Raw genomic sequence first — 57671 nt, forward strand, 5'->3', positions numbered from 1 at the left:
GGCTAAATCTGTGTAGCCCAATAAAGCCTGGACCAACCCCAAAAAAGTCCTCTCCCGCATAGATTTCTATCGATGGTTGAAAGGCCGAACGATAGCGATAACGGTATTGTAAGCGAAACTCGCTTTCCCACTCGTTTTCAATATCAGCGCCCCATTCATACACTAAAAATGCGTTCATAGTCAGGCTTGTACGGCCAAACTCTTTTTCCCATAAAAAGCCGGTCGTTGCTTCGTATGCATCGAGTGTATGCTGTTTTTCAAGCTCAAATAATGCTCCCCAATCGGCCCACAAACGACCTTGCTCGACCAATTGCCAACGTAATTCTACTTCATACGAAGATAAACCAAAGTCACCGTTATCATCGCGCTCGCCAACTAAGTAGCCCTCAAGGCTCATGGTGTCGTTAATTGCGCCGCCAAAGCCTGCACGCTGTGCAAGCACATTACCGCTATCAGTTTGCCTAGACACCAAACGCCACTCAACTTCGCGCTCAAAAGGCAATACATAAGGGTGGTACACTTTATCAACTACCATGCCATCAGCCTGAGCAACTTGGCTAATACTTAATAAAAACAAGCAACTTAAACTAACTATTAAGAACCGCATACTGGCTCCTTGGTCTTTTTAATTTTTAAAACGTTGGCTAAAGCGATAAACCCCAACGTAGCAATGATATACACCCATAGCGCGGTTTTGCTTGGCGTAGCTTCGTAACCTACTAAGGCTTTTAATACGCGCCCAAGCTCTGAGTTTTCAATTAAAAACCCACGCCAATCTAAATAATTTGAGGTCACATCGAGTAAATCGATCTGACTTGCTAAATCAATAAATATCAATAGCTTTGCTGTTGCATTTAAGGCAAGCAACACAACCAATGGCTGCTCGCCTACACGCTTAGCAATACTCTCAAGCAAAAAGAACAACAAAACGCCAAAGCTAATACAAATGCCCACACCTAAAGATGTACCCAGTATCAATGGCTCAGCAGTATCTTTACTGTGCCAAAAACTGACTAAATAAATCATATAATGGCTTAAATACAACGTCATGGTTGCAATCAAGGCCAGCGCAGCCGCTATGCTTCGTTGCTGAAAGCTAATTAATGCAGCGATAAAGATGACAATACACAGTAGCATTTGAATAAACTCTAAGCCTCTGTGATCAAATAACTGACTCAGCCAAGCAGCGCCTTGCACAAACACTAAGCTTAGTAGCGTACCAATCACTGCATAAATACTCAGTTGGCGCTGACTTAAAGGCACAATTAAACTCAAAAGCACGGCTAAAATCACCACAGGCAAAAGCTGATTAATGCTCATTAATAAACTAGTTATCAGCATCATTCACCTCCGTAGCCACGACAGTTCCTCTGGCTGTATTAGGCGAAAATTCACCAAAAAAGTCATAACGCCCAGGGCTGAGCGGCCCAATATAAATGACGCTCGTGCGACCTGGGTAGAGCACTTTTTCGCGGTTTAAGTCAAAGCTATCGAACTCTTCTGGCGTGTCATCTTGGTTTTCGATCAAAAGCCGCAGTTTTTTATTAGCAGGTACTTTTATTTCAGCGGGGTAAAACAAGTGATCTTTTAAAATCAGCTTGTACTCTTTGGCATAGGCAAGCCAAGACGACATATATAGTAACAACATAGAAATTGCCAAAATCCATTTATTCACTGACATCTCCTTGCATAAAAGAGACACTCACCCGCAAGCCACCAAGGTGACTGTCAGCTAAAGCAATATCAGCGTTATAAATCGACACTATGTGTTCAACAATGGCCATACCAAGCCCGGCTCCTTGTTCACCAGAGGGATGTTTATCGCCACCCACACGGTAAAAACGGTTAAAAATGCGCTGTTTTTGAGCTTCATCAATACCGGGGCCCGAGTCATCTATTTGCCAGATAAAACGATTGTTTTCGGTTTTCAGAGTAATACAAATCTCTCCCGCAGCTGGGGTATATTTTATGGCGTTACTCAGTAAATTGCCAAACAAAGTAACTAAGGTGAATTCATCACCGGCGATGATAAAATCATCGCCATCAATGCTAATTGTGTGCTCTTTTTCGTCAATACGATCATAAAGTTGTGAGGCAACCTGCTGGCTAATTTCTAACACCGACACGGGGCTAAATTGCGCTTGCCATTGCTCTGGATAGGTACGCCCCAAAATCAGCATTTGTTCAACGATATTGCTCAGCTTATCAACGCCTTTTTCCATCGCATCAAGCTCAACACTCTCAACACCTTGAGCCACTAAATTATGCACATTGATTTTTAAACTACTGAGCGGAGTACGCAGTTCGTGGGCCGCATCAGAGGCAAAAAAGCGCTCTCGTAAATAGGCACTTTCAACCCGTTTGAATAGATCATTTAAGCGGCTAATTACGGGTTTTATTTCTTGCTCTGGGGTTTGCCAAGGAATAGCTGTAAAGTCATTTGCTTGACGATGTTTGAGTTGATTTGATAACCGAGTTAGTGGCGCAAGCCCTTGTTTTACAAACACACTAATAAGGAGAGCAAGGATAGGCACACTCCATAACAGCGGCGTCATGGCCGACAAAATCACAGTTTCGGTTAGCGCCACACGTTTGCTCAAAGGCTCTGCAATAAGCACCCGCTTATTGCCTTCGCTTAAGCGATACACTTTGACTCGTTGCCCAGCCAAGTTCTCAACACTAAACCCGGTTTGCCACTGACTTTGATTACTAAGATTTTGCTGCAATGATTTTGAGCTTGAGGCCAAGCTATCATCAACCCAAACTTGAAACAATAACTGCGGTAAATCACTGGTAAAAGCTGGGGTTTCTTTACTGAGTGGCTGCTCGATTAACACATGTGCCAGCGTTACCAGCTCGTTATCGAGCAGTGCTTCAGCCTGATTCATACTTTCACGGTAACCTTTAGTAAATGCCAAAAAGCAGGTTAAGATCACCATAGACAATATAAGTAGAGTCAGCCTTTTACGAATTGACACTAGCGTTTACCTACCACATAACCAATGCCGCGCAAGGTTTTAATAAACTCTTTTGGGAATTTTTTACGCAAGTGATGAATGTGTACTTCGATGGTATTAGACCCCACCTCTTCGCCCCATTCGTACAGTTTACTTTCTAACTGCTGTTTTGATTGCACGCGACCTTGGTTTTCTAGCAAGGCTTTAAGGAGCATAAACTCTTTGCGCGGCAAGTTTACTGGCTCACCTTGAAATCTTACGGTAAAAGCGGCGGTGTCCATTTCAACATCACCAACTTTTAAAGTGCTGGTTTGTGCTTGGGTCACACGCCTGCTGGCAACCCGAAGACGGGCAAACAGCTCAGCGGGATCAAAGGGCTTTGCTAGGTAGTCATCAGCACCTAAATCAAGCCCCATGACTTTATCATCAATACTGCCCCGAGCAGTTAAAATCACCACGGGCAGGTTTTTACGATGCTTTTTGATGTGTTTTAAAATGTCGATACCATCACCGTCTGGTAGTCCTAAATCAAGGACTACCAGCTCAATTTCATCATTTTGCAGCCATTGCATCGCTGACTTAACGGTCGAACTATGTTCAACACTGTATCCTTGTTGACGTAAAGAACGACACAGGCCTTCTGCCACTAAATGGTCGTCTTCAACGAGCAATAAATGCATAGCTTATCTCTTTATTTTTTTCTCTACCTTAGCCAATAGTTTAGTAATTTCTTGTTGGCGGTAAAGATCTGCTTTGGGTCTTTCAGGGCGCGCTGGCGCTTGCTGTGCAACCAATAAAAACTCTCTAGCTGATTTATACTTGCGCTCGTCATATAGGAATGACGCATATAAATAGTTGCTATCGATACCACGCGGGTTTAGCTCAAGCGCTTGCTTAAACAGTTTTTTCGCTTCATCGTCATCACCAAAACCAATAGGCCAACCTGGTACTTTACCGTATAAGGTTGCAAGGCTTGTGTATGCCGAGCCATCAAGCGCTTTTGGATCTAGGCTTAGCGCTTTTTCAAATTGTGCTTTCGCATCTTTTGCAAGACCTAGCGCGCCTAAGCCCCCTTTTGCACCTGCATAGCTCGATAACACAATACCGTACCAAATATGGCTGGCTGCTTGCTGGTCGTTGGCTTTGCTAAACTCTGCGGTTTCGCTCGCTAACTTTTCGAATGCATCTAACTGTGCATCGTCAACTAATTCGTAATTAACCACTGCCCACTGCTTTTGCACCGAACTTAAATCGCTATTAAAGTCGGCTTTTGCAGGCGCAGCCATGATAACACCTAACATCATTAGGGCTTTTAAATTTAGTTTAGTCATAATCATTCACCTTGATCAATTTAGTTGGCAAAAAAACTTTTAATTTTAGGAAGTTGTTTTGCTATTGCGTTATCAACGAGTGATGGAAATGCGCCGTTAATACGGGCAAATAATGTTTCTGGAAAACCAATAAAACGACGACGTTTTTTTGATTTAATTAAATCTATTAATGCATCAGCCACTTTTTCTGGCGGATCCATGGTGTTACCCAGCTCTTTGTTCATCGCGCGTACTTGCGGCGAATTAATCGCGGTATCGGTGGCACGAGGCGCTAAATACAATACTTTCACATCGCTGTGGCTGAGCTCTCTGGCAAGGGCTTCGGTCATCCCTCTTAGGCCAAACTTGCTTGCGCAGTACAAGGTTTGATACGGATAACCAATGCTGCCAAACGATGAACCAATATTGACAATCGTGCCTTTATTGCGGGTCACTTGTGGTAAAAACAGCTGACACAATTTAATAGGCACATGTAGGTTAATATTTAACAGATGATCAATTTGCTGTTCGCTAATTTCACTAAACCCCTGCATTACATTAACGCCTGCGTTATTGATTAGTAACGTTGCCCCGCCAATTTGCTGAGCAAACTTAGCTAGGTCATCGCGAGATTCACTGTTACTAAGGTCGGCCTGAAAATACTCAGCATCATTGCCACATTCCAATTGCAGTGCAGCAAGTTGCTTCACATTTCGACCAACGAGTAATAAACGCCAACCTTCTTTTGCAAGGCGAAGGGCAATAGCACGGCCAATGCCCCCTGTTGCACCGGTTAGCACACAAACTGGGCTACTCATGCGCTTTGCTCCAAGTCAGCCTCGCTAAAGAAAGGTTCTGAATCGAGGTCACGGAAAATATTGCCGTACAATTTATAAAAACATTTTGCGGCGTGAATGATGGCTTGCTGGTCGTCCTCGTTATCAATTTTGTTCATGAGGTTTTCGAAAAACTTCACATGCTCAATATCCAGTGCACCGTGCGAAGTAAGGTAGGTAAACGCCTTTTTAGGTAAACCTACGACCTCACGGATTTGCCCTGCTGCATTATCGGCTAATGCAATCGAGGTACCTTCGAGCACATGAACCATGCCAAAGAATGCCAATGGGTTACCGCGATTAATTGCATCGTAGGCGTACGACACCATTAACTCGGTCGAAAACTGTGGACGAGAATGACGCACTTGCTCTTTATCAAAACCACAGGCTGCAATATCGTTTAGCACCCATTCTTGGTGGCCTAACTCTTCTTCGATGTATTCTGCAACAGCTTCGCGCAGCCACTCTTGTTTATCGCTCAGCTTTGCACCAACTGCCATCAGCAGTGGTACTGTGTGCTTAACATGGTGATAAGCTTGCGTTAAGAACGATGCATATTCACTTAGGCTTACTTCACCTTTAAAAACGCGTCCAATAATCGGCGCAGCTAATAGGTAGTCACGTTCTTTCTGTGTTTCGGCTTGTAATGTATTGAAAAATTGACTCATGCTGGTCGCCTCTTGGTAAAGTGCTGAAATTTCTTTAGCAAAAAATTGATTAATAACATCGCGTTTAGGGCGATTATTGCTGGTTAATAAACCTTGCGTGTGGCTCATAGGCTCTGTCATTCGATGCCACTTTCTGATCTGTGCGTATTCGGGTAGTTGCGCGTTTTGTGCCGTAATATGGGCGGCAAGTTCAGCGTCATTCATCGCTTGGTTTGCATAGATAAGCGCGGCTAAAAATGCCTGACCTTCGCCAATCACCACTGCTTGTTGTACTTGGCTGTGGCTAAGCAATAACGACTCTGGCCACTCGGCACTGATATTGCGCCCAAAGCTGGTGATCAGCTGATTTTTCAAGCGGCCCTGAATAACCAAGCGACCTGCTTGCTCAGTAACGAGATCGCCAGTTGCATACCAGTCATCAGCATCTTGTGCTGCTTGACCTAAATACCCCAAAAACAATGAGCCTTTGATATAAAGCTGGCCATTTTCAATTTTGTATTGAATGTGCTTAAGTACTCGCCCTGCGGTGTCAATGTCATCATCATCGCGAGTGTTTAAACTCACCACCGATGAAGATTCAGATAAACCATAACCTTGATAAACCGGCAAACCGAGCTCACGAGCTTGCTTAATAAGCGCTTGGCTTACAACTGCGCCACCTACTGCAATAAACTTTAAGCTTTTAGGTGCTTGCCAGCCTTGCTTTGCAAAAGCCACTAAACAAGTCAGTAGCTCAGGCACTAAAATAAGGGTGTTTGGCTCAGTACGTTCAATTGCGGCTATTAATTTATGTGGTTCAAGTAGCTGTGCACCTGAAAAACCAAGTTCAGCTAAAGGCACTAAGTTAACCGTGCCACCCGCTAATAGCGGCGCATACACACCGGCTAAATTCTCAAGCAAAACAGGTAGCGGCAGTAAACATAAATGGTTTGGTTTTTCTAAACCAATGCTTTGATAAAGTGATGTTGCCACCTGCAATTGGCTTTCAAGCGATAAACACACGCCTTTTGGTGTGCCCGTTGAGCCAGACGTAAAGGTAATCTTTTGCGTGTTTGCAAAATATGGCACAGGCTGTGTATTACTCAATTGGTAAACATATAAAGGGTAATGCTTACATACATCTACTAACGCCACTAATTTAGCATGCTCGCCTTCGTAAGCACGGTCACAAACAAATAAACCTGCCCCACTGTTTTGTAAACCAAACGCAATTTGCTGAGCAGTAAAAAACGTTGGTAGCGGAATAGCCACTCTTTTAAGCTCGCTAAGCGCAGCTTCTAATACACACCAAGCAGGTGTGTTATCTAATTGATAAGCCACACCTTGGGCATCAAATTCTGCCAAGGTAGGTAGCAAGCGAGTCACTTGTTCAGTAAATTCTTGTTTAGTTAGTGAGCGCACACCATCGTTTTTGTGGCAAACCATTAAGGTATCGCTATCTTTATGTGGTAACTGTGTTAACCAACTCATAACGCCTCCAAAAATACAGCAAGCTCAAGCGATGACTGTAAACACTGCTGTTTGATATTGAATAAAACGGGGGTATTTAATACACGCTGATGAGCTTCGTTTAGGTCAACCACACAGATGGTTGGTTGATTGTCGTAATAGCTACCCCAGCTTGCTGGATCTTGAAGTGCTTGCGCATTTGCAACACCGATTTCTTTGCAATTGACACCCAGCATTTTTAATAGCGCTCTCACTTTGCGGGTTGCACAAAACACTAAATAATTTGCTCCTGCTTGATAGAGTGCTTCGTTCATTAAAACAAAATGTGCCAAGGTGGCTTTTCGGTGCGTTGAGCATAAATTACCTAGCTCAAAAATGTGCTCACGCTTGGCACCAACAAAGTGCTCAATAGACGCAGGGAGGTATTGTTCAATAAACAAAGGTTGTGATGCAGAGCGAAGGCCTAACGTACATACTTCATCATCAACATTAAGCTCACAAAGAAGCGGCATGAACTGCGAAATTTTCGCGTCATAGGCTGCAGCAAAACCTTGCTTAATATTACGCTCAAGGCGGTCACGAAATTGGCCTCCTTCACGAGTGCAAACAAAGGCAGGCTCTTGAACTTGAGTTTGATGTGATTGTTGAACTGAAAGCATAATTGTTCGCTCCACTTAGGTTATGTGTAAAATTTATCGAGCGAAACTTAAATAAAACTTAAGAAAAATTAATTTTTATAAATATTTTTCAACCTTATGAAATTCAGTACTTTTATTTTTATAAAAAACAAAAATGCCAGTCTGTTAGACTGGCATTTTAATGCTTAAATTAGCGTTTAACTTAGATTACTTAACGATAGTCATCTCTTTAAGTAGGTTTTGAGCATTATCAACTTTATCCATTACCCACAACATGTATCGTGAATCAACGTGAATTGAGCGATTTAAGTTTTCATCGTAATCCCAATCACCAATAATGCTTTCGTAAACACCATCAAATAACAAACCAACGAGCTCAGCATTACCGTTTAGCGTTGGTGAACCTGAGTTACCGCCTGTGGTATCTACATTCGATAAAAAGTTAACCGGAACCGTATTCATACCGCCGGTGTAATCACCATAAAGCTTTTGCTTAATTAACTCGTTTTGTTTCTCTGGTGAATTGAATGGTTCAACACCGGTGTTTTTAGCAAGTAGTCCTTCTAAAGATGTAAAGGGGGTTGCCACTAAGCCATCTTGCGGTGAATAGCCGCCTACCGTACCGTAAGTTACACGCAGGGTGCTGTTAGCATCAGCATAAACTGGCTTATTAAGTGCCTTGTTATAAGCGATGATTGCTTCCATTAGTGCAGGGCGAGCAGCTTGCTGTTTACCAGCCAGTTCTTTTTTCGCATCTTCAATATCTTTTGTGACTGCAAAGATTGCATGCGCATACTGAATGAATGGATCGCTACTTTGCTTTAACTGAGCAAGGTCAAGTTCTGTCATCCATAAACGTTTACTTTCATCTGCAAGAACCGATTTAGCATACATATCATCAAGCAAGGCTTGCTGTTTTTGTTTATCAAAACCGTTTGTTAGACCCAGTGCTTTATCAACCTCTGCAACTCGCTCGTCTTTAGGTAATGCAGCATATTGCTCAATAAAGTACAGTAAAATAGCTTTATCTACGGTTTCATCATAACGACGGCTCATGCTTTTTAAACGAGACTCGATACGTGGCATATCACGTTCTTGATAACCGCTTTCGCGCTCAGCATCTGGCTTTTGTTTTTCGTAAGCTAAACGGTATAAACGTCGAGCAGTTGAGATCATTTGTGAGCGGTGTACATACCCTAACATACGGTCGCGCTGGTTATGCTCTTGCGACTGAGCAACTAGCGCAGATAAATCAGCAAGTACATGTCCGTATTTAGCTTTGCGCTTACTATCTTCGTTGATCCACGCAGTGAGATCTTTTTCGAATTGTTGCTTACGGCTATACATTGACCCTTTATTGAAACTCTCAATCATTGAGCCATAGTTTTTAATATAGTTGTTGTAACCCGCAATCGTGCTTTCATAAGCGATACGTGCCTCTGAACCTTCAGGCGCATTTTCTTCAATTAACGAGACATATTTAGAGTTATATTTACGCGCTAATGGGTAAGCTGTGTTAAACACGTAATCAACTTCAGGCGAAATACGGTAACGGTTTGTGCTGCCCGGATAACCGGTAACCATCACAAAATCGCCTTCTTGAACACCTTTAGCGCTTACTTTTAAAAACGCATCACTTTGGTACGGCACGTTATCTTCTGAATATTCAGCTGGCTTGCCATCTTTGCCAACATAGGCGCGATAGAACGAGAAATCACCCGTGTGGCGCGGCCACATCCAGTTGTCGATATCACCGCCGTATTTACCTACGCCCATAGCAGGTGCATACGCTAAACGTACATCTTTAATTTCTAGCGATTTAATAAGGTAATACTCAAGACCACCGTGGAAAGTATACACATTACAGCGGTAGCTCTCGTCTTGCTCACACTCACTAACAAGTGCTTTCTCATTTGCTTGAATTGCATCAAAACGTGCTTTACCGGTTAACTTTTCAGTCCCTTTATTTACTTTATCTGTAACGTCGGTTACTTGCTCTGTTACAAAAACACGAGAACCCGGCGCAGCTGGGACTTCTTCGCCCGTTGTTTTAGCTAAAAAGCCATTTTCTAAAATATTGTTTTCGGTAGTCGAGTTATATTGAATCGAACCATAGGCACAGTGATGATTTGTGACAACTAAGCCTTTTGGTGAAACAAACGAAGCTGTACAGCCACCAAGGCTAATTACCGCGTTCATCGGAAACTCTGTTAATTTTGAAATTGACTCTACATCAATGCTCAAGCCTTTCGCTTTTAACACTGATTCAAGCTCTGGTAGCTGGTGAGGTTGCCACATGCCTTCGTCGGCAACAGCAACATTTGCTACAGCGAGACCCACTGCAGCAGCAATAAATTTAAAACGCATAGTCGTCCTTTATATTATTATGTTTATCATTTTTAGCGCTCGTATCATTATCATTGTGAAAATGAATAGCAATATTTTGCGACCGCTAATGTCAAAATTTGTAAACCATTTTAGGTTCATGAACCTAATATTTAGACTCATAAACCACGGCATTGTGGCCATGTAAGCTTTCTTGGTGTTCAACCTTAAATTGGTAATCAGCAATGCTCGGCATGGTTTCGAAGCACTGCTTCAATCGCCTTGCTGCATCTTCGCAAAACAGTAAGTTTTTTGCGTTAAGGGCAGCAAATGCTTGTTCATCTTCACGCTTTACGGCGGTTTGTACTGGGGTGCCTATGGCTTGCTCACATAATGTGATAAAGCCGCTAATATCAGGTAGCTTTTCACTACTAAAAGTGACATCAATATAAGCATAAGAGCGCTGGCTATGGGGAGTTGCAATTGAGCCCTGTTCACTTGCAAGCCAATTGAGTAAAGAGGCTTTATCTATATGCTCATCACTAAATTGCTTATCGACTGCCTCGCTCAAAAGCTGCCTCGATAATGCCGCTGAACACGGGCACGTGCTACTGTAGGCAATATCGACTTTTAAGTTAATGGTAAGTGATTGCTGCTTTGTAATAGTTAAAACGACAGGGTAAGCATTGTAACCTGCATTGTCGCTAAGTAGCGCTGGTTTTAGCTGTGGTAAATCAAAATGCAGCACCAGTTTTGCGCCTTTACTTAAGCCTTTTTGTGATGCTAAAACAGCCTGCATAAACTCGTTAACACGCTGAGTCGTTAAACTTTGTTTAGCCAGTAGCTGATTAAGTAGTAAATAAAGACGCGACATATGAATACCTTTAGCATCACTATCAAGGCTAACGAACACATCAGCTTTGGTATTCAAGTGCACATCAACATGAGTTTGTGCAAGCTTCAAAGGCAATGCTATTTTCTCCATGCCGACCCATTTTAAAGGTGACTGAAAATCTACATTAGAGTGCGAGGTAATATCGGGTAATTGCATATCGACTTCTTTTAACGATTGAATGTTAAGACCTTAGCGGCCTGTTTGTGCGGGGTCACTTGTTGCCCATCAAAGACACACTCGCCATTTACAAAGGTATGTGTTATTCGGTGTGAAAAAGTGGTGCCATTAAATGGCGTCCATTGGCATAAGTAATGCGTGTTTGTATGCTCAACGTGCTTTTCTGCATTTGGGTCAACCAGGACTAAATCAGCAAAATAACCTTCTCTGATAAACCCCCGCTCTTCGATAGCAAATCGCTTTGCCACGTTATGCGCTGTTTTTTCAACGACTTGCTCAAGGCTCAACGCACGACGTTTTACCTGCTCAAGTAACGACAGTAATGCATGCTCGACTAATGGGAGCCCAGCAGGGGCAGCGCTGTATTGTTGCTGCTTTTCTTGCCAAGTATGAGGGGCATGATCGGTGGCAATAATATCAATGCGACCATCGCGCACTGCTGCGAGTAGCGCTTGGCGGTCTTGCTCTGATTTTATGGCGGGGTTACATTTAATTTGATTGCCATAGCTTGCGTAATCATCTTGATTAAACCACAAATGATGCACGCAAGCTTCGGCAGTTATGTGCTTTTGCTCTATGGGTGCGTTACTAAATAGTTCTAGCTCTTTTGCTGTTGTTAGGTGTAAAACATGCAGCTGCGAGCCATAGCGTTTTGCCAGCGATACGGCATACGATGAAGATGCATAACACGCCAACTCATCACGAATTAACGGGTGATGTTCGATACGTAACTCACCATAGCGCTTTGCTAAACGGCGGTGATTTTGCTGAATAACTTCGCCTTGCTCACAATGGGTGGCAATGAGTACTGGGCTTTCCCGAAAAATGGCTTCAAGGGCATGAGGGTGCTCAACCAGTAAATCGCCTGTTGATGCCCCCATAAACACTTTAACACCACATACACTTTTGGCATCAAGAGCCTTTATTTCATCGAGGTTGTCTGGGGTTGCGCCAAAGTAAAACGCATAATTCGCAGCGCTCGTTTGCGCTGCTATCGCGTATTTATCTGCAAGTGCTTTTGCTGTGGTAGTCGATGGTGAAACATTGGGCATTTCCATAAAGCTTGTAATACCACCTGCAACTGCGGCGGCGGATTCACTGGCGATCGTGCCTTTGTGGGTAAGGCCTGGCTCTCTAAAGTGAACTTGATCGTCGATCATGCCAGGTAATAGCAACAAACCGCTTGCATCAATTACCTCATCATTGGCCTTGGCACTGATATCTTTGGCAATTTCAGCGATTCGATTACCAACAATTCGTACATCGTTTATTTCGCGCTGTCCTTCATTAACAACGCAGGCATGTTTAATTATAATAGCCATATGACTCCTTGCTTATTCAGCAACATTTGCAACTTATCGTAAAAAAATGCACTCCATGGCAAGATTGATTGCAGACTGAATTGTTACAATATAACATACCACAAAGTTTTTATTTGGACACTGTTATGAGTCAAAAAGATCAATTGGGTCGGGCTATTTAAGCTGTAAAGTTATAAGTGGCTTTCCGATCTTAGAGAATTTTAACGGCTTATCGCAGCCAATAATCACCTTATCGCAACGTATGAGGTCAATTGTAATAAGACACAGTATGCTGGGCTCATTGATCACATGGTGATACCTGCCTCATATAAGTGCTTTTTTAGCATCTTTTTGTAATCCGTTTTAACCGCTATGCAAATCAAGAGCTTATAAAACGTATGTGCAAGGTTATATCGACACAATTTAATTTTAAAAATGACGAGAGAAAAACTATGAAACACCTAATCGCAACCGCGATCAGTTCTGCGCTGTTACTTACAGCCTGTTCAGAACCGCAAACAACAACATCAACGCCTAAATCAGAGCAATCAGCCCCTGTTGCTGCAAATGAGCAAGCTAACCCACTGTTTGTGAAAAGCGTATTACAATACGAAACGCCTGATTTCAGTGCGATTAAAGATGAACATTTCATGCCGGCATTTAATAAAGGCATGTCTGAGCAAATGGCTGAAGTGCAAGCTATTATCAACAATCCAGCAAAGCCTGATTTTGCCAATACGATTGTTGCGCTCGAGAAAAGTGGTGAGCTATTAACACGCACACGCAGTATTTTTTATAACTTAGCGGGTACGGATTCAAACCCGGCACGTCGTGAATTACAAAAAGAGTTAGCGCCAAAACTAGCGGCTCATAGCGACAACATTTTCTTAAATAAAGCACTTTTTGAGAAAGTAGCGGCTATTCACAGCGAAGCTGACAGCCTTGCCTTAACTGCTGAAGAAAAGCGTTTATTAGACGTTTACTACAAACGTTTTGTGCGTGCTGGTGCAAAATTAAGTGCAGAGCAAAAACAACAAATTCGTGATATCAATACAAAGCACTCGAGCTTAACAACCCAGTTCTCACAAAACTTATTAGCGCTTACTAAAACAAATGTTGTTTTAGTGGATGACAAAGCAGAGCTTGAGGGCTTACCAGCAGGTCAAATTGAGCAGCTTGCCAATGCCGCTGCAGAGGCAGGTCACCCTGGTAAATACCTAATTAAGATCACAAACACCACGCGTCAGCCTATTCTGGCAACACTGAAAAACCGTGATTTACGTGAAAAAGTATGGCGTGCATCGGCTGAGCGTGCATTATCGGGCGAAAATAGTAACCGTGATATCGTGGCAGAACTTGCTCAGTTACGTGCTCAAAAAGCGAAACTATTAGGTTACGACAGCTGGGCTGATTTTGGTTTAGAGTCACAAATGGCGAAAAAACCACAAGCTGTATTTGATATGTTTGCGAGTATGATCCCTGCATTAATGCAGAACGTCAACGCTGAAGCGGCGGCTATTCAAGCTAAGATTGATGAGTCAGGTGAACAATTTAAATTACAGCCATGGGATTGGTTATTCTACGCAGAGCAAGTGCGTAAAGATAAATACAACCTTGACGAAAATGCAGTGAAAGAATATTTCGAGTTCAACCGCGTTTTAGAAGACGGCGTATTCTTCACCATGAACCGTTTATACGGCATCACCTTTAAACCACGTAATGATATTCCGGTTTACCACCCTGATGTAAAAGCCTATGAGTTATTTGATGAAAATGGAAAGAGCTTAGCCATTTTCTTTGCTGACTACTTCGCTCGTGAAGGCAAACGTGGCGGTGCATGGATGAGCTCATTCGTTAAACAATCTGGCCTTAAAGAACAAAAGCCAGTTGTCGTAAACGTTATGAACATTCAAAAAGGCGCGAATGGCGAACCTACGCTTATCAGCTACGATGAAGCAACAACAATTTTCCACGAGCTGGGTCATGGCTTACACGGCATGTTCTCAAACGTGAAGTACCCGACTCTATCTGGCACCTCAGTATCACGCGACTTCGTTGAGTTCCCATCAACATTTGAGGAAGATTGGGCCATGTACCCTGAAGTTATCGCTAACTATGCAAAACACCATAAAACTGGCGAGCCGATTCCTGATGAGCTACTGAAAAAAGTAATTCAATCACGTAGCTTCAACCAAGGTTTTGATACCCTAGAGTACGTTGCAGCTGCATTACTTGATATGGAGTGGCATTCACTTTCTGCTGATGCACCATTACAAGACATTGAAAAGTTTGAGCAACAAGCGCTTGCTAAACATGGTGTTGATGTACCATTTGTACCACCACGTTATAAGTCAGCCTTCTTCTCACACTCAATGGGCGGCGGTTACTCAGCGGGTTACTACGCTTATATGTGGAGTGAAATCTTAGCGGCAGACGCCTTTGCATATGTTCAAGAGCAAGGTGGTTTAACTCGCGAAATGGGTGAAAAATACCGTAAAGAAATTTTAGAAGTGGGTAACTCACGTGACCTTATGGAATCGTTCAAAGCATTCCGTGGTCAAGAGCCAGACACGTCAGCGTTATTAAAACGCCGCGGCCTAAAAGCAACGGTTCAATAGTTTACCTTAAGCTCTAAGCTGTAAGTCAGAAATGTGGGGTTATCGAGTATTGATGACCCCACAAAGATAGTAAAAAGAGCTGTCAGCCGTCAGCTATCAGCGTTCAGACGCGCGAAACAAGTTTCACGCCTACAAAAAGGCGCTAGGCTCTAGGCTCTAGGCGCTAGGACGCGATGTAAAATCGCTGCTACCTCGCATCTCGCATCTCGCATCTCGCATCTCGCATCTCATATCTCGTATCTCGCATCTCGAAACTTTCCCCTTTCCCCTCGCAAACTTTCCCTCACTAACTTAAAAACAAAAAAGCCCTTACAGCGAACTGTAAGGGCTTTGTTATCACTATTTAAAAGTCTTATTTACGTTTACGGCGACGGCCGATAAGCGCTAATGGTGCAAGTAGTAGTGTTAAGAAACCAAAGCTACCGTTGCTAGATTTAGTTACTTTCTTCTCTTCTACTGGCTCAGCTTCGTTAGTTACGGCAACAGTGAACTGCTCTGATACAGAGTCTGTACCATCGCTTACTGTTACTTCAAATACTAACTCGTCATCGCTTGAGATAGCACCTGGCGTGAAGCCTAGAGTTGCAGTGTCAGCACCTGTAAGTGTTGCTGTTGTGCCGCTTAGTTGCGTCCAGGTGTAGCTTAGCGTGTCATCACTGTTACGGTCTGACGCTGTTGCCGTTAATGTGCCTGAAGCAGACTCAGAAACAGACTCATCACCCGATACAGAAAGTAATGGTAGTGCGTTATCACATGCTAATGCATCACCAGCAATTACGTTTGAGAAGATTGGTGACGTTACATTGCTAACAGTTACGTTATCAATCCACCAGCCGAACTCACGTACTGCGCTGTCTGATGACATACGGAAACGTAATTTTGCACGGTTACCGTTTAGTTCAGTACCGAAACGAATTGTTTCGTAGTTACCATAAACACCGTTACCATCCACATTGTTACCTGTGAAAGTATCGCGATCTTGTAGTGCTTGCGCGTCGTTTTCGATTAACGGGCCATCGTAACCAACATCAAATGTACCGCCCATTTCAGTAACATCAACCCAGTTACCGCCGTTTACGCTGATCTCTACAACACCACCATCCCATTCGTTTTCGATTAGGTAGAAGTGCCAGAATGAAACTTCAAAGTCACCCGCAAAACCGATATCAAACTCTCTTGACTCAACTGCAACATCTGACTGGAAGTCATTGTTGTTTAGGTACATTGTTTGCTCGCCAAGACCAAAGCCAAAGCTGTTAAAGAAGTTGATATTACCGCCCGTTGCCATGCTTTGTGTGCCAACTGCTAAGTCGTCACCTGTCATTACGTTTTCTTTCCAATCACGTAATGATGCACCTGCTACTTCCATATCGTCAGCAGTTTGTGAGCTCACTGGTGCTTTATCTTCAAAGTCCATGTTCACAAGGTAAGATACTGTATCGCTTGCTCCTTCAACAATCTCGTCATCAGCAGAAAGCTCTGGGAATGACACTTCGATTTCAAGTGTATCAGCAGTGCCTGCATCATTTAGTGTAAACGTGATAGGTGCGCTTGTTTGTGAAGCGTAAGGAGTTGTATCGTCAAAAGTGATTAAACCATCATTTTCGAACGTTACATCGTGACCACTAACAACCGTTAACTGTGCTTGAGTACCAGTTAGTACTTCACTACCTGTGTTCATGATGCTAACAGTTAATGTGCCTGTTTCACCTTTGTCTAGCACGTTATCGTTTGAACAATAACCTAGCTCTGCACCGTTGTAGTTTGGATCCATTGCCACATCTTTGAATGTGAAGCTAGCAAGTTTCATTTTGTCAGATTCAACAACACCTGTTAAATCTTCGCTGAAACGCTCTGGTGCTTTAGCACCTAAGCCCATACCACGCTTAGCAAATGCACCTAAGATTAGTTTGTAATCTTCTGGGTCAACTGCGTACGCTGCAGCTAAGATAGCATCACGTGCTTCTGTGTATAGCGGAGCAACTGGAGTTAGCTTGTAACCAGCAACTAAGTAGTTAGCCATACGGTTTTGAGCTTCTTCAAAGCCGTGCTCGTTGATAAGTGCTACATAGCTTTCCCAAAGCATAGTTGCCCAAATTTCACCTGCTGCGTGTGGTGAACCAACATTAGTTGGAGCAATACCTACATCAGCACCTGCATCTTCAGTAATGTGGCGGAAAGACAGCGGGTTTACTTCCATATTGGTTGAATATGGAACACGACGAATACCATAGTAGAAATCTTCTACGAATGTACCGCTACCGTAGGCTTTTTGGAACTTGTCGTTACCTGGAATGTTAATATCATCAGCTTTAGCAATGAACATCAGTGAGTGGAAATCACCCCAACCTTCGCCCATCGCACGGCCTTGGAAGTTGATAAGACCTGATGAGTTACCCACTAAACGGTTACTGATGTAGTGACCCCATTCGTGAGCAATAATACCGTTATCTAGCGTACCGTCTTTTAACGTTGCTTTGTTGAACATATTAACAGTAACAGTGTCGCCTGCAGCGATACCATCGTAAAGTGCGTGACCGTCAGCATAGTTCAGACCCATGTTAGGAATGATAACTGCATCGTCTTCACCGCCCATTGGCGCTGGTTCATCTGTATCAGGGTTGTTGTTTACAACGATAGCACCAATTGCACCCGCTTCTTGAGCGTGTAGTACTTTTGCTGTGAAGTTACAAGAACCACGATCGACTAGCGCAATTTTGCCAGCCAGTTCAGCTGCATTTGTTGCAGGTTCACAACCGTCTGTTACGCTACCAGAATCTACATCATTGCCATCAACTAAACGAACAACTTCGCCTGCGATATCAGCAAATTGCATTTGACCAAAGCCAGATACTTTTGATGATTCAAGAAGACCAATTGTTTCATCTGATGTTACAACCACACCAAAGTCTACACCCACTTTCGCATCTTTCGAGTTGTATAAGTACATTTGCATGCGTGGGCTTGCACCGTCAGCAGGTGTTGCCATATTAGCGTTATTTAAACCGCTATTATCTTGCGCTTGTGCTTCGATTGGGTCGCCTTCTACACCACCACGACCGTAGTTAGATACCTGCGCAACATTTGATGTTTCGTCAAAACCATGGTCATAGAAGAAATCGTGTAAGAAGTTGTTCATGTAGAACAAGTTAACAATTGCCGCTTTACGGTTGTCGTAGCTGTTTGCTACTTGATCAACTTGGTAAGGGTAATCGAATGTGTAATCTGATGTAGTTTCAGCAGTGAAGTCACCTTCTGTGTAACCTTGAGGTGCAATTACATCAGCATAAGCAAATACGTTGTTACCTGATGTTGTTGTAGCGTCATCAGCAAGCCACGGATCCATCGTGCTTAGTTTTTTGTAGTAAGACAGGCTTACAAGTGGTGCATCTAGGATTTCAGTTTCATCAATTTGATCTGGGCCATCAGCTGGGATCACGTCACCGTGTGGACCTTCCCACGGGTAACCATCTTCGTCAGCCCATACACGGTAGTTAAAGTCTGCCGCGTGTGCTTTTAAGTCTTTCTTGAAATAAACTTTGCTGTTTTGCGCGCCAATAACGTAGCTGAAGTAATCGCTTTCTAGGCTGTTTTTGTCAGCAACTTCTACTTCAACATAGTATGCAGATTGCAGCTCACCCGCCACTTCAAAGAATACTTTCTTAGCACGTGGCTGGCCTAATACAACTTTGTCACCACTTTGGTTAGACACAGTGTACTTAACATAGTCACCTTGCTCAGTTGATTTAGTTAAAGACACATTGATATCAGCAAGTTCTTTAATTGCACGTTTAATGCTTTGCTCAGCACCTACAAACTCAGCAAGTGGCGCGAACGACTGCGTTGCATTTGAACTTGTGTTAGCGAAATAACCAGAACCTGCAACTAGGTTATATTCTTTATCCATGATCAGGTTGTATTCACGGTTGAATACTTCAATGTCATGAACTTTTTGCTTGTATTTAGCTGTGATTGAGCCAAGCTTCTGCTCAGATAAATCTGCTAATACTGCGCTTGATACACCTTTTTTAGCTGTGCTAACACCTGTTAAGGCATTTAAATAAAAATCTGCAGCGTAAGCATTACGTTGCTCAGGAAGCACCATTGCCATATCAGGCTTAGCTTGACCTACTGCATTCCATAAGAACGTAGCTTTACCTAATTGCGCATCGAAAATAGATTTGTGACCCGATACAGTGCGACGCTCAGCTAATGCACGTTGCTGAGATACTTGAGGATTAAATTGTACTTGAGAGCTAACGCTTGAAGCATTATAAAAGCGAGTTTGTTCACTTGCCTGTACTTGAGTTGATGCCAAGATAGCCGTTACCATAGTAGCAACTGCTGTTACTTTGAATTGAGACATTCCTTACGTTCCCTATTGTTATATTTTTATTTTCGGTTAACAATCATAACCAAGCCCAATGTACCCAATACAGCAATTAAAAAACAGAATTAATTGTAAACAAAAGTAACAGACAAACAGGATTGAAATGAAACAAACAATTAATATACAAGCACTTATAATAACATTAGCACTAGTATCAGGCTGTCAAAAAAATGAAATAAGCGAGCAAAATACAACACAGCAGCCAACAACCAGTTCACAAAAAGAACAACTTTCAGTTAAAGATGTTAAAAAAGCAGTCGAAATCAACAAGCAAAAATCGACGAACGCTTTTAGTAATAATGGCGAAAAAATTACCTTTGATGCGCCTACTTTAACCAAGGGCACAGAAGTCTTTAATCACGCAATGCAAGAGCGCGGCATCGCAACGGGTGCAATTTACTTAACGCTAAAAGAAAACAGCTTACCAGTAGCGCTTAGCAGCCAATATACGCTGAAAAAAATGACCAACAAAAGCTATCGCTACGTTGCAGAAAAAGACACTGATTTATTAAAAGTGCAAAACGCTTTTAAACAAAATGCCAATGTCGATATTGTTGAAATTAAAGTTGATTATTCGCCGATAAAAGAGGTGATGTAGAAGCTGTCAGCCTTCAGCTATCAGCCGTCAGACGCGCGAAACAAGTTTCACGCCTACTTGTAGCAGCGGGTTTATCCCGCGTCATCATGCGCTTGGTTCTAGAAGGAGCTGTCAGCCTTCAGCTATCAGCCGTCAGACGCGTGAAACAAGTTTCACGCCTACATCAAACCGTAGGCGTCATGCTTGCATGGCGTGTCTAACATTCAACGCCATTTAATCAAGCTAACTCAACATTCAAAAACAACACTTTTCGGCTTAAAACTTACAGCTGAAAGCTTAAAGCTGTTTTACCTACTCCACCACAAAATCAAAATAGGTGGCGGGATATGCTTGCGGTTGGTAGGTAAAATGCCACCATTCCATTGAATAAGGGGCGAAACCGGCCTCTGTCATCAGGCTTTTAAGTTTATATCGATTGGCTTTTTGCTCTGCACTAATTCGCGGGTCGTCGGTGTTAGAAAGAGTGTCGAACATATCAAACGGTGAGCCCATATCGAGCTCTTTGCCTTTTGCATCAACTAACGTTAAATCAATCGTTGAGCCACGGCTGTGACCCGACTTAGCGGCGATGTAATCACCAAGTAACTTGTCTTTACCTAAGTTTGGATAAAACTCAGCTTTGGTGCGGGTATCTTCTAAATCGTTAACCCAACGTACAAAGTGATCAACGGCACGCTGCGGGCGATAACAATCAAATATTTTTAAGCTCAAACCTTGGGTTTGCGCTGCTACTTGCACATTTTTAAGAGCCGCAGCAGCAGTGCTATGCAATAAACATTTAGGTGCGTTGTAACCATCAACTGGTTTGCCAACAAAGTTGTGATGACCAAAATAACGGATATCTAACACAGCATTCGGTAGCAAAGCACCTACATCCACAAATTCGCTACGTTTATCATCGCTTGGGTTGGCATAAGCAGTACTTGCACTCATAAGCGCAATACCTAACAAAGAAGTGGATTTAGTTAAACGAGCCAAAAAAGTGAATGCCATTTTGATTTCCATAAATAACTTAATAGCATCCACTATTGCACATTAAATAACTTATTCCAAGATTGAAGGCTCAGAAACTGGAGCAAGGTCTTGGCTGTATGTGGCATCGACAACTGAACGGTTACGACCGGTTTTTTTAGCTTGATATAAAGCTTGGTCAGCAAGCTTAAATACTTCATCAATGCTTAATTGCTCAATTGGCCAGCCCGAAATACCAATTGATACATTAATGCAGCCAACCGGGTCAATGTAGCTTTCTGACACCCGCATACGCAAACGCTCAGCCAGCTGATACGCACGTTTTGCTTCCACTCTTGGCATAATCACAATGAATTCTTCACCACCGGTACGGGCAACTACATCACTATCACGAGTAACATCTAACAAAATTTTAGCCAACGACTGCAGTACCACATCACCAATATCATGACCGAATTCGTCGTTAACCCGTTTAAAGTGATCGATGTCGATAGCCAATACAGCAAAAGGGCAACGTTGAGCTATCAAATGGCTAATTTGCATATCGAGACTACGGCGATTATGCAGGCAAGTGAGGGGATCAGTTTGCGCTTCTTGGCGCAATAGCCCTATTTTACTTTGTAATAGCCCGACCCCTTTTAACATGGCTTTTCTGAGCTCATTACTTTCAAAGTACCATGAGCGAATTTGTGTCAGCTCAAGTGACGTTGAAGGGCGATCTAACGTATTTGCAGTTTCGGCTAACTGCCTTAAAGGCTGAGCAATTAAACGTGCTAACACCCAAATCAATATAAATGTGAGTACACCTATTGGGGCGGTTTTGATAAACACTTGCCACATTAAATTATCAAGCGGTGCAAGCGTGCTTTCTAGAGGGCGCTGAGTGACGACTCCCCATGGAGCAACTGTCATAGGAGCGTAGCCTGCAAGCATCTCAACGCCTTTGCTATTGGTAACAAGCTGGGTGCCGGCGTTTCCTTTTAGTACTTCTTCAATTACTTGGTTATCAAACACTTGCTCACCAATACGGCTTTTATCTGGGTGATAGAGTAAGCGATGGTTTTCATCAACCACATACAGATAAGAGCCATCTTGATAATAATGAACTTGCAGCAATTCATTTAAAATACTGGCACGTTTTAAGTACAAAGTGCCGCCAATATAACCAATGAAGTTACTTTGTTTATCGAATAAAGGCTGCGACATAAAAATCAGTAAATTGCCTGCCATCGAAATGTACGGCTCGCTGATCATTGGAGTACGATACGACAAAGCCGCTTTAGTGCCAAAGCTATCTACTTTACGGTTTTGTAGTTTCAATGACTTTGGTGATACCCCTAAAATATCGCCTTGTGCATTAACAATAATGGTCGAATTAAAACTATTGGTTTGTAGCCTTAGTCGGTCAGCCTCAGAATTAATTAAGCCTTGATTATTAAAATCGTCTTCAAGTATTTTTCCAACATAAGCAAGCTGTTGCTGAGCAGTCAGTAAAAAGTTATCGGTCGCCGACACCAACTTAGCGGCGTATGCTTTATGGTTATTTAGGGTTTTATCTATTAGTTGTTGCTTCTGAACTTGATAGCTCGAGTAATAACTATTTAGAAAGGTAATAAGCGTTGTAGAAAACGCTAACACTAAAATTAAGCGGCGTAGGTTTAAACCATGGCTAAGACTATTAAGCACGATATTTCTCACATACAGGCCCAAAGTCCATATCGGGTACATCTAATACCTTTATACTAGCAAGATGTTCTATGTACCTCTATAGAACTTTTGTCATAATTTGATTTAGCGCAAACAAATGAGTGCAATTACTCTAATTAATTAAAGTAACTCTGTTTAAAACTTCAGCTACCAAGCGCTCGTTGAATATGAACAACATCAAAGTCACTTACCAACAACCTTCGCGGTTTAACATATTGAATTTAATGAACTATAAACTTAAGACAGTTAAAAGAACGGCTAATACGTACGATTTATATTGTTCAAAAAGCAGCTTGCTTTGATATAATAATTTATTACACTATAAAAACAAAATAACAATAAAGTTTTCCTATGCGTCACCACTGTGCTGAAATCATCAATAAACTCCCTTCACATCGCCTCATGGCGTTAGATGTAATGCGGGGCTTTACTATTACCGCCATGATATTAGTGAATAACCCGGGTAGTTGGGGAGCGATGTATTGGCCTTTGAAACATGCACAGTGGCATGGTTGGACACCAACCGACTTAATTTTTCCGTTTTTTATTTTTATTGTCGGCATGTCTATCACGCTTTCAGTAAATAGCTTGCGTGCTAAAAGGGTCAGTGATCAGAAAATACTAAAAGCGGGGGTTATTCGCACCATTAAACTCATTGCCCTCGGTTGGTTTTTAGCCTTGTTTTATTACAACTTTCGAGACCCTTCTTTTAGCTGGCTTGATGACAGGTTATTGCAGCTGCGTGTGTTGGGTGTGCTGCAACGTATCGGTTTGGTGTATTTAGTCGCTCTGTGTTGTTATCTCTATTTATCGCCTAAGAAAATAGCCATTACTTGCATCGCTCTTTTATTGTTTTATGGCGCTGCCATGCTTTATATCCCGTATACCTTGCCAAACGGCGAGGTAGTCAGTGGCTTATGGTTACATGGCAATAACTTAAGTGCCTACATAGACAATGCCGTATTTGGTAGTCATCACCTGTATTACGCCAATGCTAAGCCACTGCCATTTGACCCTGAAGGGCTGTTCTCAACACTGCCTGCCACTGCAAGTGCGCTTAGCGGCATCTTGGCTGCGGTTTATTTAACTAAGCAACCCGACCTTAAAAAACAAGCTCGTACACTTATCTTACTGGGTACATTAGCTGTTATTGCCGGCTATGCTATTTCGCCATTAACGCCTATCAATAAAGCCTTATGGACGCCAAGCTATGTACTACTCAGTTCAGGGCTTGCAGCGATTTTCTATGCACTGTGCAGTGCTATTTTAGATATTTATAAGCTGCGCAACTGGGGCGCTCCATTTATTGTATTTGGTGCAAATGCGATATTATTTTTTATGTTTGCAGGCGTGTTTGCACGGCTATTAATTATGATCCCGCTCGGCGATAGCAGTTTAAAAGGCAGTATTTATGGCTTAATACAATTAGTGATCAGCAATGATCACCTCGCTTCTTTTAGCTTTTCACTGCTGTTTTTAGTGGTGTCTTATGGTGTCATGTACAGCTGCTACCGCAAAGGCATTTTTTGGAAAGTGTAGGCTTTAAAATTGATGAGCCAGTCAATCACTGGCTCATCAAATTAGCAATTAAGTCTGTTATATTGCATGGCTTTGTTTATCGAGTAGATACAAAATAGACTGATAACTAATGCCACTGTGTTCAGTTAAACCAATTTCGCAACTACGGCTATTAGACACACCCCGACTACAGTTTTTTGGTACTTGTTGTTTAAGGGTTTTTAACGCGTTGCTATTGAGTTCTGGTAAGTTAAAGCCCTTATCACCGGCAAAACCACAGCACTCAATATCAGCTGGAATAATCACTTCATTACTACATGCCTTGGCAAGTGATACTAGGCTTTGCTCTTTACCTAATCGCTTAGAACTACAAGTAACATGGAGCATCACCGGCTCATTTACGGGCGTGACTTGCAAATTAGGCAGTAAATGCTGGGCAGCAAAATCAGCACTTTCATAAATTGTGAGTGCTGTATTTTGCGCGGCATTTAAGGTAGTAAGTGCACAAGGGCTGGCATCAAAAACAATGGGGTATTGGCCATTACTTGAAAGCGCCTCGAGTTCAGTAAGTAACTGCTCACTTTTGTTTTTAAACTCTTCATTAAAGCCTTTGCTAGCAAATGGCATACCGCAGCAAAGTGAATCTGCCTGTTTCGGAAGTACTACTTCATAACCTGCTTTGGCAGCGAGAGAATAGATCACATCAAGCAGTGGGCGCTTATCATCGGCAAGTTTATCAGCCGCAAAAATCCGGCTTGCGCAGCTTGGCATATACACCAACTTTTTCGCTTGTTGGGGTTGTTGAAGCTTTCTATTAATTGGTTGCTCAGCCCTTGGCCATGCCGAGTAATACAGCGGTGTACCAAGCAACTTATTAGCAGGTTTACTCAGGCTTCTTAGGTTACTGCTGCCGATTGCTTTTTCGAGCACCTGCATCACGGTTAAACCAAACCGTGCACCCGTAGCAACAACCGCAAAATGCTTGCTAGCAAAGCGTGATAATGACCGTGCAACTTTGCTTGATGAGGCTTGCTTTGCTCTGAGCGATTTTATAAATTCGCCCGTGTTAATCCCCACCGGGCATTTAAGACCGCAAAGACCCGTAGCCGCGCACGTATCAATTCCAAGGTATTTAAAGTCGGCCTCGATAACACTGAGCTTTTGATTTAACTTCTGTTTGCTTGCTACATCTTCGGTTGTTAGTAATTGATTGTGTAGCTCTGTGCGGTGTCGCCATAAAGTAATACGCTGCCTCGGTGTTAAGCTAAGCCCTTTTGATGGGCAAACAACTTCGCAAAAGCCACATTCAATACAGGTATCGATAATATCATCACTTTTTGGCATGACTTTTAAATGCTGAGTGTGAGCATTTTTGTCGTGATTAATAATAACCCCAGGGTTAAGAATATTTTGTTTATCGAATAAAGCTTTAAGCGCAACCATCACTGCAAAGCCGTCGTCTCCCCATTCGGTGACAACAAACGGCGCCATGTTACGCCCTGTACCATGCTCAGCTTTTAATGACCCTTTTAGTTCAACCGCCACTAAGTTCGCCACATCAGCCATAAATTGCTCGTATCGGCTGACTTGCTCTGGTGTATCAAAAGCTTGGGTGAATACAAAGTGTAGATTTCCGGCAAGGGCATGGCCAAAAATAATGGCTTCATCATAAGCATATTTAATAAATAATTGATGCAGCGCATTCACGCCATCAGCTAATTTATCAAGGGCAAAGGCAACATCTTCAATAATTACAGTGGTGCCAGTTTCGCGCACTGCGCCAACCGCAGGAAACGTACCTTTACGGATATTCCAAAGTGCCGCATTACGGGCGCTGTCTGCTGAAAACTCAATCGCTGCCAGTTGGCTTTGCTTAAACTCGGCAAGAAGTTGCTCAGTGCTCTTAGTGAGCGCATCGAGAGCCTGTGCATTTTGAGCTCTTAACTCAATTAACAGTGCCGCTGATTGCTCAGGGTAGCTAGCCACTTCTTTTGGCATTATGGCATGCTCGGACACCGAGATCAGAGCACGTTTATCTAGTAGCTCAACAGCAGCAACATCAAGTTCACTCAGCCTTTGTACCAGCTCACACACCTTGCTGATATCGTCAAAAATAAAGAAACCTGTGTGTTTGTACTTATGCTCAACCACAGTGTGGTAGGTGATATCGGCGATAAAAGCTAACGTACCTTCAGAGCCAATAATGAGGTGCTTAATGATTTCGATTGGATCAGAAAAATCCAGCAGCGCGTTTAGACCATAGCCTGTGGTATTTTTTAAACGATATTTATGGGCGATGCGCTCACTCAAATCGGGGTTTTGCTTTATGCTATCAACTAGGCTCATTAGCTCATCAACCCAAGGGCTATGGCTTTGCAAAAAGGCATTACAGCTTTGGCTATCAGCCGTATTAAGCACAGTGCCATCGGCAAAAATGAGGGTCATATCTTTTACTGTGTGGTAGCTGTTTTGCGCCACTCCACAACACATGCCTGATGAATTATTTGCCGCCATACCGGCTATTTTGCAGCTATTAATTGAAGCGGGATCAGGGCCAATCTTTTTACCAAACGGGGCTAATACTTGATTTACTCGAGCACCAATGATCGCCGGTTGTAAACGTATTGCCTCGGCGTCATCAAGGATTTCAAACTTGCTCCAACTATCACAAAGTAAAACCAATACAGAGTCGGTAATTGCTTGCCCAGATAAACTCGTTCCAGCGGCGCGAAATGTGATGGGTACCTGTTGCTCGTTGGCAGCAATGATCACTTGTCGTGCTTGATTTTGATTGCTCACTAATACAATTAACTCAGGGATTAATCGATAAAAGCTGGCGTCTGTTCCGTACGCATAACGGCGCGAGTAATCTTCTATTAATGCTGACTCTGGTAAAAAAGGTTTAATTTGCTGTTTAAATGCGTGTAATCGAGTTAAAGCCATCTCGCCCCCAGGCTTGTCATATTTACGCTGATGATTATGGAATATATTATTACTTTAAATTGTACTAAAAAGCGACCCATTAAATTGATAAATTATCAACTCGCCACGCTTTTTATCAGTATAAAGGTTTGGTTATTTAAGCCTATTAGCCCTATTTGGTGATCTAACTTAGCTTTTTGCAGTCGGACTCAAAAACCGTTAGGGTAGCAAAAAAATACTGTATTTATATTTAAAAACCCATTAACATCAAGAATAATTTATTCTAAAAACTAAATAAGCGTTTTGCTTTGGAGCTTGCTGTGTTAAATAAGTTTGCACTATCGTCACTGGTTATCGGATTAGGATGTTTCATGCCATTACAATCATCATTTGCTGAGTCTGCATTAACTTTAAAACAACAGTTAGGGCAAAAGCTCATGCTTGACCTACGTTATTACTGCGAGCAAGACCCAGGTGAACAAAAATGCCGTACACCGGTGACAGAGCTGCCGGCCGATTTGGCGAATATCATCACTAAACATAATATTGGTGGGGTGATTTTATTTGCAGAAAATATCGATACCGTGCCGCAAGTGATCAAACTTAATAATGACCTACAAAAAGCCGCTGCTAAGTCAGAGTTAGGCTTACCGCTGTTTATTTCGATAGACCAAGAAGGTGGCCGAGTTGCCCGAATTCCTCGTGATGTTGGTACGTCGTTTACCGGTAACATGTCGATTGGCGCCACCTATAAAGAACATGGTACCCACTTCGCAACTGAATCTGCACGCATCATTGCCGACGAGCTATTGGCACTGGGTGTTAATGTTAACTATGCACCCACGGTCGATGTAAACATGAACCCAGATAACCCAGTTATTAACGTGCGCTCTTACGGTGAAGATCCGCAATTGGTGGCAAAACTAGGTGGCGCCCAAGTAGCTGGGTTTGAAAACAACGGCGTTATTTCATCATTGAAGCACTTTCCGGGGCATGGTGATACGAACGTAGATAGCCACACAGGCCTGCCAAAAGTAATGCATGATAAAGAAACCATTTGGCAGCAAGATCTCCCCCCTTTTAAAGAAATTATTAAAAACCAACAACCGGGTATGATCATGACTGCACATATTCAATACCCTGCCCTAGACGACAGCACGTTTGTCAGTAAAGAAGGCAAAACCATGATCAAACCGGCAACGATGTCGCGCAAAATCATCACCGACTTATTACGTGATGAACTTGGTTATCAAGGTGTGGTGATCACAGATGCCCTCGATATGGCGGGGATCAGCCACTTTTTTGAACCAATTGAAGCGGTAGTAAATACCTTTGCAGCGGGTGTTGATATTGCCCTGATGCCAATCGAAATCAGAAGCCCTAAAGACTTAGCAGTACTTGAGGCTCTGATTGAGCGATTAGAGCAAGAAGTACAACGTGGCACGTTAAATGCCAACGAAATGAGTGCTTCTGCAACACGTATTTTAAAACTTAAAGAAAAGTTTAAACTTACCTCTTCACTTGATGACGAAGCAGCCATCAAAAAAGCGCAGCTGTTACTCGGTGATCAAAGCCATCGAAAAGTAGAAGCTGAATTAGCATTAGCTGCTGTCACCGAAGTGAAAAACGAGAAAAACACCCTACCGCTTAGCATTAAATCGGGCAGCAAAGTGCATATTATTATGCCAGATACCCGCAAATGCTATGCTTTGCAGCAGGCGTTAATTGATAACACCGATAAGCTAATCAGCTTTAGCTGCACAAGTTTGCAAGGTTATGAGCCGCTTGCAACATTAAAAGAAATTAACGAAGCAGACATAATTATTGCCGCAAATGCGTCACCAAAACAAAGTGCTGTTGAAGTCGGCGGGATGGATGATTTAGCTGATAACCCTGAGTTTGCAATTGCTAAAGCAGATCAATCAGCGGCATTAGAGTCATTGTTAAAACAAGCAAAATTAGCCCATAAAAAGACCGTATTTGTCAGCTTACGAGCTCCTTACGATATTGCCCAATTTGGAAAATTTGGCGATGCTGTACTTGCCACCTATGCTTACAATATAGATGTAGATACAGATGAAAAGATTGCTGGCCCTGCTTTTACAGCGCTGGCAAACGTTTTACTAGGGAAAGCCCCTGCTAAAGGGCAACTGCCGGTTACTATTAATGACCTGAACTGAGTGTTATTGTAGCAACAATGGGCAAGTGTTAATTTCAAGGAGAGTCACATGCAAAAAAATGCATCTTTAACCACTCCAGCGGCTATTCGTAAAATGGTACGCGAGGGTGACTACACTGGCAATACATCGGGCTTTGCACCGGGCTTTGTGCAAGCTAATTTAGTGATTTTACCTAAACAATACGCGTTTGATTTTTTGCAGTTTAGCCAAGCAAACCCGAAAGCTTGCCCAATCATTGCAACTAGCCGCATACCGGGCGTTACCGATATGCCAACTGTTGGTGAAGACATTGATATTCGTAGCGACTTACCCCGTTACCGCGTCTTTAAACATGGCCAAATGGTTGAAGAGGTTACCGATATTACGAATCATTGGCGCGACGATTTAGTCACCTTTTTAATTGGTTGCTCGTTCTCATTTGAAGAAGCGCTGATTGCCGCGGGTCTTGAGATCAGAAATATCAGCGAACAAAAAAATGTGCCTATGTATGTGACCAATATGGCTTGCCAAAGTGCAGGGATTTTTCACGCCAATATGGTTGTAAGCATGCGCCCAATGAAACCTGCCGATGCCATTCGCGCGATCCAAATTTGCAGCCGTTTTCCAAGTGTACATGGTGCACCTGTGCATTTTGGCGACCCTGCTGCAATTGGCATTAAAGATATCAACAAACCTGAGTTTGGTGATGCGGTGACCATTAAAGAAGGCGAAGTGCCCGTATTTTGGGCCTGTGGTGTGACTCCACAAGTTGCAATTGCCAACGCGGCACCTGATTTTTGTATCACGCATAGCCCAGGGCATATGCTGATCACCGATATTCCAAATAGTAAAATGGCAGCGTTATAAATGACGATGAAACTAAACTGTGACCTTGGCGAAAGCTTTGGCATGTGGAAAATGGGCTTAGACGAGCGAGTTATGCCACATATTGATATGGCAAATATTGCTTGTGGCTTTCATGCTGGCGATGCCGATGTGATGGCAAACACCCTAGCCCTCGCCAAGCAACACAAAGTAATGGTTGGCGCACATCCAAGTTACCCAGATAAGCAAGGCTTTGGTCGCCGCTCAATGGCTATGAGCGAAAAAGAGCTGACCAATTGCCTGCATTATCAAATTGCTGCAATTGATGGTATGGCTGCAGTACATGGTTTAACGCTTGAATACGTTAAGCCACATGGCGCATTGTATAACGACATGATGAGTGACGAGCAAACGCTGAATATCGTTATGCGTGCAGTGGCAAGTTATGCAAAGCCATTAAAATTAATGATTTTAGCTACCAACCAAGCTGCCAAACACAAAGTACAAGCAAACGATCTTCAACTAGAACTCATTTTAGAAGCGTTTGCCGACCGTCAATACACAGACGAAGGTAAACTTGTTGCACGCTCTTTAGCCGACAGTGTACACGACAAAGCGGCACTAATGGCGCAAGTTAAACAGTTAGTTGCCCATGGCACAGTTACAACGCGAAGTGGTCAGCAGCTGGCACTTAATGCCAATAGCCTGTGTGTACATGGCGATAATGAAGCGGGTATTGCACTCATTCAAGAGATCAAAGCATTATGTCAGCAAGCTTAAGCGACGCAGCGCTCAGCCAACACATTGAAACCATGATGGTTGAACAAAACCCGCGTGGAATGCAGCATTTATACGCAAACCAACTAACGGGGACGTATTTACGCGCAGCAAAATACCTTTATAAAGCACAAGGTACTGTGTTGATAGGTACTGGCTTTGCGGTCAACAATACCTTCGAAACCGATGGTCCGGTTGGTGCAATTGCACTTTACAAGGTGCTCGAAAAGCTTGGTAAACAGCCTATTTTGGTTACTGGCAACCCCCTTTACAGTGCCCTAAAAAATGACTTTAACTGTTTTGAGCTGCCAATTAATAGCATTGATAATGCGCACACTTTTAGCATTAAAGCCCTTGCGCAACTAAAGCCTGATTGTGTTTTATCAATAGAACGCCCGGGGCTTAACGAGCATCAGCGTTATTATAATATGCGCGGTATTGATATTTCTGAGCATTGCGGCTGCTTTGATTTTTTTGTGACAGAAGCACCTTGCCCCACCATAGCGATAGGTGATGGCGGTAACGAAATAGGCATGGGTAACCTTGCAAAGCATATGCAAGCGCTAAACATCACACCTTGTTTAACAACCTGTGATGAGCTGTTACTTGCCGATGTATCTAACTGGGCAGCATACGGGCTCATTGCCTTTTTAAGTCGCTGGCATAACACTGATTTGCTGGCTGATATTGAGCCACTCAACATTTTACATTACCTAAGTGAGCGCGGTAGTGTCGATGGCGTCACCCATAAAAATGAGCTCACCGAAGACGGCCTGCATGCAATGCATGGTCAACAATTAATAACTCGGCTTCGCCAACTTGGCGGCTTTACGACAGAGAATGAGGTTTAACAATGGGCACGGTATACCTAAACGGTGAATACCTTGGCGCTGATGAAGCAAAGATTTCACCCATGGATCGCGGCTTCTTATTTGGCGATGGCATCTATGAAGTGATCCCATCATACCAAGGCAAAATGCTTGGCTTTGGCGCACATATTGAGCGTATGAATAACGGTTTAAACGAACTTGAAATTAAGCTCGATTACAGTGCCGATACATGGCGTAAAATCTGTAATGATTTATGCGAGAAAAACCAAGGTGATAATCTAGGGATTTATTTGCACGTTAGCCGCGGCGCCGACACTAAGCGTGCCCACGGTTACCCAACTAATATTACCCCGACCGTATTCGCGTTTGCTTTTGAAATTCCAGCAGAGCCACAAGGCGATATCGACAATGCAACAACTTACACTGTATCGCTTGAGCAAGACCGTCGCTGGCAACGCTGCCATATTAAATCAACGGCACTGCTTGGCAACGTGATCCATTACCAGCACGGTGCAGCAGCAGGTAACAAAGAAACCATTCTATTTAACCGCTTAGAAGAAATTACCGAAGCTAGTTCAAGTAACGTGTTTATTGTTAAAGATGGTGTGATCAGTACGCCACCACTTGATAACCAAATTTTACCGGGGATCACCCGCTGGTTAATCCTCAATATTCTTCACAGTTACAGTGACTTTAAAGTGCAAGAGCGCATTATTAGTAAAGACGAGTTACTTGATGCCGACGAAGTATGGATCACCAGCGCCACTAAAGAGGTTGGCCCAGTTGTAAAAGTAAATGGCAAGTTAGTAGGCGATGGTAAACCTGGTGCAGTTTGGCAACAAGTGCAAAGCTTGTTTACCAAGCATAAGTTTGATTACTAATTTCATCGCCATTTAAAACAAACGCCTACTTAAAGTAGGCGTTTTTGTTTTAGCTGTTATTTAGTGCTTATTTTATCAAATGGCCAAGCTTGCAATAGGCCATCACTGGTTTCTGAATATAGTTGCTTACCATCGTACGCCACACTCAGTACTGACGTACGTTGGCGCTGTTGTTTAGCTTCGTATTCAGCGATTAATTCACCATCTGCAACGCGATATAAACGCATCTTCATTTTTGGTGAGCCCGTTAATAGCCATTTATCTTGATTAATAAATTGCGATGCAGTGAATTCAATAAAGTTAGAGTATGAGGCCACTTCTGATAGCTCTTTTTGATTGGCTAAATCAAAAAATACACGATCATCAACCGAGTCAATTGCAAAGCCCAAGCTTGCTGTTTTATTTAGAGTAACGTGATTTACTCTGGTCGCTAAACGCTCTTCAAAGCGAGTACTACCATCACTTGTTGACCAAAGCTTAACGTATTTGTCGCTTGAGCCGGTAAACGCCCACTGACCATCAGCCGATAACGCCACGCTATTAATATCTAAACGATGAATATCAAAACGCTTAGTATCACCTGTGCGAGTATTTATTACCTCAGCCTTGCCGCTACGATAAGCGATAACCAACGTATCGCCTACGGCTGAAATAGCGATGTCTCTAGCGATTTCTTGCCCGGTAAGCCAAGTACCAATACTACGCCCAGTGCGAGTATCGTATAAAGTCACCGATAATCGATTTGAAATGAAAAAACGAGATTTGTTAGCGCTAAAGCCCACAAGCTCAACATGTTCAGCGCCCTGCCCTGTTATACAATCGTATAAACGCGCTTTTAACTGATTATCCCAAACGCACACCTCAGATTGGGTTGCCACTAACGCGTGACTAGCATCTTCGGTTAGCGCCGTGGCACTTAGTAGCTCATTGCCATGGGCAAATTCACTACTAGCAGGAGCAGTAAACACCTCACCTCCACCACAGCCCACAAGGCTTAGTGCAAATACACAGCAAAGAGGTTTAAGCAATTTCGACGTCATGATCATTCTCAATTTTTATAATTATTTTTGTATTGGAGCAGTGTAATGAAAATAAGCGGAACTTGGTAGGGGAACTAGCTGTCAGCTTTCAGCCGTCAGCCATCAGGTTGAGAGTCGAGATGCGAGGTGCGAGGTGCGAAATGCGAGGTACGAGATGCGAGGTGCGAAATGTGAGGTGCGAAATGTGAGGTAGGAGGTGCTTTAGCGCCGAACAACAGCTTCCTAATCACAGCTTAAGATAACCCCACGATTTTTGTAGGCGTGAAATTTATTTCGCGCGAAGAGCCGGTAGTTATGCGATGTTACTGGCATGCCATGTAAGCGTAGCGCAAAGTAAAGTTAAGAGTTACGCGGCATAAAGCTACATAAGCTAGGCCCTGTTTCCTAGAGCCTAGCGCCTTTTAACTTTACTCTTTCTAACTTTACTCTTTCTAACTTTACTCTTTCTAACTCTACTCTTTCTAACTCTACTCTTTCTAACTTTACTCTTTCTAACTTTCCCCTTGCTAACTTTCTTTACCCATGCGTAAAACAAAACACATTTAGTTTATTACCGTCTAGGTCTCTAAAGTATCCCGCATAAAAGCCGGGCATTTCGCGTGGGCCGGGGGCGCCTTCGTCTGTGCCACCTAGTTCTATGGCCTTCTTATAAAAGGCATCTACTTGGGCTGGGGTTTCAACAGCTAGAGCAATCATAGTGCCGTTACCTACAGTGGCTTTTTCATCGTTATAAGGTTTGGTAACCGCAAAACCGGGCTTATCTTGACCTGTGCTCCATGCGACAAAGCGGTCAGTTTCTAAAAAGCGCTCGGCGTTTAGAGTGGCGAACAATTCATCGTAATACTTTACTGCTTTAGCTAGGTTGTTAGTGCCTAACATGATGTAACCTATCATTGTGTGCTCCTTACGTTTAAAAGTGTCTGTACTCAACATAAAAGGGAAATGACCATCTGTCTATTGATTTCTCCATTCATCGCAATGGACTATATTTCTGATGGTTGTTACTTTATAACAGGTTAAAACGCCCTAATTTCTGCTCACTAACAAGGAAATAAAATGAAGTTTAAAACGTCTTTACCACTGCTTGCAGCAGCCAGCTTTTACAGCCATGCAGGAGCTAGCAATACCTTTCAACTTGAAAATGTTTTTGATCTTGAATACGCCAACCAAATAGAAATGACAAAAAATGGCGATACAATTTACTTCGTGCGTAATCGCATGGATATCAAAAGCGACCGTAAAGTCAGCAATATTTGGTCAGTAAACCCAGATGGTAAAACCATGCTACCGCTAACGTCTGGCGTGCATATGGATTACTCTCCGGTATTGTCACCAGATGAAACTCGTTTAGCGTTTATTTCTACCCGAGACGGTAGCAGCCAAATCTATGTAAAATGGTTAAAAACCGGTAACGTAGCAAAAATTAGTAACCTAACGCAAAGCCCTGGCGGATTAACTTGGACGCCAGATGGCAAACAATTGGTGTTTAGCCAGTTTGTGCCAGCAAAATCAGCAAGCCCTGTGTCTTTACCGGGTAAGCCAGAAGGCGCTAAGTGGGCAGAGCCAGCTAAATATATTGACGATACCTATTACCGTGCCGATGGCGGTGGCTACTCTGAAAAAGGTTATCGTCACTTTTTTATCATCAGTGCAACGGGCGGCAATGCACGTCAATTAAGCTCTGGTGATTTTGATCATGGTGGTGCTATTAGCTTTAACGAAAAAGGCGATGCGTTTTATTTTTCGGCTAATCGTTATGAAGATAATGAATTACACCCAACTGAATCTGAAATCTATAAACTTAGCTTAGCGGATCGTTCAATTACCCAAATAACAGACCGTAAAGGCCCAGATTCACGCCCAAAAGTCTCGCCAAATGGTCGTTATCTGGCATACACAGGCTATGACGACAAAAAGACTAACTATGAAAACAGCGACATTTATTTACTTGATTTGAAATCAGGAAAAACCTCAGTACTCACTGCTGATTTAGACCGTAGTGTCGAAGATATAAAATGGGATGATAGCGGCAGAGGTCTTTATTTTAGCTACGATAGCGAAGGCAAAACACACCTAGCTTACCAGCCGCGTAGTGGTAAACATAAGGTGATTACCTCAGAGATTGGTAGTGTCGCCTTTGGTCGTCCGTATTCAGGTGGTGATTTTGATGTGAGCGAAGGTGGTGAAGTTGCATTCACACTCGCAGATACACAGCGCCCAGCTGATGTAGCATTAATTAAGCGTGGTAAAACCGCACGTTTAACGCAATTAAACGAAGATGCGCTGGGCGACAAAGAGCTGGCTAAGGTTGAAGAAATTTGGGTTAAATCAAGCCACGACGGTTTGGCTATTCAAGGTTGGATTGCTTACCCACCGGGCTTTGATAAAAACAAAAAGTACCCACTTGTACTAGAGATCCACGGCGGTCCTGTTGCAAACTACGGCCCTCACTTTAGCCCTGAAGTACAATTATACGCGGCCAAAGGTAATGTTGTACTTTATATGAACCCGCGCGGCAGTGACTCGTACGGTAAAGAGTTTGCGCAAACAATTCATCATAACTACCCAAGTAATGACTTTGATGACTTAATGACAGGTGTTGATGCTGTCATCAATAAAGGCTTTATTGATGAAAGCAAACTATTCGTTACTGGCGGTTCAGGTGGCGGTGTTTTAACTGCATGGATTGTGGGTCATACAGACCGCTTTGCAGCAGCTGTTGTTGCTAAACCAGTTATCAATTGGATCAGCTTTGTACTAACTGCTGACTTCTACCCTTTCTTTGCTGACTATTGGTTCCCAGGTAAGCCATGGGACAATATTGAGCATTATATGAAACGCTCACCAATAAGCTATGTGGGCAATGTAAAAACACCCACTATGCTGTTAACCGGCGAATCAGATTATCGCACCCCGATTTCTGAAACCGAGCAATTTTACCAAGCGTTAAAGCTGCAAGGTGTTGATACAGCGATGGTACGTATTCCTAATGCCTCACATGGTATTACCGCGCGCCCATCAAACCTGATGACCAAAGTCGCCTATATTCAATGGTGGTTTGATAAGCATAGTGAGTAGTTGCGAGTTGCGAGTTGCGAGCAATAGTTTAGGTGCGGCTTTATGCCGCGCCATACACAAAACATAAAATAGTTTCACACTTACCTGTAGCAGCAGCTTTATGCCGCGTCATTTAATAAAACCATAACGCGGGGTAAACCCGCTGCTACTTTCTAACTTTACTCTTGCTAACTTTCCCCTTTCTAACTTTATTCTTGCTAACTTTTGAATTTCAATCTGATAGCTGACGGCTGAAAGCTGATAGCTCTCTTTTCCTGTAAACCCCCTTTACAGTCAAAATGTGAGTAACTCCTTACATATATCTATCAAATATCGGACATTAATCCAAAAGCAGTTAGTAAAAAATCGGTTTATAGCCAAAATCAGTAACTTGAGTTAGTAAAAAATCGGTTTGTGCCGCTAAAAACCTAGCTTCAGTTAGTAAAATTTTGGTTTGTGAGGATGTTGAGTTGGTAAAAAATCGGTTTATAGCTTGGGTGAGTTAATAAAAAATCGGTTTGTAAATCGCAAGATTTTACAAAACAGTATTAAATTGCCGTTTATATGACCTAATTTTGGCCATTCTAGAGGCTGTGCTCTGCCAATAAGCCCTAAATTAAGGCTCATGAGGCGGAGGTAGTTAAATCCTGATCTAAAATTCTTAAGCTGGTAAATGCGTGATCTGTATTTTTATAAGCTAGTAAATAGCTGATCCAAGACTTGGTTAAAGAGTGATCCGAGATGCGAGATGCGAAGTGAGAGATGCGAAGTGAGAGATGCGAAGTGAGAGATGCGAAGTGAGAGATGCGAGGTGCGAGATGCGAGATGCGAGATGCGAGATGTGAGATGTGAGATGTGAGATGCGAGTCTGATGGCTGACGGCTGAAAGCTGATAGCTAAAATGTGAAAAAGGGCCCGAAGGCCCCTAACAACATTATTGAATTTTATACCCAGGCTGCGTGGAGATGCAGGTTTCAGCAAGAGATAAAACGCATTTAGACAAGGCATTGATTGCAGATAATGGTGGTTCCCTTATTAAAATCAATAACGCAGTATAAATGCGTTTTAGCCTTGCCCTTCGGGCGCTTCACAGGGGCTCCACTACTACGTTGTGACAAATCGAAAGGTACCTACATTCCTTCATTGTCACGCCTTGTATTGAAACCCCTGTGATAGCGCTGAAAATTACATCTTCACGTAGCCTGGGTATACGCAGGAAATTACAACTTGGTTAGAACTGGTTCATAGTATTTGCTTCACCACCGGCTTTAAGCGCATTTTCACCAGAGAAGTACTCTTTATGAGTATCACCAATGTTAGAACCTGCTAGGTCTTGGTGTTTCACTGATGCTTGCTCACGGCGGATTTCTTGACGTTGTACGTCGCGAACATACGCTAGCATACCAAGGTCGCCGAAATAGCCTTCTGATAGAATATCAGTGCTTAGCGCCGCTGTATGGTAAGTTGGTAGCGTGATTAGGTGGTGGAAGATACCCGCTTCACGTGCACCATCTTTTTGGAAGTTTTGTACAAGTACATCTGCTGCCGCTGCAAGCTCTGTGTCATCCATTTCTGGCGCCATTAATGCTTTATTGTCATCGATGCTTGGGTAAGCAGATAGGTCTTTACCTTGTTCTTGCCACTCAGCATATACTTGCTCACGGAATTTAAGTGTCCAGTTGAACGACGGTGAGTTGTTGTATACCAGCTTAGCATTTGGTACTTGCTCTTTAACGCGGTTTACAAGCTCAGCGATTTGTTTAACGTTTGGCTTTTCTGTTTCAATCCACAGTAAGTCTGCGCCTGATTGTAAGCTAGTTACACAGTCTAGAACTACGCGGTCTTTCTCTGTGCCTTCACGGAACTGGTATAAACCATTATCTAAACGTGTTGGTTTGCAAAGCTGACCATTCAGCTTCATTGCTGTGTCGCCTTCATTTAAGTCATCTACACTGTTTACAGGTGTTGTTTCAAGGAACGACGTGTATTGGCTAGCAAGGTCGCCTGGTGTTTTAGATACTGGCACTTTTTGAGTAAGGCTTGCACCTAATGAGTCAGTACGAGCAACGATAATACCGTTATCAATACCAAGCTCTAAGAATGCGTAACGAACAGCGTTAATTTTTGCTAGGAAATCTTCATGCGGTACAGTTACTTTACCAGCTTGGTGACCACATTGTTTTGCGTCAGATACTTGGTTCTCGATTTGGATAGCACATGCACCCGCTTCAATCATCTTTTTAGCCAGTAGGTAAGTTGCTTCTTCGTTACCGAAACCCGCATCGATATCAGCAATAATTGGCACAACATGGCTTTCGAAGTTATCGATTTTATTTAGTACTGCTTGAACATCACCGCCGTTTGCTTTCGTTTCGTCTAGGTCTTTGTAAAGGTGGTCAAGTTCACGTGCATCAGCTTGCTTTAAGAAAGTGTAGATTTCTTCGATTAGCGCTGGAACAGATGTTTTTTCATGCATACTTTGGTCAGGTAATGGACCAAACTCAGAGCGAAGTGCCGCAACCATCCAGCCACTTAGGTATACATAGCTGCGTTTGGTTGTTTTGTTATGACGTTTAATTGCCATCATCATTTGCTGTGCAGTGAAACCATGCCAACAACCTAATGATTGTGTGTATTGGCTGTGGTCAGCATCATAGGCTGCCATGTCTGCACGCATAATGTCTGCAGTGTATTGAGCAATGTCTAGACCCGTACGAAAACGGTTTTGTAAGCGCATACGGCTTGCGTATTCTGGGTTGATTGACTGCCACGTTTTGCCTTGTGTTTGACATAAAGTAGCTAGGTTATCTGTTTCGCGTTGATATGTTGTCATAATAAAAATCCTTCGAACGGGTTATCTATTTTTTGTTAGTGAGAGTGGCTACTTGGCGTTTGCTTCGTAGCGCTTAATTCAACATTAGGCGGATTTTTTGGATTTAGTAAATTTATAGTTGTTATTGCCACTATATTTTTAGTGAATGGTAAATAGCCTGCTTATTAGCCTTTTTTACGATATGGTTGAACCATGAATGATCAAATTAAGCTCGTTTAAAGGACATTATTATGACCACTCTCTCACTTAACGGTTTAAGCGTTGATCAACAACTTGCACAGTTTGTTGAACAGCAACTTTTACCTGGAACAGGCATTAGCACAGACACCTTTTGGCAAGGCTTTGCTGATATCGTCAATGAACTAACGCCAATCAATCGTGCACTTTTAGAAAAACGCGAACAACTTCAAGCTAAGATTGATGACTATCACAAACAGCAGCCGGTATGGGATGCAACTAACTATCAAGCATTCCTTGAAGACATTGGCTACCTCGTTCCTGAACCCGCTAGCTTCAGTATAGAAACAGAGCAAGTAGAGCCTGAAATCGCAAGTACAGCTGGGCCGCAGCTTGTTGTGCCAGTAAGCAATGCACGCTTTGCTCTAAACGCAGCGAATGCTCGCTGGGGCTCTTTGTATGATGCGCTATACGGCACTGATGTATTGAGTGAAGATGACGGCGCAGAGAAAGGCTCTACATACAACCCTGTACGTGGCTTTAAAGTAATGGCTTATGCCCGCCAGTTCCTCGATAAAGCATTGCCTTTAGCAAATGGCTCACACATCGAAAGCACCAGCTATTCGGTGGTTAATAATGAGCTTTTAATCACATTACGTGACAGCAGTCAGGTTCGTTTAGCAAACCCTGAACAACTTATTGGCTACCAAGGTGAAACGCAAAATCCAAGCGCTATCTTATTGAAAAATAATGGCTTACATGTAGAACTGCAAATTGACCATCATCACCCAATCGGCCAAGCAGATAAAGCAGGCCTTAAAGATGTACTACTTGAAGCAGCCCTCACAACGATTATGGACTGTGAAGATTCCGTTGCTGCCGTTGATGCCGAAGACAAAGTAAACGTTTATCAAAACTGGCTTGGTTTAATGCAAGGAAACCTTGTAGAAGCATTTAACAAAGATGGCAAAACCATTGAGCGCCGTTTAGCACAAGACCGCCAATATCAAGGTGTAAATGGGGAAACAATCACGCTAAAAGGCCGTAGCATGATGTTTGTGCGTAACGTTGGCCATTTAATGACTAACCCAGCTATCCAAGATAGTGAAGGCAATGACGTGTTTGAAGGCATTATGGATGCCATTATCACCAGCACCGCAGCGCTTCATGATTTAAAAGGCACAAGCACCCTCAAAAATTCAACGGCTAATAGCATTAACATTGTTAAACCAAAAATGCATGGCCCAGAAGAAGTGGCCTTCACGAATACCCTATTTACCCGCGTTGAGCAGCTGCTAGGCTTACCAGCAAACACCATTAAAATGGGTATTATGGATGAAGAACGCCGCACTTCAGCTAACTTAAAAGCCTGTATTTTCGAGGCTAAAAACCGTGTTGTATTCATCAATACCGGTTTCTTAGACCGTACTGGTGACGAAATTCATACTTCAATGCAAGCAGGTGTGGTATTGCCAAAAGGCGCAATTAAACTTGAGCCTTGGATCAGCGCATACGAAGATCGCAACGTTGATATTGGCTTAGCTACAGGTCTCAGTGGTAAAGCACAGATTGGTAAAGGTATGTGGCCAATGCCAGATAAAATGGCGTTAATGATGGAACAAAAAAGTGGTCACCCGAAAAGTGGTGCAAATACCGCGTGGGTGCCCTCTCCTACTGCTGCAACGCTGCATGCAATGCATTATCACGATATTGATGTATTTGCTTGTCAAAAAGCGCTTATGGACCGTAAAGAAGCAAGCCTTACCAGCTTACTAACTCCACCGCTTATGAAAGATGCCAGCAGCTTAAGCAAAGAAGATATTCAAGCCGAACTTGATAACAATGCACAGGGTATTTTAGGTTATGTTGTGCGTTGGATTGACCAAGGTATTGGCTGCTCAAAAGTACCAGACATCAACCATGTTGGCTTAATGGAAGACCGTGCCACACTGCGAATTTCAAGCCAGCACATGGCCAACTGGCTGTATCATGGTGTTTGTTCTGAAGAGCAAATTAGAAAAACCATGGCACGCATGGCGAAAGTCGTTGATGGCCAAAATGAAGGTGATCCTGCTTACAAAAATATGGCTGATTCAGCCGAAACCTTAGCGCAAAGCGTTGCTTATCAAGCAGCGTTAGCCCTTGTTTTAGAGGGAGTTAAACAACCTAGTGGTTATACTGAACCATTATTGCATGCGTTCCGTATAAAATATAAGTCGTTAAATTAGCCACTACACAACTCTCCTTCGAGTTTCATGTGTCGTTCATAGCAGCCCTAGGGCTGCTTTTTTTTGACTAATATCAATTGAACTCATAACGACAGTGAATACTCATCATTCACGGCATAATAAAAATCTATTAAAAAAGGGGCATTTGTTACCAAATGCCCCTTTTTACGTACTAATACGTACTAACTTTTTTAAAATTAGTTTTTGACAATCGCATTGTGATAAACGTTTTGCACGTCATCACAGTCATCTAGCATAGAAATAAACTTTTCAAAGTTTGCGATATCATCTGGATCAGTGATGTCAGTATGAACTTGTGGAACAAACGTGATTTCGTCTACTTCAAAGTTAATACCTTCAAATGCTTCTTCAAGAGCAGTTTTTGCTTTGTAGTACTCTGTATGTGGAGCGAAAACTGACACTTTGCCATCTTCTACTTCTACATCCGTTACGTCTACATCAGCCATCATTAGCGCTTCAAGTACAACTTCGTCGTCATCACCTTCAAAGCCTAAAACAGCTAAGTGATCGAACATATGCGCTACACAACCCGGTGTGCCAATTTTTGAATCTGTTTTTGTAAACGGTAAACGTACATCTTTGATAGTACGGTTAGGGTTATCAGTTAAACAGTCTACAATTACCATACAGTTACCAGGGCCATAGCCTTCGTAACGTGCTGGAGAATAGTCTTCCCCTGCTCCACCGGCTGCTTTTTTGATTGCATTATCGATTACGTGTGCTGGAACTTGGTCTTTTTTTGCACGCTCAATAATACGTTTTAGCGCTTGGTTAACTTCTGGATCTGGTTCGCCATTTTTAGCAACAACGTAGATTTCTTTACCGTACTTAGAATTTACTTTAGTTTTTGCATTGGCTGTTTTAGCCATGGCGTTTTTGCGGACTTCAAATGCTCTGCCCATCTTATGCCTCTATGAATACATTTGATAATTGCCGATATTTTAGCAACTCATGACGGCTTGGGCTAGTACTAGGACATTTAGAAAAATAAAAAACTAACAATAAATCTCAGGAAAAATTAAAAAAAAGGCTATTTAACATAACACCTTATTTTCTTGGAATGAGTCAACCAAAGTAGGTAGTTCTGAAAAATGATGCATTACATAATCGGCCTGATTCGCATACTCGGGAATTTCATCCGGAGCGTACAAGCAAGCACGCATATTGGCATTATGCGCAGCCTGAATATCAAATAAGTAATCGCCAACATATAGTAACTCAGACTGATCAAGCTCCCATAGTGTAGCAATCGCATTCAAGGCACTTGGATCAGGCTTAGCTGGCGCATCAGAGCGAGTCAGCACAGTTTCTATTGGTAAGGGGTTATTCTTTAATTTAATAGCAGCTGCACGGTCGTAGTTACGAGTTACAATCGCCATCGGGATATTATTTTCTTTCAGCCTAGTAATTGCCTCAGCAACACCTGGCAATAAATGAGCGTGTTGTGCATCTATGAGTTCATGCTGATGAACTATGTTCATCGCCTCTTCACGCATGTAAGGCGAAGGTAATGATGCAATGTAAGCAAGTAAGTCATTCTCAACAGGACAGCCTACCTGCGCTTTGATAAGCGAAAAATCCAACTCTGATGAAACCAAAGTACCATCTAAGTCAAAGATTACACCACGGATATTGTTGTCATGGATAGTCATATAAATCCCTGTATATGAGAGTTGGGAAAATTTTGAAGCCCATTAATAAGATAGTTTACGAAATGGGTTAATTAAAGGATCAAAGGATTAAAAAAGGAACTTTTTTAATCCTTTTGGATTGGTATTACTCTGGATTGACCGACTCAAACCTAGCCTCAAGCCAGGTATCATCTTGGCTAAAGGTCAGTGTTTTTACCTTTCCTTTGCCTTCAATGTTTACCATATTTACTTGTGCTGGCCATAGGTCACGAAGTGCTCCGTTGCTCATACGAATACCATGAATTCCCTCTGGTATCGTGACTTCTTGATAAACCCAAAAGAATTTACCATCAACTTGCGCACCCACATCTTTAAGTTCAAGTGGTTTGCCACCTAAAGTTTGTAGAGCAATATGTGACTCAACATAATCAGCAAAACGCTTTTGATCTTCTTTATTACTTAATATATCAGCATTGCCGTCAAACAAATGTTCAACGGCGTGTTCTGTATCATGTAAATAAAAACGATGCATCAGCTCTATGTTGTTAGTCCGTTTGTTAAATAACACGGTAGTCACAGACGCTTTTAACTGGTGCGCCATAGTTGGCGCACTCAGTAATAAAGCAAGAATAATGGCTGTAAAGCGCATTATTGTTGCTCCTCAGCATCTTTTTCGTCGTCTTTTTTCAGCTCAGTTTTAATATCTTGCATGATATCGCGGCTAACTTTCGCTTTACTCTTCTCACGTTTGTACACTTCAATGCGTGATGGAATAATACGACGCGGGTAGTTGTTGTTTTCTACATCAACATCCGCTGTTTCCCAGCGTGGATCGACTGTAACAGACACTAGGTTTTTACCTTTTTCTGTAACAATTAGCTTTTGTACATGCTTGTGGTTACGACGCCAGATTTCAGCCGGAATGTACTGCTCTTCTTTCGTACCATCTTCATAAGTAAGCTCAAGTAAGATAGGCATGACTAAGCCACCTAAGTTTGAGAACTCAAGTACGTAGTAGTTTTTATCTTCTTTGATTGCACGCTCAAACGTTTTACGTTCCCAAGGCTCTAAACCTTTAAGGAATTTGTTATACGCGTTACGCTCTTTGTTAGTTACTGTGAAGCGGTCGTTTTCGTCGTAGAAGTCAGTTACGTCTGGGTTTTCTTCAACCCACAGTTTTTTGCCTTCTTCTTTATTACGTTTTACGAATAACGGCATTGGCTTGTCAGCTTCGATATCACGTAAACGATTAAAGTCGATATCAGGGTTTTTGGTATCTAAACGAAGTTGGTAAACCTTGTCTAACGAGATATCAACGTGATCTGTGGTGTAGAACCAACCACGCCAGAACCAATCAAGGTCAACACCTGATGCTTCTTCCATAGTGCGGAAGAAATCAGCTGGAGTAGGGCGCTTGTACTTCCAACGCTGTGCATATTCTTTAAATGCAAAATCGAATAACTCACGGCCAAGGATCACTTCACGTAAAATGTTAAGTGCAGCAGCAGGCTTAGTATAAGCATTAGGGCCTAAACGTAATACGCTGTCTGACTGAGTCATAACAGGCACTTGGTTTTCAGACTTCATGTATGCAACAACATCGCGAGGCTCAACACCCCAAGGAATTGTGTGGTCCCATTCACGACCAGCAACACCATCTAAGAAGCTGTTAAGACCTTCATCCATCCACGTCCATTGACGTTCATCAGAGTTAACCACCATAGGGAAGTAAATGTGACCTACTTCGTGGATAACAACGCCGATTAAGAAACGCTTTTCTGCTTGTGAGTAAGTACGTGTACCGTCGTCTTGTAGGTCAGTACGCGGGCCATTGAAGGTGATCATTGGATATTCCATACCACCTACAGGACCATTTACAGACTGAGCCACAGGGTAAGGGTAGTCAAACGAGAAGCGTGAATACACTTCCATTGTATGAACAACAGCTTCAGTAGAGTACTTCTTCCAAAGGTCGCCACCTTCTTTCGGGTAGAAAGACATTGCCATTACTAACGGCTGATCTTTACCGCCTTGATGATAGCCTTTTGCGTCCCACATAAACTTACGTGAAGAAGCCCACGCAAAGTCACGTACGTTTTCAGCTTTAAAGTGCCATGTTTTAGTTTTGTTTGTGCCTTCTTTCTCGTTTTCTAACGCTTCTTCTTCAGTCACGATGAAAACAGGGCGCTTAGCATCTTCAGCTTGTTCAAGACGCTTACGCTGTGTGCTAGTCAGAACGCTGCTTGGGTTATCAAGCTTACCTGTTGCCGATACGATGTGATCAGCAGGTACTGTAATTTCTACATCGTAGTCACCAAACTCAAGCGTAAACTCACCGCTTCCTAAGAAAGCTTTGTTAGTCCAGGCTTCATAGTCAGTGTATGCAGCAAGACGAGGGAACCACTGCGCTAATAAAAAGATATCGTTACCATCTTCTTCAAAGTGTTCATAACCTGAACGCGCGCCAACGGCGTCTTCTTCAACAATGTTAAAGGCGAAGTCCATGCTGAACTCAACGTCTTTACCCGGTTTAAGCGGCTCGTTTAAGTCGATACGCATTAAGGTATCTACTACAGTAACTTTAAGCTCTTTTCCGTCTTCGTCTTTAACATTGGCGATTTGATAACCCAGCTCGTTGTCGGCCATGAATTGCTGACGACGTAACTGACCTAAGCTCAATTTAGTTGATTTTGGCTGAGGGTCACCTTGCAATGTTTTACCATTGAAAGTAGATGTCATTTCAGCAATTGAGTCAGATTTAAAGATATTTTGGTCTAGTTGTAACCAAAGGTACTTTAACGTGTGCGGCGAGTTATTTTTGTATTCGATAGTTTGGCTTGCTGTTAAGCGGCGTTTCTTTTCATCAAGCTTTACATCGATGTCGTAGTTTACTTGCTGTTGCCAGTAATTTTCAGCGGGTTCACCGGCTGCACTACGGTATACGTTTGGAGTTGGAAGTGCTTCATCTAGCTGACGGAACTTGTCAACGAATGAGCCTTTAGTTTGCTCAACAGATGACGCCATCACAGCTGAAGATACTGCTAAAGGCAATACCAAAGCACTCAATTTGAGAACTGCTTTTTTCATTGTTAATCCTGTAATTAATTTGCCAGCGTACCATCGCAAACTGCTAACAAAGTTGCAATAAAATAACGATAAAGTGCGGGATTTTTCGGGTAGTATTCGATGTTTTAATGAAGACCTATTTTTCACAAAAAAATTGCCTTGATTAACACCTTGTAAACCCCCTTTACAAAACACTGGTTAATTTTAGTTCAGCACTAATTCATCCCAAAGTATTACAGTTGATTAGTAGATACTCTGCTTAAATTCTAGTTAATGATGAAAGGGTGATTAGATGAAGTTTTATATTGTAAAAAAAGACTCTCGTTTAGCAGCCATTCCTGCTCAAGAATCAATTCTAAACGAGTACAAAGAACGCGGATTTGAATTTGTCGAAGTGATTGCAGCTTGTGATGAGTCAGATGCATTATCTCGCACGAACCCGAGTGTAAATGGGTCTAAAAAGTGGCTAATTTACCCGACTGCACTGGTAATTTTATCCTTAATTGCCATTATTTTTGTAATAAATTAAATTTTGCGACATTTGCTATTGAAATTTACTGCCATTTGTATTTAAAATCGCCCACTTTTTTGATTTTGGGGTCTGCGAAGCATGCATTTTAAACCCCAAAATGTTTGGTAATCAGCATAGAATTCGGTGAGCGTATGGATTTCTATATCCTAAAAAAACAACAAGAACTAATTGCAATTCCAGCGGACGAACAAAATTGTAAACAGTACCTAGATTCAGGGTATTTTTATATCGACAAAGTAGCGGCATGTAATGAAACAAATGCCCTTAAGATTTTACAAGCTAAGCAAACCAAAGCGCTTAAAGTACCTATGATAATGGCATTGTTAGCATTGCCTATGGTGGTTTTTGCTTGGTATAGCTTAAGTTAACAAACCAGGCTGGGCATCTTGGCTCAGCTTAGGTATATTGACGCTCTTAATAAATAATAAGAGCGTTTAATGAAAGTCCTTCATACATCTGATTGGCATTTAGGCCAACAATTCTACGAGCATTCCCGATTCGATGAGCATCAAGCATTTCTAGCTTGGTTAACCGATACGCTTGTGTCAGAACAGATCGACTTACTACTGGTTGCGGGTGACATTTATCATACGGCAACGCCACCTGCCAGCGCAGAAAACCAACTCTACCAATTTATTAAAACCACTAAGCAACATTGCCCCGACTTACACATAGTGATTATTGCTGGTAACCATGATTCAGCAAATCGTATTATGGCGGCAAAACCTTTATTGGCTCAGTTTGATACCCATGTTGTTGGCCGCTTTGATAGCAATGTTCCTCATGAAGTAGTACTGCCAATCAGCACAAAAAATGGCGATGCGAATGTTGTTGCCATGCCATTTTTACGTAGTAGTGATTTAAGCAGTTATAACCGCCAGCAAGAGCAACCGTTAAGTTACAACCAAGCCGTTGCTCTCGCCTACAAAGATGCATTACAAGCAGCAAGCGAATTACCAAACGCGCCATTAATTGCTATGGGCCACCTGCATGCAAAAGGTGGAGACATCTCATCTGATTCTGAACGTAACTTAGTGATTGGTGGTGAAGATGCAATATCGGCAAGCATATTTACTGATCAACCTGATTATGTTGCACTAGGGCATCTTCATAAAGCTCAGACAGTCGCGAAAAAAGAAACTATTCGCTACAGTGGCACGCCTATGCCGATGTCATTTTCTGAAAGACGCTATCAGCATCAAGTTGTGATAGTCGAGCTTAGTGACTCAGCTACATCTGTAAACCCCCTTTACATTCCTAGCTTTTGTAAAGTCATGTTGCTACCAGAAAAAGACTGCGTACCACTGAACGAACTATGTGAGCTTATAAAACAACTCGATTTAACAGATGAAGATTTAGCGCCATACCTGCGGGTTAAATTGAGCGCCCATGACACTGACACCACTTTTAGAGAACAAATAGAACAAGCCCTTGAAGGTAAGCAGGTTAAGTTTTGTGGTATTGAAAGGGTACGTCAGCAAAGCAACCAGCAAGACGATGAACAAACTCTATTTGAAGATGTCTCGCAAATTGAAGCGCTAAACCCACATTCACTTTTAGAGCAAGCATTTGCAAACAATAAAGATATGGCAGGGCAGGCGGTGCCAAAAGAATTAGAAGGCTTACTAAGCCAAGTGATCGATGAGTTGAATGCAGAGGACCTACTATGAAAATTTTAGCGATTCGTGTTCACCAACTAGCCTCTATCTTAGACGCCGAAGTCGACTTTAGCGCTTCACCATTAAAAGAAGCAGGGCTGTTTGCCATTACGGGTGATACTGGCGCCGGTAAAAGCACATTACTCGATGCCATTTGCTTAGCGCTTTATAATAAAACCGCAAGGTTACGCGGCGATACAGGCAATAAAATTGACTTTAACGGCGACAATATCAAACTCAATGACTCGCGAAACTTATTACGCCGCGGGGCAGGGCAGGGCTATGCCGAAGTTGACTTCATTGGCCAAGATAAACAGCAGTACCGAGCAAGGTTAAGTTTTAGCCGAGCGCGTAATAAAGCCGATGGCAAATTACAACCCGCACAACATAGCCTGTACTCATTACCTGATGAAGCCTTAATCGCCGATCGGAGTGCTGCAAGTAAAGAAATTGAGCGTATTATCGGTTTAAGCTTTGAACAGTTCTCACGCGCTGTGCTGCTTGCTCAACATGAATTTGCAGCATTTTTAAAAGCAACTGGGGATGAGCGTGCGCAACTACTTGAATGCTTAACAGGCACCGATAAATTTAGCCGTATTGGTCAGCGAATTTTTGAACGCCATCGTGAACAGCTGCAAGCATTAGAGCAGTTAAAGTTAAGTTTAAGTAACTATCAGGTTTTAAGCCCTGAAGAGGTCGAAACGAAACAAGCAGAACAAAAAGCGCTTGAAGCTAAACTTGCTGAGTTGCAAAAGCAAATAAAACAATTTGAACAGTACCAAGGGTGGTACAAGCAAGCATCTCAGCAGCAACAACAGCTAAACCAGGCAGAGCAAGCAAAGCAAGAGTTACAGCAACAAATGCACGCGCTTGCTGAAAAAGCCACTGAAGCGAAACAAGCCCAGCAATGCCTAGAAATAAAAGATAACCGCGAGCGCGTTACTTCGATTGCTGCTCAACATGGGCAACTTATTAAAAACCGTGAGCAGCTTTTAAATGTTGATCATAAAACATTGATCAAAGACGCTGAGCAAACACTTGAGAAGCAAACCGCGCAACTAAACCAAGCAAAGCAAGCACAAAAAGACGCGCAGCCTATTATTAGCCAGGCCCGTGAGTTAGATAAGCAACTTGCCGTATTAAACCAGCAAGCAGCGGCGCAAAAAGTACAAGCAGAGAAAGCTAAGCACCATCATCAAGAGCTGACTAATACACTAAATAGCCATAAAGCAGAGCAGCAAAAACAGCTCGATCAACAAGCACAAATAAATAGCTATTTAGAAACACATGCACAATGGCAACCATTAGCAAAAGACTGGTCATTCTTTAAAAGTGAGTTAAGCCGCTTTAGCCAGCAACAACGCACGATTAGCCAATCACAGCAAAACGTAAAAGCTCTTCAACCTAAAATTGATGAGCAGCAAGCAGCCGCGCAGCAGTGTAAAACTCAATACCAAGCCCTTGAGCAAGAAATTAAGCGCTTAGTTGATCAGGATACCGCCTTTAAATCGAGTTTAAACACCCAATCAATGGCGGATATTGATGCGGGGCTTGAGGCGATTAAACACCTGATTGAAAAGCGCCAAGTGTGGCAAACTAATCATCAGCAGTTAAAAAATTGGCAAACCCAGCTAAACACATTAAGCCAAACTGAGCAGCAACTACAAACAGCATTAAAAGATGCGCAGCAAGGGGCAGAGCAAGCGCAGCAGCAGGTTTCGCTTTGTGAGCAAAGCTTACAACAAGTGCAATTAAGAGCCAGTGAAGGGGTCAGCCAGTTACGTGCCACCTTAAAAGCAGGGGAGCCGTGTGCTGTATGTGGCTCAAAAGAGCACCCCTTTATGCATGAAGAAATGGTTAACGAGCAATTTAGTCAACTTATTAACGACTTTACCAACCAACTAACTAACGCCAAACAGCACTTAAAAGCTCAGCAAGCATTACAGCAAGCTAAAAGTAATGAGCTGGCGGCATGCAGCCAACAGATAAGCTCGTTAACTGGGCAAATCTCAGAGCTGAGCGCTCAACAACAGAGCCTCAAAGAAACCATGGCAGCTAATCGTACTGAGCTAAATGATTTAACCGAAGATCAGTTAAACGAGCGTCAGCAACAGCTAAGCTTGCAAAAACAGCAGTACTACAAAACCCTTGAACAGCAACAGCAGCTGCAAAACACGCTTTCGGCTAAGCAAGCTGAGTATAATCAGCAAGGGCAAGCGCTACATAACAAAGAGCAGCAGTTAAACGAATTACAGCAACAGCTGAATAATCAGCAAACACGCTTAAACGAGCTCAATGATGAGTATCAGCAGCTTTATACGACACTGAATCAACAGTTCACTAGTGCACCTTGGTGGCAGGCACTCAATACACAAAGCATTTCTTTAGAGAACATTGCAGAGCACGTTGAGGCTTATCAAGCTTCGCTGCAAACGGCAGATGAGCTTAAAACTAGCTTAAAAGCCATTGAGCAGCACCTTGCACATGTAACTCCGCAGCTAAACGAAGCACATACCTCCTTAACTCAGTGCAACGAGCAACTAAGCCAAACTCAAAACGAACTCACGCAGATAAAATCAAAGCGCGAGGGCTTATTTAGTAACGCGGCGATATCGGTAGATGAGTTTATAGCAGAGCTTGAAAAGGCGATAGATTCAGCGCAGCAGGCACTGCAACTTGCCCAGACTAACCATAGTAATGCGGTGAAGGCGCGTGACGAACAAGCCATTCAAATCGCCAATATTGACGAGCGTGAAAAAGAGCTCACCGCTGAGCAAGCAGCGCTTAATGAGCGCTTTAGTCTGTGGTTTAACGATTTTAAAGCGCAGCACCCAAGCTTGGATGAGCAAGCCGTTAGTCAGTTATTAACAATAAGCCCCGCTGAAATCAAACAAACTCTGGCAGATTACCACACCGCCGAGAGTAGCTTAAAAGACGCTGAGGCTCTTTTAAAACAACGACAACAAGCGCTGGCTCAGCATCAAAATGATAAGCCAGCTCTCGGTGAAGATGAGCTGCAATTACAGCTTAGTCAAGCCACAGAGCAACAAGTACAAGCGAATAACGCATTATTGCAAGTTGCGACTGAGCTTAAAACCCATCAACAAAATAGCCAAGCGCTGGCTGATAAACAAAAGCAATTGGTTGAACAGCAAAAAAGCTATGAGCACTGGCATTTACTCAATAAGGTGCTCGGGGATGCCAGCGGTAAAACCATGCGTAATTTAGCGCAAACGCAAACTTTAAAAATACTGCTACATTATGCGAATAGTCACTTACAGACACTAAATAAACGCTACAAATTAACAGCCATAGGGCAAACGCTCGATATCGCTATTATCGATAAAGACATGGCCGATGAGCAGCGCTCTGTTAATACATTATCTGGCGGTGAGTCATTTTTAGTGTCGTTAGCACTGGCATTAGGGCTTGCTTCGTTGTCGTCGAATAAAGTACAGATAAACTCTTTGTTTATCGACGAAGGGTTTGGTACGTTGGACAGTGAAACGTTAAGCATCGCGATGGATGCTCTTGATTCACTACAAGCACAAGGCCGCAAAGTAGGGGTTATTTCTCACGTATCAGAAATGACCGAACGCGTAGCCACGCAAGTGCATGTAGCGAAAAAACCAGGTGGTTATTCGACCATCTCAGTTATTTAAAGGATTAGCATGCCAACTTTTAATCACGAAGAAGCAAATCACTACGATGAACGCATTTTGCGCCTAGTTCCAGGTTATGAGCTATTACATCAAGCAACCGCAGCCCAATTAGCAACCACGCTGAGCGATGATGCGTGCATTTTAGTGGTTGGTGCCGGAACAGGTAAAGAAATCATCGAATTAGCGGCGCTGAAACCAAGCTGGCAATTTATTGCTCAAGATATTTCACAAGACATGCTCGATATTGCCGAGCAACAGTTTGGCCAGCATAACATTAGCGACCGCGTGACAGCACACAGCGGTGATATCAACGACATCGACACTCAATGTGACGCCGCACTGTGTTTACTGGTAATGCACTTTGTTGAAGATAATGGCGATAAAAAAGCGCTGTTAAAAGCGATTCACAGCAAACTTAAAAAATCGAGCAACTTATACATTGCCGATTTAATGCGCCCTGAAACCGCTTTTGAGCGCGAATCTCAACTACAGCTCTGTACGCAGTTAGGTTTGACCGAAGTCGGCGTAGAACGCATGCGCCACAACCTAGAGCACGAGTTTTACCCATTAGACCGCATTCGTTTTTCAGAGTTAATGAATGAAACCCGCTTCAGCACCCCAAAACAGTATTTTAAAGTGCTTGGTTTTGCTGGGTATGTGGTTGGGAGTTAGCTCCCGAGCCTAATACCCAGCAGCCTGTCCGTCTTTACGGGTTTCTGATGCGCCGTAATAAACGCCGGTTTTTGGGTCTTTCAATATTGCTTGATAACCACCGTATGGGCCAACCGCGTCTTGTAAAGTGTGGCCTTTTTTCATTAACTCGCGGCGGGTTTCCATTGAAAAACCTGACTCTAAGCTAACAAAACCACCGTCTTCCATAATCTCACCGGTTGGCTGCGATGAACCTGTGTGCAGAATACGTGGTGCATCACCGGCTTCTTGCAGGTTCATGCCAAAATCAATCATGTTGATAAGTATTTGAGCGTGCATTTGAGGCTGTGTGGCGCCGCCCATTACGCCATAACTCATATATGGCTTGCCATCTTTGGTGACAAAAGCAGGAATGATTGTATGAAATGGTCGTTTGCCTGGCTCATATTGGTTCATGTGGCCTTTTTTAAGGGCGAACATTTCGCCACGGTTTTGCAATACAAAGCCTAATTTTGCCGGTGTCATACCTGAGCCCATGCCACGGTAATTACTTTGAATAAGCGAAACCATGTTGCCGTCTTTGTCGGCGGTCGTCATATAAATGGTATCGCCTTCTACTGGGCCTGCGTGGTCACGTTTTGCGGCTTTGTTAGGGTCTATCAGTTTGCGTCTTTGGTCAGCATATTGCTGCGATATAAGTGTTTGTACGGGAATAGTGTTAAACGCTGGATCGGCGTAGTACTTAGCACGATCTGCAAACGCGAGTTTTTTCGCTTCAACAAAGGTGTGTACGTATTCAGGGCTATCAAAGCCCATTGCTTTAATATCGTAACCTTCAAGAATATTCAGAATTTGCTGTGCAGCAATACCTTGGCCATTTGGTGGCAATTCCCAAAGCGTATACCCTCTATAATCGGCGCTCACAGGCTTAACCCATTCACTATGGTGCGCAGCTAAATCTTCATACGATAAGTAGCCGCCGTTTTCTTTCATATAGCGACCAATTTCTTTAGCAATATCGCCTTTGTAAAAGGCATCGCGGCCGCCTTTGGCAATTTTACGATAGGTGTTTGCAAGGGCTGGGTTCTTAAAGATTTCTCCTTTTTCAGGCATAGCCCCATCTGCCATATAAACATCTTTAAAGCCTGGGTATTTACCACGAGCAGCCACACTTTTTTGCATGTAATAAGCAATCAGTTCAAACACAGGGAAGCCATTTTCAGCGTAGTCGATAGCAGGTTGGAGTAAGGCTTTCATTGGTGTTTTGCCAAACTTTTTATGTAACTCAAACCAACCATCTACCGCACCAGGTACCGACACAGGCAAGGGCCCATAAGCAGGAATGTAGTCACCTTGTGCTTTTAAAGTATCAAAAGACAAGCTTAGTGGTGAACGACCTGAGGCATTTAAACCGTAAAGTTGCTTGCTTTTGTTATCCCAAACAATGGCAAATAAATCGCCACCAATTCCACACCCGGTCGGTTCAACCAAACCAAGCACTGCATTTGCCGCAATAGCTGCATCAATGGCATTACCACCGTCTTTTAATACTTGTAAGCCCACTTGCGTAGCTAACGGCTGTGATGTTGCAACCATCCCTGATTGTGCGATGACTTCAGAACGACTAGCAAAGTTATGGCCAGTGATGCGATCGTAAGCTTGAGTGGCGCCTGTTGCGCCTAAGCATACTGCTAGCACTAAGCTTTTAAATAGTGGAGTTGGTTTCATAATTTTTTGCCCTTTTTGTTATTTTTATCACTATAAAAAGCAATTAAAGATGAGGCAATGGCTTTGCGTTCTAGCGCGAAAAATCACGATTGACTTCAAAAATAAGAAAAACAGCGGCTAACTTACCTAAAACCAATCCAATTTAGTAAATAGCAGAACCATTTAAGCACTGCTGTGCAACTGTCAATGTTTCGCCGTGAGAGTGCATATCCTCTGCTACAAACTGATCAACAAGAGGGTCAATCAGGTTTTCTTGCTTCATGGTATCGAGGGCCTGTTGCAGCTTAGTGACCACCTCTGGCGATGTATTTTTGTTAAGTGCTAAGTAATTACCCACTAAGGCAGGGTGCTTTAACTCAAATACCGGCGTGACTTGGTCTGGGCTCATACCTACATTCATCAACTGTGATGAAAGAGTGAGAGAGGAGCCAATCAGCAAGTCATGCTTACCTTGCTTAAACATTTTTAGCTCTTCAAACTTTTTTGAGTAAGTTAAAAATTGCTGGCCTTCAGTAAGGCTAAAATCAGCAAGAACGGTTTGATAAACATCACCACGAGATACGCCAATGGTGTAGTTTTGCAACGACTGTGTACTTGTCACTTTAATGTCGTTGCGAGCATTTAAACGGTATAAACATGAATGTCCAGATACCAAAGGACCAACCCAGTAAAATTGAGTTTCTCGCTTTGCGGTGCGTGAAGTAGAATAAATTCCAGCATTGGGTTGGGCGAGTGTTAGTGACATTGCGCGCTTCCAAGGCAATACACTAAACGTACAGCTCAACTTGGCTCTTTCGCACAAAGATTCCATGATTTTGGTGTTAATACCGGTGAGTTGATTGTGCTGCACAAAGTTATGGGGAGGGAATACTTCGGTGTATAAAGTCAATTGTTCTGCACTCGTCATGGCAGTGCTGGCAGTGAATAAACTCACTATTGTTAAATGCTTAAACATCGCTCTTAACTCCAGTTTTTGCAGGTTATTCTGGTTTAACAATTCGACTTAACTGCTTTTGCAGTGTATTTAAACAAAAAGGCTTAATGATAAAACCGTTCACTTTTGCTGTGATCATCTCGCTTACTGTTTGTTTACTGTCTTCGCAGGTTACCATCAATACAGGTAAATCACTTAGGACTGGGTTTTCACGAATATGATTAAGCAAACATTTGCCATCCATTTTCGGCATATGCAAATCAGTAATCACCAGATCAAAGCTGTGTTTTTCTAGTAAATCAAACGCTTGAGCGCCATCAGTCGCCTCCGTTATATCCTTATATTCAAGCCTACGCAACATGTTTATCAACACATGGCGCATAAGTGGCATATCGTCAACGACCAGTATTTTCATCTAAAGTACTATTAAGTATTACAGTATTTAAAGCTTAGTTTGCTAACTCAATAACGCAATAAACCAGAAACTAAGAAAAAATATCTGCAACAAGCTGGCTAAGTCGTGCAATTTTAATATTGCTCAATTGGCGGTAATCAAAATAGGGGCAAACAATCACTTTATCTGATTTACTAATAGCAAATTCATCGTCAAGCCAAGTTAGCTGGCAATGCAAAAGCCCGTCATTTATAAGCTGCTTAGCATGAGTTCTCCCTGCAATTATATGTAATTGCTCTGGTTTGCCTAATATCGGTGGGCTAAACAGTAATGCAGTTTGGCTATGTGTTTGCAGTAGTTGTTCATCGCGAAAGCTCTGCCAATCAGGTGCTCTTTTTGCAAAATCATAATATTCACTTGGTAGTGCAAACAGCACTTTACCATACACGTTAAAAACTTTGCGCCAACCATTTCCACATGCTTGGTTTATTTCGTTTATTTGGCCGGGTTGCATTGCATGCAAATGGTCAAGCTGTTGCCAAGCAGGCATCGGTGGGCGCTTTTCTATATAAACAGCGACTCTAAAGGCTTCATCACCAAAACCCTGCAGTGGCATACTTTTAACGACACTCATGACTTTTTAGCGAGGATTCGATCTAGGTTATTTGCAAAGTTTTGGCGGTCAGCTTGGCTTAACGGCGGCGGGCCACCGGCCATTTCAACGCCACTTGAGCGCATTGTTTCCATAAAATCACGAACATTTAAACGTGAGCGAATGTTTTCAGTCGTATACAACTCACCGCGTGGATTAAGCGCTTGGGCACCTTTTTCGATAACTTCAGCAGCTAAAGGAATATCACCGGTGATCACCAAATCATTTGGCTCGATGCGCTTAACAATTTCGTTATCGGCAATATCAAACCCAGAAGATACCTGCAAACGGCTAATAAACTTTGAGGGTGGCACTCGCATCGCATGGTTCGCCACTAATGTGGTAAAGGTTTGTGTGCGCTCTGCGGCACGAAACAATATTTCTTTAATAACGACGGGGCAGGCGTCTGCATCAACCCAAATCTTCATGCTGTTCTCAATCTTTAATTTTAGACATTAATAGTTTACCGTAATTGAACTAAATTAGTGCTATTAACGTATTAATTTGTTTAATTTTTAAAGGGAGTAAAAACGTGCAAACATCATTAAAGTTAATCGGGGTTTTATGTATCACAGCCATTTTATCTGCTTGTACAGGCGTGCCAGACAACATCAAACCCGTCGATAATTTTGAGCTAAACAAATACACAGGAAC

The 57671-nt window shown here is 42.7% G+C and carries 44 protein-coding genes and 1 pseudogene (2 of these 45 cut by a window edge); 16 read left to right on the plus strand and 29 right to left on the minus strand.

Annotated elements, in window-relative coordinates; genetic code table 11:
- The 13 genes and pseudogenes from PASHI_RS09495 to PASHI_RS09550 all read right to left on the minus strand — a co-directional run.
- Positions 1–607: the 5' portion of a hypothetical protein gene (locus PASHI_RS09495; RefSeq protein WP_062565407.1), read on the minus strand. The gene continues 98 nt to the left of window position 1, outside the view; only the first 607 of its 705 coding nucleotides appear in the window; it begins with the start codon at positions 605–607; the stop codon falls past the left edge of the window.
- Positions 595–1344, minus strand: a complete 750-nt coding sequence (locus tag PASHI_RS09500) for an iron transporter (protein ID WP_244269386.1) — start codon at positions 1342–1344, stop codon at positions 595–597. The genes PASHI_RS09495 and PASHI_RS09500 overlap by 13 nt, the downstream gene beginning before the upstream one ends.
- Positions 1328–1648, minus strand: a complete 321-nt coding sequence (locus PASHI_RS09505; protein ID WP_082710931.1) for a cupredoxin domain-containing protein — start codon at positions 1646–1648, stop codon at positions 1328–1330. The genes PASHI_RS09500 and PASHI_RS09505 overlap by 17 nt, the downstream gene beginning before the upstream one ends.
- Positions 1649–1667: 19 nt before the next feature.
- On the minus strand, positions 1668–2978 hold the full coding sequence (locus PASHI_RS09510; RefSeq protein ID WP_062565410.1) for an ATP-binding protein: 1311 nt from the start codon (positions 2976–2978) through the stop codon (positions 1668–1670).
- Complete coding sequence (locus PASHI_RS09515; protein WP_062565411.1) at positions 2978–3637, minus strand: response regulator transcription factor; 660 nt, start codon at positions 3635–3637, stop codon at positions 2978–2980. Before PASHI_RS09515 ends, PASHI_RS09510 begins: the two co-directional genes overlap by 1 nt.
- A gap of 3 nt (positions 3638–3640) precedes the next feature.
- A complete protein-coding gene (locus tag PASHI_RS09520) occupies positions 3641–4288 on the minus strand; it encodes a tetratricopeptide repeat protein (protein WP_062565412.1) in 648 nt (215 codons plus the stop codon).
- A gap of 20 nt (positions 4289–4308) precedes the next feature.
- The gene (locus PASHI_RS09525; RefSeq protein ID WP_054563176.1) at positions 4309–5085 is read right to left on the minus strand and encodes an SDR family oxidoreductase; all 777 of its coding nucleotides are present in this window, start codon (positions 5083–5085) and stop codon (positions 4309–4311) included.
- A complete protein-coding gene (locus PASHI_RS22150) occupies positions 5082–5771 on the minus strand; it encodes an iron-containing redox enzyme family protein (protein WP_208855495.1) in 690 nt (229 codons plus the stop codon). The genes PASHI_RS09525 and PASHI_RS22150 overlap by 4 nt, the downstream gene beginning before the upstream one ends.
- 12 nt (positions 5772–5783) lie before the next feature.
- Positions 5784–7241 (minus strand): annotated as a pseudogene (locus PASHI_RS09530) (AMP-binding protein); the annotation flags it as partial.
- Entirely contained in the window at positions 7238–7879 is a 642-nt protein-coding gene (locus PASHI_RS09535) for a thermostable hemolysin (RefSeq protein ID WP_062565413.1), read from the minus strand. The gene PASHI_RS09535 and the pseudogene PASHI_RS09530, both read right to left, overlap by 4 nt.
- Before the next feature lie 186 nt (positions 7880–8065).
- Complete coding sequence (locus PASHI_RS09540; protein WP_062565414.1) at positions 8066–10225, minus strand: S46 family peptidase; 2160 nt, start codon at positions 10223–10225, stop codon at positions 8066–8068.
- Positions 10226–10349: 124 nt separating this feature from the next.
- Complete coding sequence (folE2, locus tag PASHI_RS09545; RefSeq protein WP_062565415.1) at positions 10350–11234, minus strand: GTP cyclohydrolase FolE2; 885 nt, start codon at positions 11232–11234, stop codon at positions 10350–10352.
- Positions 11235–11245: 11 nt separating this feature from the next.
- Positions 11246–12577 carry a dihydroorotase gene (locus tag PASHI_RS09550; protein WP_062565416.1) on the minus strand — a complete coding sequence of 444 codons (1332 nt, stop codon included), beginning with the start codon at positions 12575–12577 and terminating at the stop codon, positions 11246–11248.
- Positions 12578–13008: 431 nt separating this feature from the next.
- Between PASHI_RS09550 and PASHI_RS09555 the strand changes: the two genes are divergently transcribed.
- Positions 13009–15174 carry a M3 family metallopeptidase gene (locus PASHI_RS09555; protein ID WP_062565417.1) on the plus strand — a complete coding sequence of 722 codons (2166 nt, stop codon included), beginning with the start codon at positions 13009–13011 and terminating at the stop codon, positions 15172–15174.
- Positions 15175–15526: 352 nt separating this feature from the next.
- On the opposite strand, the gene PASHI_RS09560 is transcribed toward PASHI_RS09555, so the two are convergent.
- Complete coding sequence (locus PASHI_RS09560) at positions 15527–19540, minus strand: rhombosortase-dependent M36 family metallopeptidase (RefSeq protein WP_062565418.1); 4014 nt, start codon at positions 19538–19540, stop codon at positions 15527–15529.
- Positions 19541–19667: 127 nt separating this feature from the next.
- Between PASHI_RS09560 and PASHI_RS09565 the strand changes: the two genes are divergently transcribed.
- Positions 19668–20162, plus strand: a complete 495-nt coding sequence (locus tag PASHI_RS09565) for a hypothetical protein (protein ID WP_062565419.1) — start codon at positions 19668–19670, stop codon at positions 20160–20162.
- Between the two features lie 291 nt (positions 20163–20453).
- Here PASHI_RS09565 and PASHI_RS09570 read toward each other — a convergent pair whose 3' ends face one another.
- On the minus strand, positions 20454–21155 hold the full coding sequence (locus tag PASHI_RS09570) for a M15 family metallopeptidase (protein WP_062565420.1): 702 nt from the start codon (positions 21153–21155) through the stop codon (positions 20454–20456).
- Positions 21156–21206: 51 nt separating this feature from the next.
- Positions 21207–22862 (minus strand): sensor domain-containing diguanylate cyclase, encoded by a 1656-nt coding sequence (locus PASHI_RS09575; RefSeq protein ID WP_082710898.1) that lies wholly within the window; start codon positions 22860–22862, stop codon positions 21207–21209.
- 330 nt (positions 22863–23192) lie between these two features.
- Here PASHI_RS09575 and PASHI_RS09580 point away from each other — a divergent pair, with 330 nt between their 5' ends.
- Positions 23193–24380, plus strand: a complete 1188-nt coding sequence (locus PASHI_RS09580) for an acyltransferase family protein (RefSeq protein WP_062565421.1) — start codon at positions 23193–23195, stop codon at positions 24378–24380.
- 57 nt (positions 24381–24437) lie between these two features.
- On the opposite strand, the gene PASHI_RS09585 is transcribed toward PASHI_RS09580, so the two are convergent.
- Positions 24438–27302: an FAD-binding and (Fe-S)-binding domain-containing protein gene (locus tag PASHI_RS09585; protein ID WP_062565422.1), complete on the minus strand. Its 2865-nt coding sequence runs from the start codon at positions 27300–27302 to the stop codon at positions 24438–24440.
- Positions 27303–27652: 350 nt separating this feature from the next.
- Here PASHI_RS09585 and PASHI_RS09590 point away from each other — a divergent pair, with 350 nt between their 5' ends.
- The 5 genes from PASHI_RS09590 to PASHI_RS09610 are packed head-to-tail and all read left to right on the plus strand — an operon-like array spanning position 27653 to position 32753.
- Positions 27653–29461 (plus strand): glycoside hydrolase family 3 protein, encoded by a 1809-nt coding sequence (locus tag PASHI_RS09590; RefSeq protein WP_062565423.1) that lies wholly within the window; start codon positions 27653–27655, stop codon positions 29459–29461.
- A gap of 48 nt (positions 29462–29509) precedes the next feature.
- Positions 29510–30307: a putative hydro-lyase gene (locus PASHI_RS09595; RefSeq protein ID WP_062565424.1), complete on the plus strand. Its 798-nt coding sequence runs from the start codon at positions 29510–29512 to the stop codon at positions 30305–30307.
- Between the two features lie 6 nt (positions 30308–30313).
- Positions 30314–31045 (plus strand): 5-oxoprolinase subunit PxpA, encoded by a 732-nt coding sequence (locus PASHI_RS09600; RefSeq protein WP_062565919.1) that lies wholly within the window; start codon positions 30314–30316, stop codon positions 31043–31045.
- Positions 31030–31893, plus strand: a complete 864-nt coding sequence (locus tag PASHI_RS09605) for a glutamate cyclase domain-containing protein (RefSeq protein WP_062565425.1) — start codon at positions 31030–31032, stop codon at positions 31891–31893. Before PASHI_RS09600 ends, PASHI_RS09605 begins: the two co-directional genes overlap by 16 nt.
- A 2-nt stretch (positions 31894–31895) precedes the next feature.
- Entirely contained in the window at positions 31896–32753 is an 858-nt protein-coding gene (locus PASHI_RS09610) for an aminotransferase class IV (protein ID WP_062565426.1), read from the plus strand.
- A 56-nt stretch (positions 32754–32809) separates the two neighbouring features.
- Here the strand turns inward: PASHI_RS09610 and PASHI_RS09615 are convergent, their stop codons facing one another.
- A complete protein-coding gene (locus PASHI_RS09615; RefSeq protein WP_062565427.1) occupies positions 32810–33793 on the minus strand; it encodes a WD40 repeat domain-containing protein in 984 nt (327 codons plus the stop codon).
- 516 nt (positions 33794–34309) lie between these two features.
- Positions 34310–34687 (minus strand): VOC family protein, encoded by a 378-nt coding sequence (locus tag PASHI_RS09620; RefSeq protein WP_054563159.1) that lies wholly within the window; start codon positions 34685–34687, stop codon positions 34310–34312.
- Positions 34688–34849: 162 nt separating this feature from the next.
- Here PASHI_RS09620 and PASHI_RS09625 point away from each other — a divergent pair, with 162 nt between their 5' ends.
- On the plus strand, positions 34850–36871 hold the full coding sequence (locus PASHI_RS09625; protein ID WP_062565428.1) for a S9 family peptidase: 2022 nt from the start codon (positions 34850–34852) through the stop codon (positions 36869–36871).
- 1210 nt (positions 36872–38081) lie between these two features.
- On the opposite strand, the gene PASHI_RS09630 is transcribed toward PASHI_RS09625, so the two are convergent.
- Positions 38082–39683, minus strand: coding sequence for an isocitrate lyase (locus PASHI_RS09630; protein WP_062565429.1), 1602 nt, complete (start codon positions 39681–39683; stop codon positions 38082–38084).
- Between the two features lie 230 nt (positions 39684–39913).
- Between PASHI_RS09630 and PASHI_RS09635 the strand changes: the two genes are divergently transcribed.
- Entirely contained in the window at positions 39914–42088 is a 2175-nt protein-coding gene (locus PASHI_RS09635; RefSeq protein WP_062565430.1) for a malate synthase G, read from the plus strand.
- A 197-nt stretch (positions 42089–42285) separates the two neighbouring features.
- On the opposite strand, the gene PASHI_RS09640 is transcribed toward PASHI_RS09635, so the two are convergent.
- From PASHI_RS09640 to PASHI_RS09655, 4 genes are all read right to left on the minus strand, one after another.
- A complete protein-coding gene (locus PASHI_RS09640; protein ID WP_054553380.1) occupies positions 42286–43011 on the minus strand; it encodes a YebC/PmpR family DNA-binding transcriptional regulator in 726 nt (241 codons plus the stop codon).
- 132 nt (positions 43012–43143) lie between these two features.
- On the minus strand, positions 43144–43761 hold the full coding sequence (locus PASHI_RS09645) for an HAD family hydrolase (protein WP_055021253.1): 618 nt from the start codon (positions 43759–43761) through the stop codon (positions 43144–43146).
- A 124-nt stretch (positions 43762–43885) separates the two neighbouring features.
- A complete protein-coding gene (locus tag PASHI_RS09650; RefSeq protein WP_062565431.1) occupies positions 43886–44389 on the minus strand; it encodes a DUF6702 family protein in 504 nt (167 codons plus the stop codon).
- Positions 44389–46827, minus strand: a complete 2439-nt coding sequence (locus tag PASHI_RS09655) for a M1 family metallopeptidase (protein ID WP_062565432.1) — start codon at positions 46825–46827, stop codon at positions 44389–44391. The genes PASHI_RS09650 and PASHI_RS09655 overlap by 1 nt, the downstream gene beginning before the upstream one ends.
- A 271-nt stretch (positions 46828–47098) precedes the next feature.
- Here PASHI_RS09655 and PASHI_RS09660 point away from each other — a divergent pair, with 271 nt between their 5' ends.
- From PASHI_RS09660 to PASHI_RS09680, 5 genes are all read left to right on the plus strand, one after another.
- Entirely contained in the window at positions 47099–47335 is a 237-nt protein-coding gene (locus PASHI_RS09660) for a hypothetical protein (protein WP_062565433.1), read from the plus strand.
- A 134-nt stretch (positions 47336–47469) separates the two neighbouring features.
- Positions 47470–47706 carry a hypothetical protein gene (locus PASHI_RS09665; RefSeq protein ID WP_054553375.1) on the plus strand — a complete coding sequence of 79 codons (237 nt, stop codon included), beginning with the start codon at positions 47470–47472 and terminating at the stop codon, positions 47704–47706.
- Positions 47707–47775: 69 nt separating this feature from the next.
- Positions 47776–49008 carry an exonuclease SbcCD subunit D C-terminal domain-containing protein gene (locus PASHI_RS09670; protein WP_062565434.1) on the plus strand — a complete coding sequence of 411 codons (1233 nt, stop codon included), beginning with the start codon at positions 47776–47778 and terminating at the stop codon, positions 49006–49008.
- Positions 49005–52658 carry an SbcC/MukB-like Walker B domain-containing protein gene (locus PASHI_RS09675; RefSeq protein WP_062565435.1) on the plus strand — a complete coding sequence of 1218 codons (3654 nt, stop codon included), beginning with the start codon at positions 49005–49007 and terminating at the stop codon, positions 52656–52658. Before PASHI_RS09670 ends, PASHI_RS09675 begins: the two co-directional genes overlap by 4 nt.
- A 9-nt stretch (positions 52659–52667) precedes the next feature.
- Entirely contained in the window at positions 52668–53330 is a 663-nt protein-coding gene (locus PASHI_RS09680; protein ID WP_062565436.1) for a class I SAM-dependent methyltransferase, read from the plus strand.
- Between the two features lie 9 nt (positions 53331–53339).
- On the opposite strand, the gene ggt is transcribed toward PASHI_RS09680, so the two are convergent.
- From ggt to PASHI_RS09705, 5 genes are all read right to left on the minus strand, one after another.
- The gene (gene ggt, locus PASHI_RS09685) at positions 53340–55037 is read right to left on the minus strand and encodes a gamma-glutamyltransferase (protein ID WP_082710899.1); all 1698 of its coding nucleotides are present in this window, start codon (positions 55035–55037) and stop codon (positions 53340–53342) included.
- Positions 55038–55179: 142 nt separating this feature from the next.
- Complete coding sequence (locus PASHI_RS09690; protein ID WP_156426476.1) at positions 55180–55992, minus strand: substrate-binding periplasmic protein; 813 nt, start codon at positions 55990–55992, stop codon at positions 55180–55182.
- Positions 55993–56017: 25 nt separating this feature from the next.
- A complete protein-coding gene (locus tag PASHI_RS09695) occupies positions 56018–56386 on the minus strand; it encodes a response regulator (RefSeq protein WP_055198910.1) in 369 nt (122 codons plus the stop codon).
- A 70-nt stretch (positions 56387–56456) separates the two neighbouring features.
- Positions 56457–56999 (minus strand): DUF6942 family protein, encoded by a 543-nt coding sequence (locus PASHI_RS09700; RefSeq protein ID WP_244269387.1) that lies wholly within the window; start codon positions 56997–56999, stop codon positions 56457–56459.
- Positions 56996–57445, minus strand: coding sequence for a YaiI/YqxD family protein (locus tag PASHI_RS09705; RefSeq protein ID WP_062565438.1), 450 nt, complete (start codon positions 57443–57445; stop codon positions 56996–56998). The genes PASHI_RS09700 and PASHI_RS09705 overlap by 4 nt, the downstream gene beginning before the upstream one ends.
- Positions 57446–57549: 104 nt before the next feature.
- Here PASHI_RS09705 and PASHI_RS09710 point away from each other — a divergent pair, with 104 nt between their 5' ends.
- Positions 57550–57671 carry the 5' end (the start) of a lipocalin family protein gene (locus PASHI_RS09710; protein WP_062565439.1) on the plus strand. The gene runs 412 nt beyond the window's last position, so 122 of the gene's 534 nt are visible here — the first part of the coding sequence; its start codon is at positions 57550–57552; its stop codon lies beyond the right edge, outside the window.

Source organism: Pseudoalteromonas shioyasakiensis (assembly GCF_001550135.1).
GTDB lineage: Bacteria > Pseudomonadota > Gammaproteobacteria > Enterobacterales > Alteromonadaceae > Pseudoalteromonas > Pseudoalteromonas shioyasakiensis.

Excerpts from the sequence above, each read along its gene's own strand:
- PASHI_RS09500 (WP_244269386.1), bottom strand. The coding sequence starts at position 1,344 with ATGATGCTGATAACTAGTTTATTAATGAGCATTAATCAGCTTTTGCCT.
- PASHI_RS09505 (WP_082710931.1), bottom strand. The coding sequence starts at position 1,648 with ATGTTGTTACTATATATGTCGTCTTGGCTTGCCTATGCCAAAGAGTAC.
- PASHI_RS09515 (WP_062565411.1), bottom strand. The coding sequence starts at position 3,637 with ATGCATTTATTGCTCGTTGAAGACGACCATTTAGTGGCAGAAGGCCTG.
- PASHI_RS09520 (WP_062565412.1), bottom strand. The coding sequence starts at position 4,288 with ATGACTAAACTAAATTTAAAAGCCCTAATGATGTTAGGTGTTATCATG.
- PASHI_RS09525 (WP_054563176.1), bottom strand. The coding sequence starts at position 5,085 with ATGAGTAGCCCAGTTTGTGTGCTAACCGGTGCAACAGGGGGCATTGGC.
- PASHI_RS22150 (WP_208855495.1), bottom strand. The coding sequence starts at position 5,771 with ATGAGTCAATTTTTCAATACATTACAAGCCGAAACACAGAAAGAACGT.
- PASHI_RS09535 (WP_062565413.1), bottom strand. The coding sequence starts at position 7,879 with ATGCTTTCAGTTCAACAATCACATCAAACTCAAGTTCAAGAGCCTGCC.
- PASHI_RS09540 (WP_062565414.1), bottom strand. The coding sequence starts at position 10,225 with ATGCGTTTTAAATTTATTGCTGCTGCAGTGGGTCTCGCTGTAGCAAAT.
- folE2 (WP_062565415.1), bottom strand. The coding sequence starts at position 11,234 with ATGCAATTACCCGATATTACCTCGCACTCTAATGTAGATTTTCAGTCA.
- PASHI_RS09550 (WP_062565416.1), bottom strand. The coding sequence starts at position 12,577 with ATGGCTATTATAATTAAACATGCCTGCGTTGTTAATGAAGGACAGCGC.
- PASHI_RS09555 (WP_062565417.1), top strand. The coding sequence starts at position 13,009 with ATGAAACACCTAATCGCAACCGCGATCAGTTCTGCGCTGTTACTTACA.
- PASHI_RS09560 (WP_062565418.1), bottom strand. The coding sequence starts at position 19,540 with ATGTCTCAATTCAAAGTAACAGCAGTTGCTACTATGGTAACGGCTATC.
- PASHI_RS09565 (WP_062565419.1), top strand. The coding sequence starts at position 19,668 with ATGAAACAAACAATTAATATACAAGCACTTATAATAACATTAGCACTA.
- PASHI_RS09570 (WP_062565420.1), bottom strand. The coding sequence starts at position 21,155 with ATGGCATTCACTTTTTTGGCTCGTTTAACTAAATCCACTTCTTTGTTA.
- PASHI_RS09575 (WP_082710898.1), bottom strand. The coding sequence starts at position 22,862 with ATGTACCCGATATGGACTTTGGGCCTGTATGTGAGAAATATCGTGCTT.
- PASHI_RS09580 (WP_062565421.1), top strand. The coding sequence starts at position 23,193 with ATGCGTCACCACTGTGCTGAAATCATCAATAAACTCCCTTCACATCGC.
- PASHI_RS09585 (WP_062565422.1), bottom strand. The coding sequence starts at position 27,302 with ATGGCTTTAACTCGATTACACGCATTTAAACAGCAAATTAAACCTTTT.
- PASHI_RS09590 (WP_062565423.1), top strand. The coding sequence starts at position 27,653 with ATGCCATTACAATCATCATTTGCTGAGTCTGCATTAACTTTAAAACAA.
- PASHI_RS09595 (WP_062565424.1), top strand. The coding sequence starts at position 29,510 with ATGCAAAAAAATGCATCTTTAACCACTCCAGCGGCTATTCGTAAAATG.
- PASHI_RS09600 (WP_062565919.1), top strand. The coding sequence starts at position 30,314 with ATGAAACTAAACTGTGACCTTGGCGAAAGCTTTGGCATGTGGAAAATG.
- PASHI_RS09605 (WP_062565425.1), top strand. The coding sequence starts at position 31,030 with ATGTCAGCAAGCTTAAGCGACGCAGCGCTCAGCCAACACATTGAAACC.
- PASHI_RS09610 (WP_062565426.1), top strand. The coding sequence starts at position 31,896 with ATGGGCACGGTATACCTAAACGGTGAATACCTTGGCGCTGATGAAGCA.
- PASHI_RS09615 (WP_062565427.1), bottom strand. The coding sequence starts at position 33,793 with ATGACGTCGAAATTGCTTAAACCTCTTTGCTGTGTATTTGCACTAAGC.
- PASHI_RS09620 (WP_054563159.1), bottom strand. The coding sequence starts at position 34,687 with ATGATAGGTTACATCATGTTAGGCACTAACAACCTAGCTAAAGCAGTA.
- PASHI_RS09625 (WP_062565428.1), top strand. The coding sequence starts at position 34,850 with ATGAAGTTTAAAACGTCTTTACCACTGCTTGCAGCAGCCAGCTTTTAC.
- PASHI_RS09630 (WP_062565429.1), bottom strand. The coding sequence starts at position 39,683 with ATGACAACATATCAACGCGAAACAGATAACCTAGCTACTTTATGTCAA.
- PASHI_RS09635 (WP_062565430.1), top strand. The coding sequence starts at position 39,914 with ATGACCACTCTCTCACTTAACGGTTTAAGCGTTGATCAACAACTTGCA.
- PASHI_RS09640 (WP_054553380.1), bottom strand. The coding sequence starts at position 43,011 with ATGGGCAGAGCATTTGAAGTCCGCAAAAACGCCATGGCTAAAACAGCC.
- PASHI_RS09645 (WP_055021253.1), bottom strand. The coding sequence starts at position 43,761 with ATGACTATCCATGACAACAATATCCGTGGTGTAATCTTTGACTTAGAT.
- PASHI_RS09650 (WP_062565431.1), bottom strand. The coding sequence starts at position 44,389 with ATGCGCTTTACAGCCATTATTCTTGCTTTATTACTGAGTGCGCCAACT.
- PASHI_RS09655 (WP_062565432.1), bottom strand. The coding sequence starts at position 46,827 with ATGAAAAAAGCAGTTCTCAAATTGAGTGCTTTGGTATTGCCTTTAGCA.
- PASHI_RS09660 (WP_062565433.1), top strand. The coding sequence starts at position 47,099 with ATGAAGTTTTATATTGTAAAAAAAGACTCTCGTTTAGCAGCCATTCCT.
- PASHI_RS09665 (WP_054553375.1), top strand. The coding sequence starts at position 47,470 with ATGGATTTCTATATCCTAAAAAAACAACAAGAACTAATTGCAATTCCA.
- PASHI_RS09670 (WP_062565434.1), top strand. The coding sequence starts at position 47,776 with ATGAAAGTCCTTCATACATCTGATTGGCATTTAGGCCAACAATTCTAC.
- PASHI_RS09675 (WP_062565435.1), top strand. The coding sequence starts at position 49,005 with ATGAAAATTTTAGCGATTCGTGTTCACCAACTAGCCTCTATCTTAGAC.
- PASHI_RS09680 (WP_062565436.1), top strand. The coding sequence starts at position 52,668 with ATGCCAACTTTTAATCACGAAGAAGCAAATCACTACGATGAACGCATT.
- ggt (WP_082710899.1), bottom strand. The coding sequence starts at position 55,037 with ATGAAACCAACTCCACTATTTAAAAGCTTAGTGCTAGCAGTATGCTTA.
- PASHI_RS09690 (WP_156426476.1), bottom strand. The coding sequence starts at position 55,992 with ATGTTTAAGCATTTAACAATAGTGAGTTTATTCACTGCCAGCACTGCC.
- PASHI_RS09695 (WP_055198910.1), bottom strand. The coding sequence starts at position 56,386 with ATGAAAATACTGGTCGTTGACGATATGCCACTTATGCGCCATGTGTTG.
- PASHI_RS09700 (WP_244269387.1), bottom strand. The coding sequence starts at position 56,999 with ATGAGTGTCGTTAAAAGTATGCCACTGCAGGGTTTTGGTGATGAAGCC.
- PASHI_RS09705 (WP_062565438.1), bottom strand. The coding sequence starts at position 57,445 with ATGAAGATTTGGGTTGATGCAGACGCCTGCCCCGTCGTTATTAAAGAA.